Consider the following 55,386-nt stretch of genomic DNA (forward strand, 5'->3'; position numbering starts at 1 on the left):
CCGAGCGGGCAGTCCACCTCGAACATCGCCCTGGTGCCGTTGGGCACGCCGCTGCTGGCCGGCCCGGGCGCGATCGTGGCCACCATGCTCTTCGTCCAGCAGGCGGAGGGCGTCGTCGACTTCGTGGCGATCGGCACCGCGATCATCGCGGTGATGGCCGCGGTCTGGATCGTGCTCCGCTTCTCCGGCGGGATCGTGAAGATCCTGCGGCCGGGCGGGATCGAGGTGCTCACCCGCATCGCCGGCCTGCTGCTGGCCGCGATCGCGGTGCAGCTCATCGCGGACGCGGTGGCCGCGTTCGTCACGCAGTACGTGAACATGGTCTGAGCGCGTCCGCGCGGCTGTCGTAGGTGGATGGCAGGATCGCAGGCGTGCGACGACCCACCCCAGCCGGCCGACCCTCCTCCGGGCGCGCCCCACGCCCCCGCGAGGGGCAGGCCGAGCAGCTCGGCTTCGAGGGCATGCCGGAGCGGCTCTTCGTCTGCACCCCGAGCAAGCTCGGCGCCTACGCCGACTGCCCCCGCCGCTACCGCTACTCCTACGTCGACCGCCCGGCGCCGCCCAAGGGCCCGCCGTGGGCGCACAACTCGCTCGGTGCCAGCGTGCACACCGCCCTGAAGAACTGGTACGCGCTGCCCCTCGATCGACGCCGGCCGGAGGCGCTGGCCGGGCTGCTGCGGGGCACGTGGGTCCGCGAGGGCTACCGCGACGACGAGCAGGAGCGGGCGGCCTACCGGCGAGCGCTCGGCTGGCTCGAGGCCTACGTCGAGACGCTCGAACCAGAGGTCGACCCGCTCGGGGTGGAGCGGGTGGTCGCGGTCAAGACCGCAGTGCTGGCCTTCAACGGCCGGGCCGACCGGATCGACTCCCGCCCCGGTCCCGAGGGCCCTGAGCTGGTCATCGTCGACTACAAGACCGGCCGCACCGGGCTGGACGCCGACGACGCCCGAGGCTCCCAGGCGCTGGCGCTCTACGCGTACGCGGCCGAGCGGGTCTTCCGCCGCCCGTGCCGCCGGGTCGAGCTGCACCACCTGCCGACCGGCACGGTGGCGGGGCACGACCACACCGCGGAGTCGCTGGCCCGGCAGCTGAGCCGCGCCGAGGAGACCGCCCGCGACATCATGGCCGCCGAGCGGGCGGTCGCCGACGGCTCGGATCCCGACGAGGCCTTCCCGACCTCGCCGAGCCCCCGGTGCGGCTGGTGCGACTACCGGCGGGTCTGCCCGGCCGGGGCGCAGACGCCGGGCAAGGAACCGTGGGCGGCGGTCGACCGCCCGCCCGAGGGGGAGCCGGCTCAGCAGTGACCGGCGGCCGGATCACCCGGCCGGCATGGTCAACGACTCGCGGCAGCGCCACCGGCTCAGCGGGCGGCCAGGTCAGCCGGGTGTCGGCGAGGCAGACGGCCAGGTCGGCCTGGCTGCCGGCGGGGCCGGCGGCCGGAGTGCCGGTGAGACGGGCGGTGGCAAGGGTCAGCCGGCGGCCTGGGCGCCGGTGAGGCGGGCGGCGCGTTCCTTGGCGGCCTGCTGCAACGGCCCCTCCCGATAGCGGCGGGGCAGCGCGGCGAGCGCGAGCCGGAGCGCCCGGACGGTCAGGTCCGCCGACAGCGCGGTGGTCGGCAGGCCGAGACCGCCGTACATCCGACGGGCCCATGCCGGCAGCAGCGCCAGCGCGGTGCCGGCGACGCCGAAGTAGGCCCACCGGGGCGGGCCGAGGGTCAGGCCGAGCCGCGCCGGCAGGCTCAGCTTCCAGGGCAGCGGTGGCGCGGTGAGGAAGAGCGCGGTCTCGGCGGCCTCCCGGGTCATCCGCAGCTCCGGGCGGACGGCCCCGTAGTAGTCAGCCACCTCGGCGGCGGTGCCGGGGACGGTCGCCGGGTCGAGGCCGACCAGGGCGGCCGCGCGGCGCTGCTCCGTGTAGTAGCCGTCCACCTCGGCGGGCGACAGCGGCAACCCGGCCCGCCGGGCGGTGTCCAGGAACGACTCCACCTCGGTGACGTGCACCCAGCGCAGCAGGTCAGGGTCGTCGATGCGGAACTGCTCGCCGGTGGCCGGGTCGGTGGCCCGGAGCCGGGCGTGCAGGCGGCGCAGCCGTCGACCGGCCGACTCCGCCTCGGCGGTGGTCCCGTAGACGGTGACGCCGACGTAGTTGGCGGTGCGGACCAGGCGCCCCCAGGCGTCGGTGCGGTAGTTGCTGTTCTGTGCCACCCCGGCCATCGCGCGCGGATGCAGCGCCTGGAGGTAGAGCGAGCGGAGGCCGGCGACGATCAGGATCGGCTCCTCGTGCACCTTCCACGTGACCGAACCCGGACCGAAGAGGCCGAGGTCATCGGAGTCCACGGACCAAGAGTGCCACGATCCGGGCGGCGCGGGTCACTCGTCGGCGGTGCGGCGGGCCTGGCAGCCCGGGCAGAGCCCCCAGAAGGTCACCTCAGCCTCGTCGACCTCGTAGCCGTGCGTGGTGTGCGGGTCGAGGCAGGGAGCGCTGCCGACCGTGCAGTCGACATCGGCGATCTCGCCGCAGCCCCGGCAGACCACGTGGTGGTGGTTGTCGCCCGTGCGGGACTCGTAGCGGGCGGGGCTGCCGGCCGGCTCGATCCGGCGGGAGAGACCGGCCCGGGACAGCGCGCCCAGGACGTCGTAGACCGCCTGGGTGGAGACCGAGTCGAGCCGCTCGCGGACCCGGCGGGTGATCTCGTCGACCTCCAGGTGACCGCCCGCGGCCAGCACGTCCAGCACGGCGAGGCGCGGCCGGGTGACCCGCAGGCCCCTGGACCGGAGCAGCTCCTCGGGACTCGACATGCGCCAATGACAGCACGCGTCACCTCCATCGACAACCGAGCTGCGGCGTCGGGTGGTCGCGGACACAGCCCGAGCGGGTCGGGTCTGGCGGCGGTGAACCGGTCCGGGACGGCCTGCGTGTAGCCGAACGAGGAGAGCGCCGGCCGCTGGACCGTAGGCTGGCAGGCCGCAACCGTGATCAACCTGGAGGGGTCGATGTTCGAGGAGGTCCTGGGCCTACCGCTGCACGTCCTGGTGGTGCACGCGGTCGTGGTGTTCGTGCCACTGCTGGCGGTGCTCGCCGTGGCGTACGCCGCGCTGCCGCGCTGGCGCCCCCGGCTGGACTGGGCGACCGGCATCCTGGCGGTGGTCGCGCCGGTGGCCACGTTCGTGGCCGTGCAGTCCGGCGAGGCGTTCACCGACGCGCTGGTCGCGCGGGGCTTCCAGGGCCCGATCCTCGATCAGATCTTCGAGCACTCCCGGTACGGCGACATCCTGTTCCGGATCGTCGTCCCGCTCGGCATCCTGGTCCTCCTGCTGCTGGTGGTGACCAGCGGCCATCCGCGGGTGCCAAGGCTGCCGGCGCTGGTCACCCCGGTGCTCGCCGTCGCGGTGGTCGCGCTGGCCGGCGCCTCGCTGGTCTACGTCTACCTGACCGGGCACTCCGGCGCCGAGACGGTCTGGGGCACCACGCTCTGACCGCCCGCCGGGCGACCGGTCAGAGGATGACCCGGGAGCAGAGCAGGCAGACCAGGACCAGCAGCACCACCCCGGCCACCGCGCCGAAGCCGTAGGTCACCCGCTGCGCCCGCTGCTCCGCCACGTCCAGCGCGGCCATGTCCTGCGGCGGCAGGCGGCGCGGCGGGGCCGGTTCCAGGTGCACGGGTGGACGCCAGCCGGCCGGGGGCGGGGTGCTCGGCGGCGGGCCGGTGTATCCGCCGGGCGGTCCGCCTCCGCCGGCCGGGGACGCGGTGGGCTGGTCCGCGGGCCCTTCACCGCCGGCCGGGGGTCGCCGCCAGTAGTCGTCCGGGGAGCTGCCACCGGTGGGGGTCGTCACGCCGTCCGACGCTACCAACGGCGCGACCCGAGAACCCGGACGACGCGGCAGAGCGGCCGGGTCCGGGTGGCCGGGGGCTGCGTTAGTCTTGCCCGTCGTGAACACCGAGGACCCGGGTACCCGTGGCGACGACGACCGCCCGGTCGACCTGAGCGACGACGACTTCGTGGTGCTGCCCGAGCAGACGGCCGACGACACCGACCGTGGCTGGGGCGAGCGAGCCGGCGGCACCGACGACTGGCTGCTCGCCGAGCGCCCACCGCACTGGGACTGAGTGACCGTCGAGTCGGCTGCGGCTCAGCCGCGCACCACGACGGCGAACCGACTGCCCTCCGGCTGGCCGACCGCGCGCTGCGCCTGATCGGGCCGGAGTGCGAGGTAGAGGGCGGCTGAGCCGTCGGTCGCCCCGACGCCCACCACGTCGAGCACCAGCGCCCCGGCCGCCAACAGGCTCGCCTCGCCGGGGCGACCACCGGCCGGCACGGCGAGCAGGTCGACCCGCGCGCCCGGCCGGACCACCGCGAGCGCGGCCGGCTCGGCCAGCCGGACCGGCACCCCCACCAGGCCGGTGGGCAGCGGAAACGGCACACCCGTCGGGTGTGGGTCTTCGGGTGCCGTGGCCGGCTGCGGGTCGGCCGTCGACTGCGGGGTGTCACCCCCGGCCGGCGCGGTCGGTGCGGCACCGGACGGGCCCGACGCGACCCGGGGCGCCGGGGGACAGTCGGACGGGGTGTGCAGCACGGCCGCCGCCAGGCCGAGCAGTGCGGCGACCAGCCCGGCCCGGAGCAGTGTGCCACCGCGCGGGAGGCGGGGTCGGCGTACCGGGCGCAGTGATTCAGCCGTGCCCGCGCCGCCGTTCGCCATCGCCATCGCTCCCGCCCTCAGCAGGGCGCCGACGAGGCGCCCCTGGGCAGCAGGTTAGGGGCGGGCGGGCCGCCGGTCCGGCCACCGACCGGCGGCCTGTGGACAACCGGCCGGCCTGTGGACAACCCCCGTGGGGCGGGCCGGGCTGCTATGCGCCGGCCCCGCGGCTCAGGACGCCGAGCTGCTGGTGCTGCTGGCGGCCGAGGCCTTGGAAGCTCCGCCGTTGGACGAGCCGCTCGACGAACCGTTCGACGACGAAGAGGAAGAGGTCGACGACGAGGTCGAGCTGGACGAGTCGGTGGACGACTCCGACTTCGCCGGCTTGCTGCCGCCGTTCGGCACCGTGTCGGAGCCGGACGAGCGGGAGTCGGTGCGGTAGAACCCGGAGCCCTTGAACACGATGCCGACCGAGTTGAAGACCTTGCGCAGCCGCCCCGCACACGCCGGGCACTCGGTCAGCGGAGCGTCGGAGAACGACTGGACCGCCTCGAGCTGCTGGCCGCACGCGGTGCAGGCGTACTGGTACGTGGGCACGTTTCCTCCGGATCAGACTCGGCCGGTTGGCACTCGGCATCTTCGAGTGCCAATGGTGCGTCATTCGCCCCGGGTTCGTCCAGCGGAAGTGTGGGGCGCGACACCCGGCGGCGCACCCGGTGCGGGTGGCGCGACGTCAAGCGTACGCAGGCCGCCGGCGGGGGTGACCACCGCGCGTACCGGGCGGTCGTGCGGCTCGGCGGAAACGGCCGGAACCAGCTCGCCGTCGTGCAGCGGGACCACGGTCAGCGTCGCGGCCGGCACCCGGGCCAGCGCCCGGTCGTACGAGCCGCCGCCCCGGCCCAGCCGCAGCCCGCGCAGGTCGACGGCCAGCGCGGGCACCACCACCAGTTCGGCGCCGGTGATCGCGGCCACCCCGAGCCGTGGCCCGGTCGGCTCGCGCATCCCCCGGCCCGCCGCGGCGAGCGAGCCCGGCCCGGCGTACCCGGCCCAGTCCAGGTCGAGATCCGGGCGGAGCACCGGGAGCAGCAGCTCGCCGCCGGGCGGCAGCGCCGCGCGCAGCGCCTCCGGCAGCTCGGACCCACCAGGCTCCGAGCCGACCGGCACGTACGCCGTCATCCGGGCCGGGCGCAGCCGGCGTACCAGCGCCACCAGCTCGGCCTGGACGCGGCCCGCGGCGGCGGCCCGGTCCGCAACCGTGAGTTCTCGGCGGCGAGCGAGCAACTCGACTCGCATGTCGCGTTTTGCCACATGGGTCACTTCCGCTCCATCAGAAAATTCCGGCACGCAACACTCCTGACGCAACGCCTCTCCCATGGTGGCTCTGTGTCAGCATCGCAGCATCGGAGGCGGAACTTCCGGGGGGAACCGAGTGACGCTACGCGGGCGGTTGACGGCGGCCTTCCTCGTGGTGGTCCTCGGCCCGGTCGTGCTCGGCGCGCTCTTCGTCGCCTCGACGGTCAACGCCGTCGATCGCGGTCGCTCCACCGAGCGGCTGGCGGTGGCCGCCGCGACCGTGCGTACCTCGGTCGACGCCCTCTGCCAGCAGTTGCGCGCCGCGGCCGACGCGGTAGCGCTGGCCGGCGAGCCGACGGGCGCCGCCGGTCAGGTGGTCAGCCGAGGCCTGGCCGCCGCGGTGATGGTCAGCGACATGGCCGGCCGGGTCACGTACACCACGCCTGGCGCGCCGCCGACCCCCTGGTCGGAGTGCGCCGGCGCCGCGCCGACGAGCGGCCCGGTCCGGGCGCTGACCGCCCGGGTCGACCTGCGCGACCGCGCCGGCGCGACGCTCGGCACGGTCACCGCGGCGCAGCCGGTCGACCCGGCCTTCGTCGCCCGCCTGGCCGCGGTGACCGGCGTGGCGGTCACCCTGCTCGACGACGACGCCGGGCCCGCGCAGGTCACCCACACCACCGAATCCCGGGAGGTACGCGACGCGGTGCTGGCCGCGGCCGGCACGCTGGACGGCGAGGGGGTCAGCGAGACCGCCGACGGCCGGTACGTACGCCGGATCGGTCCCTCGTCCGGGCAGCCGCTGCCGCTGGTGCTCTCGATCCCGAGCGACCGGCCACCGGGGCTGCCGACCGCGCTCCTCGCGGCGGTGGTGCTGGCGGCGGTGCTCGCCGTGCTGGCCGCCTGGCGGCTGGCGCGGGTCACCACCCGGCCACTGGTCGAGCTGGCCGCCGCGGTCGACCGGGTGGCGCAGGGCGACCTGACCGCTCGGGTTCCGGTACGCACCCGCGACGAGCTGGGCCGGCTGGCCGGCGCCTTCAACCGGATGACCCGGGAGACCGGCTCGTACGTGGCCGCGCTGACCAGCAGCCGGGACCAGCTGCGGGGCCACCTGGCGGTGCTCGGGGACACCCTGGCCAGCACCCACGACCTGCAACGCATCCTGCGGGTGATCCTGCACAGCGCGATCGCGGCCACCGGCGCCCGGGCCGGGGCGGTGCTGCTGGTCGACTCCAACGGGATGCTCGTCGCGCAGTGCACCGCGGGCCTCGACGGGCGCTGCCCCGAGCCGGACGGCGCCGCGCTGCTGCGGGTGCCGGTCGGCAGCGGCGTCGTCGGCGCGGTCGCGGCCACCGGCGAGCCGCAGCGTGGGCGGATGGAGCCGGCCGACGTACCGCCGGGCGAGCCGCGCTGCCGGACGTACATCGCGGTCCCGTTCGCCACCCCCGGCGGGCCGGGCGCGACGGGCGGTGCTGCCGGCGGCCCGGTGGACCCGGCGGCGACCGGCGGGACCGGCGCGGGCGCGGCGCAGCCCGGCTCGGGGCCGGACGAGACGCCGACGGCCGAGCTGCCCGGCGTCGGCGGTGGGACCGACCCCGTCGCCCCGGCCGCGGCGCTCGGCGTGCTGGCCCTCTACGACCGGCTCGGCGCGGACGAGTTCGACGACGACGACCTGGACACCCTGCGCACCTTCGCGGGCCACGCGGCGGTGGCCGTGGACAACGTCCGGGTGCACGAGGAGGCGCAGCGGCTCTCGCTCACCGACCCGCTTACCGGGCTGTGGAACTACCGCTACCTGCGCGAATCGATCCGCCGGGAGGTCGAGCGGGCCAGCCGGTTCGGCCGGATGCTGAGCGTGCTCGCCCTCGACCTCGACCGGTTCAAGGACGTCAACGACACCTGGGGGCACGCGGCCGGGGACACCGTGCTGGCCGAGTTCGCCCGGCGGCTACGCGACGAGATCCGCGAGGTCGACCTGGCCTTCCGGCAGGGCGGCGAGGAGTTCGTGCTGATGCTGCCGGAGACCGACGCCCGGGGCGCGGCGATCGTGGCGGAGCGCCTCGGCGCGGCCATCCGGGACACTGCGATCCCGGTCGAGGCGCACGCCGGCGCTCCGGTGCCGATCCGGGTGACCGTCTCCATCGGCATCGCGGTCTACCCCGACCACGCCAGCACCGGCCAGCAGGTGTTGGACGCGGCCGACGACGCGCTCTACGCCGCCAAGGGCGCCGGCCGCGACACCTACCGGGTGAGCAGCCGGCGGGCGCTCACCGCGCGGGAACTCCCGGTGCCGGCCGGCGCGGTCAGCCCGGCCGACGGGCTGCCCCGCGCCGGGCGGGCCACCGCGCCCAGCCGGCCCGAGCCGGCCGCCGCCCCCGGATCGGTCCAGGTCGCCGCGCCGAGCTGTCCGGAATCCGCCACTGCGGGCCGCGCCGAGGTGGCCGCGTCCGCCTGCGCCGAACCGGCACACGCCGAGGTCGACTCCGCCGACGCGCCGCTCGGCCCGGCATTCGGCGGCCCGGACGCCGCGCGCGCCGGGCCTGGTTCGCCTCGGTCGGCCCCCGCGGGCGGCGCGTCTTCCGGGCCACACCCGCCGCGACAGAGCCGTGGCCGATAGTCTCGCGGCATGTCGGAGCACTCAGCGAACCCCTCAACCACGGCTGCCGCAACCGGCCGGGCCCGTGCGGTCAAGGCCGTCATCCCGGCCGCCGGTCTGGCCACCCGGTTCCTGCCCGCGACAAAGGCGGTGCCCAAGGAGCTGCTGCCGGTGGTCGACCGGCCGGTGCTGCAGTACATCGTCGAGGAGGCCACCCAGGCCGGCATCAACGATGTTCTGCTGATCACCGGGCGGGGTAAGACCTCGATGGTGGATCACTTCGACCGCCGCCCCGACTTGGAGGCCCGGTTGGAGGAGAAGGGCGACGAGAAGACTCTCGCCGCGGTGCGCCGGCCCAGCGAGCTGGCCGAGATCTACACCTGCCGGCAGCCGGAGCAGCTCGGCCTCGGCCACGCCGTCGGGTACGCGGAGTCGCACGTCAGCGACCAGCCCTTCGCGGTGCTGCTCGGCGACGAGTTCGTCAAGCTCGACCAGCCGCTGCTGCCGGCGATGCTGGAGCTTCAGGCCCGCACCGGCGGCGTGGTGCTGGCCTTCTTCGAGGTCGACCCGGCCGAGACCAAGCGGTACGGGATCGCCTCCGTCGAGCCGGCCGAGGGGGAGCTCACCGACATCGGCGAGGTCGTCAAGGTCACCGGCATGGTGGAGAAGCCCAAGCCGGAGGACGCGCCGAGCAACCTGGCCGTGCTCGGCCGCTACGTGCTGCCCGCGACGATCTTCGACGCGATCCGGCGTACCGAGCCGGGCAGCGGCGGCGAGATCCAGCTGACCGACGCGATGGAGCTGCTGCGCGCCGAGGGCACCCCGGTGCACGCGATCGTCTACCGGGGCACCCGCTACGACACCGGCATGCCGCTGGGTTACCTGCAGACGGTGGTGCAGATCGCCGCCGAGCGGGAGGACCTCGGCACCGAGTTCCGCAAGTGGCTGGCCGACTTCGTCAACTCCGACGCGTCGGGTGGATCTGGTACATGACAGCGACGGCCGACGCCGAGGCGGCCGCGAACGAGTTGACGCCGCTCGCCGACTACCTGGGCAGCGTGCTGCGCAGGTTACGCGCGCTGCCTCCGCTCGACCTCGACCTCACCCAGGCGCACGGCAACGTCCTCGCCGAGGACGTCGTCGCGCCGCACGCCTTCCCCGCCTTCGACCAGGCCGCCGTCGACGGGTACGCGGCCCGCTGGGAGGACCTCGCGGGTGCCGGGCGGGCCGCCGGCGGGCGGGCCGTCCGGCTCAACGTGGTCGGTGACCTGGGCGCGGCGAGCTGGCGACCGGTCCGGCTGACCCCCGGCTCGTGCTTCTCGGTGGCCGCCGGGGCGCCGCTGCCGGTCGCCGCCGACGTGGTGGTCCCGGTGGAGTGGACCGACCAGGGCATGGCCGCGGTGGAGATCTACCGGACCCCCAAGCGGGGGTACGGTCTGCGCCGCGCCGGCGAGGAGCTGCCCGCGGGCACGCTGCTCGCCCGCGCCGGCACGTACGTCTCCCCGGCGCTGGTCGCGGTCTTCGCCGCCACCGGCATCGGTCACGTGGTGGTGCGGCCCAGCCCGCGGGTGGTCATCGTGGCCACCGGCGACGAACTGGTGGACGTGGGCCGGGGCAGTCAGCCCGGCCAGGTGGTGGACGCGAACTCGCACGCGCTGACCGCGGCGGCGGCCGAGGCCGGCGCGCTGGCCTACCGGGTCGGGATCTGCGACGACGACCCGGAGGGGCTGCGCGGGCTGCTGGAGGACCAGACCCTGAGCGCCGATCTGATCATCACCACCGGTGGCACCGGCACCGGCCCGGGCGACATGGTCCGCCGGATCCTCTCCCGCCGGGAGGGCGGCCGGGCCGGTCCGGTCACCTTCACCGACGTGGCGCTCTACCCGGGCACCGCGCTCGGCTTCGGCACGGTCGGGGCCGAGGAGGTGCCGGTGGTCTGCCTGCCCGGTGAACCCGGTGCGGCGCTGATCGGCTTCGAGGTGCTGGCCCGGCCGGCGATCCAGCTGCTGGCCGGGGCCGAGCCGGTGTTCCGGCCCAGCGTCCGCGCGCACCTGCTGGAGACCGTGTCGTCCCCGGTCGGGCTGCGCGAGTTCCGTCCGGCGCACGTCGCCGAGCGGCGCGGCGGCGGCTACACCGTCCAGCCGTTGAGCGGTGGGCCGTTCACCCTCTCCGGGCTGGCCGAGGCGAACGGCCTGCTGGTCCTCGGTGAGCGGGTCACCACCGCCGCGGCCGGCTCCACCGTGGACGTCCTGCTGCTCGACCGTCGCCGGTGAGCGCGAGCGGTGAGCTGGCGAGCGAAGCACCGCTCCGGTGATCGGGTCGACGGTCCGGCCGGGTGGCGGGAGCGTGCGCGCTCGGCCGTCGCGGGCGTAGGGTCCGGCCCGTGAGCCTCTTCGGAACCGGACGGGTCCCCGGCTGGCCGGCGGTCCTGGTCGACGGTCCGGTGGTGCTGCGGCCGTACCGGCGCTCCGACGCGGCCGCCTGGTCGGAGGTGCGGCGGGCCAACGAGAGCTGGCTGGCGCCGTGGGAGTCGTCGATGCCCGGCGAGTGGGACGAGTTGAACTCGCCGGCCGCGTTCCGCTGGGTCCAGCGGGACCAGCGCCGCTCGGCGCGTACCGGTGAGGGGATGCCGTTCGTGGTCTGCCTGCACGAGGAGGGGCGCGAGCGCCTGGTCGGCCACCTCAACGTGGGCAGCATCGTGCGGCGGGCGTTCTGCTCCGGGTACGTGGGCTACTGGGTGGATCACCGGGTGGCCGGACGTGGGGTGATCCCGACCGCGCTGGCGCTCGCCGTCGACCACGCCTTCGGGCCTGGCGGGCTGCACCGGGTGGAGGTGAACATCCGGCCGGAGAACCGGCCGTCCCGCCGGGTGGTGGAGAAGCTCGGGTTCCGCGAGGAGGCGTACCACGTGCGCTACATGCACATTGACGGTGCGTGGCGGGACCACATCGGATACGCGATGACCAGCGAGGAGGTCGCCGCGGAGGGCGGGCTGCTGGCCCGCTGGCACCGGGTGCGCGCCGGGGCGAGGTGAACCGTCCCACGCACGGGATCGGCGCGGCGTGCCGGCATCCCGGACGCTCGCCCGTAACCTCAAGTAACTGCAAGCTGTGGCAAGCGCTGCAAGCCCGCATGATCCACGCGGTCGACGTCGATCGGTGGAAGATCCTGCGGTCGGGCGACGGTTGCTCCGAATTTGGTGACGGGAGGGGTGAGGGTGCCGACCTCGGTGCTCCTCGCCGTCCTCGCCGCCGCCGGCCTGCTCGCCCTCGCTCCGGCGCTCGTCCGCCGGTACGACGCCACCGAGCGGCTGGTGGCGGAGCGGGCGCAGTCGACGGCGCGGGTGCTGCAGCGCCACCGTCGGCGTCGTACCGTGCCGGGACGCCGGCCGGTCCACCCACCTCGCTCCCTCGTCGTCACGCTCAGTGAAAATCCGGCTACCGGGAGTCTCAGTACGCCGGTCTCCGGCCCGCCCGGCACCGGCCGCCGATCGGGCCGCCTGCGCGCGGTGCCGCCCACCCAGCGCCGGACCCGCCGCCGCCCGCCGCCGCGCCGGCCGCACACCCCGGCCATCTACCGCCGCCGCCGGGTACTCGCCGCGCTGCTGCTGCTCAACATCGTCGAGCTGGTCGGCGTGATCGTGGTCGGCCCCGGATTCTGGATCAGCGTCTCGGTCACCGGCACGCTGCTCGTCGCGTACGTCGTACACCTGCGGCAGCGCGCGGTGGCGGATCGCCGGCGCCGGCGGGCGCGGGCCCGGGAGGCGGCCTGGCTGGCCGACCGCCAGGCCGAGGTGCGTCGGGAGCAGGCCCGTCGGGCGGCGGCGCGCCGGGAGGCGCAGCGTCGGCTGGCTGCCCAGCGCGAGGTGGTACGCCGGGCGGCGATGGGCCTGGACCGCCCGGCCGACCTGCCCGCCGTGGCGAACGGCGGTTCGGTCTCCTACCGGCGGTCCGGTGGCCTCCGCGGCCGCCCCTACCAGACCGGCCCCGGCTCCCACACCGCCTGACGCCCGGCTTTGTCCGTTTCCCGGTCCGGCTCGCCCCGGTTCCGGGCGGCGAGTCCGGCCGGCCCGGGTTCCTGGAAGGCGGGCCTGTCCCGTCTGCGTGGATACGCCGCCTTCACGGAACCCGAGTCGATCATCGGCGCGCCTCGCCGGGGCTGATTCGCGGTGGAGGGAGCCGACCTGTTAGCCTTGTCGCCGGCCCGCCCGGTGAAAGCCGGGTGGGACCGAAGCCGGTTCGCCGGTGGAGGGGCTGTGGCGCAGACTGGTAGCGCACCTCGTTCGCATCGAGGGGGTCAGGGGTTCAAATCCCCTCAGCTCCACCCAGTTCAAAGGCCGTTTCCGATCGTCGGAGACGGCCTTTTTCGATTTTGTGCAGCAGGCGTCAGCAGCGTCGACCCTGTGAACGACGGCTGTGGATGCGCCTGGTCCGCGACGTGCCGCGAACCGGCAACGTCTACGCTGTGATCAGCGGCCACCGCAACAGGCGACTGTTGTCCAAACACAGAGCCCACGCGGTGGCTGCACTGCGCTCGTCGGCCCCAACCAAGCTCCCTGGACGGCTGCCGTAACAGGCGCGGACGGACGCGAAGCTGCGTCGGGGTGAGGAAGGCGGAACATGATCGCTAAAGGTTGCCGGGCGCTGACTCCTTCCCCGCCCTGGATCGGCCGATGAGCGCGTTCGCCTTCCTCAACATCGGCATGCACGGCCACATCAACCCGACGCTCCCGGTCGTGGCCGAGCTGGTTCGTCGTGGTCACGCCGTGACCTACCACGCGACGCCCGCGTACGCCGACGAGGTCGCGGCCACCGGCGCGCGCGTGCTCCGCTACTCCGGCGACGACCTGCCGCTCGCCGGCCCGCCGACACCGGTCACGCTGCTGACTCAGCTGGTGCGCACCGCCGTACGCGTGCTGCCCGGCGTCCTCGACGATCTGCGCGGCACCCGGCCCGATCTGATCGTGCACGACTCCCTCTGCCCGTGGGGGCCGGTGGCTGCCCGGGAGCTCCGCGTGCCGGCTGCCTCGTCGTTCACCACGTTCGCGTTCAACCGGCAGGTGCCAAGCCCCACCCACGGATCCTGGGAACTGCTCGCCGCGGCGGCGGCCCTGCCCCGCCACACCGGGGCGTACCTGAGGTCGCGCTGGGAGCTGCGCCGCCGGTACGACACGGGCGCGCTGCCCCTGGTCGACCTGGCGAACATCCGTCAGCCGCTCAACCTGGTCTACACCTCGCGGGCGTTCCACCCGGCGGCCGACAGCTTCGACCAGTCCTACCGGTTCGTCGGAGCGAGCCTCGGCGCCCGCCCGGTCGACTCGTCCTTCCCGGTCGACCAACTGCGGGACCCGGTGCTGTACGCCTCGCTGGGCACGGTTTTCGAAGCCGGCCCGCGGCTGCTGCGCAGCTTCGCCGAGGCGCTCGCCCCGCTGGGTGGCACCGTGATCGTCTCGACCGGACACACCGATCCCGCCGCGCTCGGTCCGCTGCCGGCCAACGTGATCGCCCAACGCTCCGTACCCCAGCCGGAGGTGCTGGCCCGCGCGGCGCTGTTCATCACGCACGGCGGGGTGAACAGCGTCAACGAGGCCCTGTACGCCGGCGTCCCGATGCTGGTGATCCCGCAGGGCGCCGACCAGTCGTTGGTCGCGTCCCGGGTCGTCGAACTTGATGCCGGCCTCTCGATCCGCACCGAGGACGTCAACGTGGAGGTCGTACGCGGCCTCGCCCAGCGCCTGCTCGACGAGCCCCGATTCCGGGCCGGTGCGGACGCCCTGCAGGCCGCCCAGCGTGAGGCGGGCGGCTATTCGCGCGCCGCCGACGAGCTCGAGCGCCATGTGCGGCAGGCCGGGTCCGTCGCCCAGTCGGTCTCTGTCGACCAGCCACCGCAGGACTGACCGATGTCCCCCTTCGTCACCGCCCTGCTGCTGCTCGCCGGGCTGTCCGAGGCCGCCGGCCGTCTCCTGCCCGTGGTGGCACGGCTCTCCGGCGCGTCGCGCGCCAGAGTGGTCGGGCTGATGCTGGCCGGCGCCATCGTCGACGGCGCGGTATTCGCGCTCTGGCCGCTGTCCGCGTGGACGCTTGCCGAGCTGGTGCTGCCCACGGCACGGCCCGACGGCGCCGCGCTGGCCTGGACGCCCGGCCTGGCCGCCCCGCTGCTGCTCGCCGCCATCCTCGCGTTTCCGCTGCTCGGGCCGCTGCTGCACCTGTTGCTCATGGTGGGAGTGGGGGCTGGCCTCAGCGCTGAACTCGCCACGGTGGCCGGGATCGGTTGGTGGCAGGCCGCCGGCTGCGTAGCCGTCGCGGGAGTCGGGCTCGGCGTCGCGGTCGAGGGCGTCCGCCGCCTGGTCGTGCGGCTCAACACGAGGAGAGCACCGGGGCGACGCGCATGATCGAGTTTGCGCTCCTGCTGCTGCTCGGCGGGCTCGGACCGGTCCTGCTCGCCGAAGCTCTGCTCGCCCGCTACGAGGTGCTGGCCTATGCCGCCGGCTGGCGGACGCCCACCACCGAACTCCCCACGGGCATGCCGTACGCCCGGGGCGCGGACCCGGACCGCCCTCCGGACGCCTACCTGGTCTATCTGGACGGCATCGGGAAACGCCGCTTCCACGACACCCGCGACGGTGGGCGACTGGTCAAGTCCCTGATCGCCAAGGCGCCGGAGCTCAGGGTGCTGGGTCAGGTACAGCCCTACTCCCCGCTGGCCGACCCGCTCGCCAACCGGCCAGTGTGGATCTGGCTGCGCCGACGGATCGGGCTGGTGCTGTTCCTGCACAACGTGGTGCAGATCTTCGTCGCCGCCGACCGCCGGTACCGTCCCCTCTACAACCGCGCCGTCGGCTCGCAGATCGCCGCTCAGCTCCGGCTCGCCGGCTACCAGCCGGACAGCGGTATCCCCGTGGTACTGCTCTCCTACAGCGGCGGCGCCCAGGTCGCCACCGGTGCCGTGAACGAACTGTGGGCCCAGCTGCGCTCGCCGCTCTGGCTGATCACTCTCGGCGGGTTCCACAACGGCGCCAACGACGTCACCCACGCCCAGCTCCTCTGCCAGCTCACCAGTTCCGGCGACTGGATCGAGCGGGTCGGCACCGTGATGTTCCCGCAGCGGTGGCGGCTGTTCCGCCGCAGCGGATGGAACCGGGCGGATCGTGAAGGGAAGATCACGGTGCACCGGCTCGACCCGGCCACGCACGTCGGTCCGCTCAGCTACGTCAGCCCGGGGGCGCGGCTACCCGACGGCCGCAGTCACCTCGACCGGACCGCTGACACCATCATCGCGTTGATCCGGGATCGCCTCGGCGCGACCGCGGAGACCGACGGCCCGCAGCCCTGACCGGCCGGCGGCCGTGACTGGCCCGCGGCCGTGACTGGCCCGCGGCCGTGACTGCCAGGAACAGCATGGTCAGCCAAGCGAGGCCACCTCTCCCGACACCTCGCCGTACTGGAGGAGGCGGGTCTGATCCAGATCGAGCGGGGCTACCACGGCCGCCGGCCGAAGACCTGGATCAGGATCACCCGGCAGGGGCAGGAGGCGCTGGCCGCCGAGATAGCCGCGCTTCAGCAGCTGCTCCGCGGTCACCAGCACTCCCGCGCCGGAGGCTAGGGGCGGTCTTCCGGCCGTGTCGGGGCGCCCCTGCCCCGGAGCAGGCCGAGTCGGAGCGCCCGCAGCAGGGTGCCGGGCCGGCTGAGCGTCGCCGGGTGGTCGACCATGGTGGTCACCCGGCTGAGTCGGTCGCTGAGCACCTGATCGGTCAGCGACGCCCGGAAGACCAGGTCGCCGAACCACTTGGTGACCCGGTACCCGCGCGGATACGGCCCGTCGACGTGCGGCAGCTCGATGTCGGCGGACGTGGAGATCTGCCAGGCGGCATCGACGATCACCCGGACCTGGTCGAAGTACGCCCACGCCGGCTCGTCGTGCAGCTTCGGGCCCGACCGCAGGTACGCGGAGAGGCAGGACGCGTGCAGGGTCGCGGAGGTCATGCCCTGGCCGTACACCGGATTGAACGAGGCGATCGCGTCGCCGGCGGCGACCAGCCCGGCGGGCAGCCGGTCGAGCCGGTGGAAGTCGCGTCGTCGGCTGTCGGCCTGGTGGTACGTGACCACCCCGCCGAGCATCTCCCCGCGTTCGGCGATGTCGCCGAACATCTGCGGATAGTGCTCCCGGCAGCGGGCGGTGAAGTCGGCGACGTCGCGGCTGGGCCGGTCGTCGTCGTAGCCGGCGACCAGCATGATCCAGCGGTCGCCCTCGACCGAGTTGATCCCGCCGATCCGCGCGGTACGGCCCTTGCCGGCCATGGTGTGGTAGACCACCACCCACGTGTCGCTGACCTTCTCGTCCCGCTTGAAGAGCGCGGTCGCGTAGTTCAGTTTGATCGGCATCCGCTGCATGGGTGGGCGGGGCCACCCGTTGTCGGCGAGCCAGTCGCTCAACCGGCTGGACCGCCCCATCGCGTCGACCACCAGGTCCGCCGCTTCCACGACCGGCTCGGTGCCGCCCTCGGGCACGTACCGCGCGCCGGTGACGCGCTGGTCGGCGAAGACCAGACCGTCCGCCCGGCCGTACGCGATCCGGATGTTGTCGACGGCGAGGGTCCGCCGCCGCACCAGCGCCTCCAGGAACGGTCGCGTGGTGATCAGCATCGGGCCGGTGGCGGCCGGTGCCGGCGGCAGCCCGAGTACGCCGTTCACGAAGATCTTCGCCGGCACCTCCTCGCTCGGCGGCGGGGCGCCGAGCGCCATGGCCTCGTCGACGATGCCGGGAAACCACCGCTCCAGCTGGATCTGACCGGCCGGCAGAAGGGCGTGCACCTGGCTGCCCTGCGGCACTCCCGGCCGAGGCCCGTCATCCACGTCGGACGGGTCCCGCTCGATGATCAGCACCTCTTCGGCGTGGTCGCTGAGCACCCGCGCCGCCATCAGGCCGGCGACGCTGCCGCCGAGCACCACCGCACGACGCATGACCACGCTGGCCTCGGTCGGCCGTTGCGCGGTTGCTATCTCCGAGAAGAGCCGGGAGGGGGAGGGGGGCATGCGATCACTCCTCGAGCGGTCGGGAAACTCAGCATCCACGACCGTAGCCATCGATGGCCGGCCCTGCCGAGGATGTGTAAGGCTTCCGCCGCTACGCCGGGTTCAGCACCTCGTAGTCGACGAGCAGGCCACCCGATGAGGTCTTGGCGGCGCGCAGCAGGCGCAGCTTGCGCAGGCTGGTGTCGTCGCTGAAGAGCTTCCGGCCGGCCCCGGCGACCGCCGGGGCGATCAGGAGCCGCAGCTCGTCCACGAGATCCGCGTCGAACAGGGAACGGGCGAGCTGGATGCTGCCGTGGACGCCGATGTCGCGGCCGGGCCGCGCCTTGAGATCTTGGACGAATGGCGTGAGCGGGCCGCTGACGACGGTGGTGTTGGCCCACGGCTGCGTCGGCTCGGTCGACGTGATGACGTACTTCCGGACGCCGTTGATGAAGCTGGCGAACGGTTCGTCGGTCGAGGTCGTCCAGTAGGGCGCCCACTCGTCGTACATGCGGCGGCCGAGCAGCACGGTGTCCTGGGCGTCGATGACCCGGCCGAGGTTGGCGTACATCTCCTCGTCGAAGTTGAAGAGGTAGCGATCGGGGGACTCCGCCACGCCGTCGAGGGACAGCAGCGTGTAGACCACCAGCTTTCGCATACCGCTCCCCACTTCGTGTTCCGAGAGGGACCTGCCCGATTCGGGCAACAATATCGGAATCGGCCACGCATCCGGCCTGGCGCGCCGAGGGTGGCCGTGCCCGAGGACGAGTGGAACGACGCGGCCTACCTGGAAGATCCGTCCGGGCGGGGACCGCGGATCTCCTTCCTCCGGGTGCCCGAGGCGAAGGTGGCGAAGAACCGGCTCCACCTGGACATCCAGGCCGGCGGCGGGCGTGGCGTGCCGTGGGAGCTGCGGGCGCCGCGGGTACGGGCCGCGGTCGAGCGGCTGGTGGCGATCGGTGCGACGGTGTTGCACGAGGACGTGGTCGACGGCCGACTCGACCATGTCGTGCTCGCCGATCCGGAGGGCAACGAGTTCTGCGTGGTCTGACCGGCGCCAAGCTCGCCGAAGGTGGTCAGCGCGGCGATCCCGCCGCGGCAGCGGCGCACGGTTGGTGGGGCCGGCCCGCCGCGCCGACCGCCCACCGGTCGGTGTTACGGCCGCCAGGAGCCCGCCGGTTCGAAGCGGTGCAGGTACTCCAACGCGCCGTCCTTGTCGGGCACGTCGAAGACCACCGTGCCGCTCCGTTCGCTCCCGGCCGAGAGGTTGCCCGCGGGGAGCGCCTTGCCGCAGCCGGAGAAGGCCCCGGCGATCGCGTTCGTCTCGGTGCCGTCCGCGGCCACCCACTGGAAGAAGAGCGGGTTGACCGAACCCGTTCCCTTGGTGACCACGGCGGTCACCTCCGCGATCAGGTACATGCCCTCCTCCGGGTCCAGCGCGAACGACTCGCACGCCTTGGTCGAGGTCCGGAACGTCGTCACGGTGATCTCGATGGTGCCGTCGTCGTCCGCGATCACCAGGGTCTCCCCGGCGGCCATGTTCCGGGTCTCGCCGGTGGACGGGGCGCCGGAGGACGGCCGGCCGCTCGGGCGATCGCCCACACCGCTGGTCACCCCCGGGGTGGGCAGCGCGTCGGTCACGTCGTCGGCCGCCCGGTTCGCGCCGATGACCACCGCGACGATGCCGCCGACGCAGCAGAGCAGGGCCAGCACGGCTACGGCCACGACGACGATCAGCAGGGTCTTCCGGGACTTCGCGGGCGCGGTGGCCGGCAGCGCGCCGGGCGGATAGCCGGCGCCGGGCGGCGGTAGCGGCGCGCCGGGCGGGTAGCCGCCGCCGGGGTACGGCTGCTGCGGCGCGCCGGGCACCGGCGGGTAGGGCGTGCCCGGGTAGGGCTGCTGCGGTACTCCGGAAACCGGCGGGTACGGCTGCTGCGGAGCACCCGCCGTCGGGAACGGTGCGCTCGGCTGCGGGACGCCGGACACCGGGGGATAGGGCGCGGTCGGGTACGGCTGCTGGGGCGCACCGGACATCGGCGGCAGCGGCGCGGTCGGTGGGGTCCACGACTCGGCCGGGGCGGCCGGCATCGGCGGCTGCGGCGCCCACGGTTGGGTCGGCGGCATCGGGGACACGGTCGGTGCGGACCACGGTTCCCCGGCCGGCTGGGGCGCGGCGGGGACCGGCTGCTGGGGCAGCGTCGGCGCCGACCTGGGCTCGCCCGGCGCCGGTGGTTGCGGGCCACCGGAAACCGGCGGGTGCGGCACGGTCGCCGGCTCGTTCGCTACCGGCGACATCGGGGCCGTCGGGAACGCCTCGGTGGGTGGCTCCGGCTGCGGCTGGTCGGGGTCGTGCGGCCCGGCGGGCGGCTCGGGGTGGCTCACCGTACTCCTCGATGACGTGGGCGGGTCGGCAATTCGCCGACGCTACCGTGAGCCGGCGGCCCGGTCTGTCCCCCGCGTGGCCGGCCTCGCACCCCCGGACGGTGACGGGTCAGGGCTGCGGCAGCACGGCGGCGGTACGGACCAGACCGTCCGCCACCACGAACCGGCCGCTCACCGTCCTCGGTGGAGCCGCGACCGGCGCGGCGTCGATCCGGGCCGGTGCGATCCGGGCGGTGAACGTGCCGGCGTCCGGGTCGAGCGCAACCAGGGCGTCGGCGAAGTCCAGCCAGGTGCCGACCACCGGGTGCCAGAGCTTGTAGACCGTCTCCTTCGCGCTGAACAGCACCGCGGCCCAGGAGACGCCGGCCGGCAGCGCGGCCAGCCGCTCGTCCTCCTCGGGCAGGCAGATCATCCGGCGTACCCCCGGGTTGAGCGGCCGGTGCTGCTCGGCGTCCATTCCGACGGAGCGCACGGCGGTGCTGCGGGCCGCGGCGGCCGCACAGTATCCGCGGGTGTGGGTGATGGTGCCGACCACGCCGGCCGGCCAGACGGGCGCCCGGTCGGCGGCCGAGGGCACGGGTGCCGGCGGGAGCCCGAGCGTAACCATCGCCCGCCGCGCGCAGACGCGCCCGGCGGTGAAGTCCCGCCGCCGGCTCTCCACCGCCCGCTCGCTGAGACAGGCCAACTCGGCCGCGAGTAGTTGCCCGGTCCAGTCGTGGGGGCCGGCAACGGCGACCGCGACCTCGGGCGGCAGCAGGTCACGCATCGCCGACCCCGCGGTCCAGCAGGCGCCGCCGAGCCCGCCAGGCCGGCGCCGTATCAATCGTCAGGTTTCTGACTGCCACGAATGCCGAAAGTACCGCAACGATGTAACAGCGGATGGTTCCGTAGCGCTGTGGCGGCGGTGGTCGGCCGCGATGGCGATCGATCCGGGCGCGGGCAGTCGCCCGACCTCGTGAGGAACCGGAGAGGGAGTGCGATGACCGGTGGTGCGGATCCGTCCAGCCCGCGCAGCGACGAACATGCCCCGGTGCCGCCGGGCTGGAGCTGCGGCTCCTGCGGCGACGAGTGGCCGTGCGCGACGCGGCGCAGCCGGCTCCTGCAGGAGTACGGGGACCGCGCGATGCTCAGCGTCTACCTGGGCTCCTGCCTCGCCGCCGCCACCGAGGACCTGCGCGCCGCACCGGTGACGTCCCTTCAGGACCGGTTCATCGGTTGGCTGCCCCGAGGTCCGCGCAACGCCTGATCGCCGCGGTGGTCCACGGCTCCGGCCGGGTGGTCGGCGCCCGGTCGACGCCGACCACCCCTGTGCTCAGCCGCGCCGGGGCCGGCGGGTCAGCGCGAAGCCGACCACCCCGGCCACGGCCGCCAGGATGCCGCCGGCGGTGGTCCAGATCCACCGCGAACCGAGGGCCGGCAGCAGGTCGCCCAGCCCGCCGCTCTCCTCGGCCGTGTCGTCGGCCGTGGCGGCGAGGGCGTCGTCGGTCAGCACCGCCCCGGCCTGGGTGTTCGGCACCAGCGGCGCCGCCAGTTCGCCGTCGTCGGCCGGGGCGCCACCGTCGCCGTCGGCGCTGACCAGCAGCTCCACCTCGATCGGCGCGCCGAGATCCGGTTCCGGCACCTCGACGACCGAGAGCCGGACGAAGTAGGTGCCGGGCAGCGGGTCGGCCGACCAGGGCTCGGCCCACGGCCGTACCTCGCGCAGCGTGCAGCCGAGCGCCACTCGGGCGGCCGCGGCGTCGACGGTCGGCGTCTGCGCCCCGGCCGTGCACGCCTGCCGGCGACGTAGCCCGTCGAAGACGTCGAGGGTCCAGGTGGCGGCGCCGCTGCGGTTCCTGGGGAAGGCCACGGCGGCGGTGATGTCGTGCACCTGCCCGGCGGTGGCCGGGAAGGACCAGTAGAGGTGGTCGCCGGTGGAGGCGGCGACCCGTACCGGCTGGCCGGCGGTGATGGCGGTGGCGGTGAGGAACGAGGTGCCCGCCCGGGTCACCGTCGTGGCCCCGGGTGACGGGGTGGGCGCGGTGCTCGGGTCGGCGAGCGCCGCGGTGGGCAGCAGCGCGGGGCCGGCGGCGGCCACCAGGGCCGCCAGCGACCGGATCAATGCGGCACGCACGCTCACTTCTCCCTCCACGTGGCCACCCACCAGCGGGTGAGCAGCCCGGTCACCAGGCCGGTGAGCAGACCGGCCACGGTCAGCAGCGCCAGCAGCACTCAGCCCCGGCCGAGGTCCGGCCCCCGTGGGTCCGGCGCGGCGGCCACCACGTCGACGGTCAGCTCGACCGGCATGCCCGGGTTCACCCCGGTGCCCGGCCGGGGTGCGAACGAATTGCTGACCACCAGGCAGACCGTGGTCGCTGGCGGCGACTGGTCGGCGTCGACGTCGTCGCGCCCGTCGGGGTCGCGCTCGTCGGGGTCGTCACCGGACCAGCGCAGCCCGGCGGAGATGACGTCGGCCCGGCCGCTGCCGGCGTCCGCGCCCCGGACCAGTTCCCGGCCGTCCTCGGCGACCGCCCGCAGCAGGACGCCGTAATCCCGGTTGATCGGCCGGTCCAGCGCCACGCTGACCGAGGCGCGCAGCTCCTGACCGGGCCGCACCGGCACCCGGTACCAGCGGTGCTCGGAGAACATCTCCCGGTCGGTGTAGACGCCGGGGCCGAGCAGCGGCGCGCCCGGGCAACCGGTGCCGCCGCCGACGGCCGTCGGCGTCCGGGTGTACGTCTCACCGGCCCGCTCGACCAACTGCTTGATCCGGTCGGTCAGCTCCTCGGTGCTCTGGGCCGCCGTGTAGGTGCCGCCGGTCGCGCCGGCGATGCAGAGCAGCTGTCGCCGTACCTTCTCGTCGGGGGCCAGACCCAGCGTGTCGACCACCAGCCGGGTGCCCTGGGCGGCCAGCTCGCGGGCCACGTCGCACGGGTCCGGCGGGGCGCAGGTGTCCTCGCCGTCGGTGATCAGCACGATCCGCCGGGCGGTGGCGCCGGTGCCGAGGTCCTGGGCGGCGGCGCGCAGGGCGAGCCCGACCGGGGTGAACCCGGTCGGCCGCAGGGTGGCCACCGCCGCCTTCGCCTCCGTCCGGTCGACCGGGCCCACCGGCACGATCTGCTGGGTGTCCTGGCAGCCGACCTTCTTGTCCTTGCCCCGGTAGGTGGCGCCGAGCACCCGGATCCCGAGCTGGGTCTCCGCCGGCAGTGCGTCGACGACCTCGTTGAAGGCCTGCTGGGCGACGGAGATCCGGCTGCGGCCGTCGATGTCCCGGGCTCGCATCGAGCCACTGACGTCGAGCACCAGCTCGACCCGGGGTGGTTCGGTGGGTGTCGGCTCGTCGGCCGCGGCGGGCGCCGGCCCGAGCAGCGCGGAGACCAGCACCAGTCCGGCGAGGACGGTGCCGGATCGTCTTGAGTTGATCACCGGCGAAGTGTAGGAGCGATCCACTTAGGATGATCATCGGGGTCGGCGGCCGATCACCCGCGGCCGGTGGCCCGCACTGAGATCGGCGAGCCGGCGGCGCGTACCACTCAGTCGGCGGGTCGGTGCGGCTCGGCGTCGAGCAGGGCCGCCAGCCGCTTCGGGGCCACTTCGCGGTACGCGTCCCGGCACAGCTCGTCGATCTCGGCCCAGTCCACCTCGCCGTCGAGCCGTACGCCGAGCCAGCCGCGAGAGCCCACGTAGGGCGGCCGGAAGAAGCGGGCGGGGTCGGCGGCGGTCAGCTCCTCCTGCGCGCCCGGCGGCGCTGCGCACCAGAGGTGCGCGAAACCGTTCTGGTGGTGGCCGTCGGCGTGCAGCGTGACGAAGACGCTCTTTGTCCGGACGAACCACGTCGGCGAGCCGTGGCTGGGCCGTTCGGTGACCTCCGGCAGGGCCAGGCAACTCGCGCGGACCCGGTCGAGCAGCTGCATTCGCGCACCTCCCATGCTCGGGCGTCAGTTGATCCTAGGGCGGGCCAGCCGGCGGACCGGTGTCCCACGGCGTCCAGTCGGGACGGTGGGCGGCCGGTAACCGGTAACCGTCGGTCAACTGCCGGATCTGCCGGGTTATCGGGCGGGCATCGGTCAGAAATCTGACCCAAGTCGACCCGTTGTGCCGGTGGTGCGCGGTGGTTAAGCTTCTCTTGCGCGCCCCAATCGCCCGCTTCCCCCGTGGCAGGCGATCGGGGCGCGCACCTATGTCGACCGGGCCCGCACGCGCAAACGTGCGGGCCCGCTGTCGTTTTCCCGCCGCTCCTCGACGGCCGCCGTCCGGCGCCGTCGCGCGGATCAGATCCAGCGGCCGTCCAGCCACATCCGCGCCGACCAGTCCGCGTACGGCAGCAGCTGTCCGACGAAGATCGGATAGAAGTACGCGAAGCAGAGCGCGACCAGCAGCACGTACGCGCCCGCCACCACACCGCCGATCAGGCGGCGGTCGTGGCCGGTGTCACCGGTGGCGGGCGCCCGGGCCTCGCCGGTGCCGGCGACCGGCGCGGGGGAGACGATCGCGCCGAGCACGTAGACCACCGCCAGCACCAGGAAGGGCAGCGCCGGCGCGGCGTAGAAGGAGAACATCGTCCGCCCGTCCAGGGCGAACCAGAACCAGGGCAGCAGACCGGCCGCCACGCTGAGCAGGATCGCCCCGGCCCGCCAGTCGCGCCGGGCCGTGCCGAGCCAGGCCAGCCCCACCAGGGCCGGCAGGAACGACCACCAGAGCAGCGGCGTGCCCAGCAGGAGGATCTCCGAGGCGCAGCTCGGGGCCCCGCAGGCGCCCTCGCCGGTCCAGTAGAACGCCACCGGGCGGCCGAGCAGCAGCCACTGCCACGGCCAGGACTGGTACTTGTGCGGGGTTTCCAGCCCGGTGTGGAAGCCGTAGGCCGCCTTGTGGTACTCGAACAGGTTGATCAGCGGCCCGATGACCGGGGCGTCGCTGAGCGGGGCGCCGGGGTAGTTCGTGGCGAGCCGGTAGTAGCCCTCGTCGCCCAGCAGCCAGCCGGACCAGGTGGCGACGTAGGTGACCAGCAGCAACCCACCGGCCGCCACCAGCCACGGCGTCTCGTCGAGCAGGGTGTCCCGCCACGGCCGGCGTACCCCGGCCGACCGGCGCACCCCGACCTCCCAGAGGAGCACCAGCAGCGCGAACGCCGGCACGAAGTAGAGCGCGCTCCACTTCACCGCGCAGGCACAACCGAGCAGCACCCCGGCGGCCAGCCGCCACCACGGCCAGCTCCGCCAGCCGCCCGCCGGCCGCCCGGCCCGACCCGGCTGGGCCGGATCCAGCCCGGCGTCCAGTGCCCGCGCCCAGCGCCGGCGTCGCGCGTCCCGGTCGAGCACCAGCGCGCCGAACGCGGCCAGCACGAAGAAGAGCAGGAAGATGTCGAGCAGGGCCGTGCGGGAGAGCACCAGGTGGAACCCGTCCAGCGCGAGCAGCAGGCCGGCGGCGCAGCCGAGCGCGGTGGAGCGGAACAGCCGTCGGCCGATGCGTACCAACAGGAGCACCGAGAGGGTGCCCACGACGGCCGCCGAGAACCGCCAGCCGAACTCCGGCGCGGTGGTGACCAGGTGCCCCGGCACCGAGATGCGGCCCTCGGCGTCCTGGTAGCCGAAGGCCCACTCGCCGAGCCCGATGAGCCACTTGCCCAGCGGCGGGTGCACCACGTACGACGCGTTGCCGTCCTTGTAGTTCCACTCGACGCCGCGGTCGATCAGGCCGTACGCGTCGCGGGCGTAGTAGACCTCGTCGAAGATCTTGCCGCCGGGGCCGGAGAGGCCGACGAAGCGCAGGATGCCGGCGATGAGCACCACCGCGCCGGTGGCCAGCCACGACCACCCGTCGAGGCGGGCCTCGACGGTGGCCAGCCGCCGACGGATGACGCCGGGCACCCCGCTGACGCCGCCAGGGGGCACGGCGGCGCTCGCCTCGGCCGACCCGTCGTCGGCCGGCCCGTCCGGCCCCGCCTGGCCCGCGCTCGCGCTCTGCGCTGTCGACGCACTCGTCACCCGGCGATCGTAGGCTGCGAAGGTGGCCGGTGGCGCCCGTCGTCTCCGATACCGGAACCGCTGAAGATTCAGGAGCACAACCTGTGGGTGATATGTCGGATGTCGGGCGACTGGTCCTGCTCGGCGCGCCGCTCGGCAACCCGGCCGACGCCTCCGCCCGATTCCGCGAGATGTTGGCCACCGCCGACGTGGTCGCCGCCGAGGACACCCGCCGGCTGACCCGGCTGGCCCGGGACCTCGACGTCACCATCCCCGGCCGGATCGTCTCGTACTTCGAGGGCAACGAGGAGCGGCGCACCCCGGAGCTGGTCGAGGTGATCCAGGCCGGCTACCTCGTCGCGCTGGTGACCGACGGCGGCATGCCGAGCGTCTCCGATCCGGGCTATCGGCTGGTCCGGGCCGCGCTCGACGTCGGGGCGCCGGTCACGGCGGCACCCGGCCCGAGCGCCGTCACCACCGCCCTCGCCCTCTCCGGGCTGCCCTGCGACCGGTTCTGCTTCGAGGGGTTCCTGCCCCGCTCACCCGGCGCCCGGCGGTCCCGGCTGCGGGCTCTCGCCGCCGAGGAGCGCACCCTGGTCCTCTTCGAGGCGCCGCACCGGGTCACCGCAGCGCTGGCCGACCTGGCCGACGCGTTCGGCGCCGACCGGCCGGCCGCGCTCTGCCGTGAGCTCACCAAGACGTACGAGGAGGTGCTCCGCCGTCCCCTCGGCGAGCTGGCCCGGTGGGCTGCTGAGGGCGAGCCCCGAGGTGAGATCACGCTGGTGGTGGCGGGCGCCCCGGCGACTCCACCGGAGCGCCCCGACGACGACACGCTGCGCGCCGCGGTGGCCGACCGGGAGGCCGCCGGCCTCTCCCGCCGCGATGCGATCAGTGACGTCGCCACCAGCTACGGCCTGCGCCGGCGGGACGTCTACGCCGTCGTGCACAGCTGAGCGGGCTCCCGAGGTCACCAGGCGCGACTGCGGGTCACCAGGCGGCGACTCCGGGGTCACCAGGCGGCGATGAGGAAGCCCAGCGTGATCAGTCCCGGCCCGGCGAAGGAGATGCCGATCGCCCAGCGCCGGGCCCGTCGCCCGGTCAGCATGGTGGAGCCGGTCCACCGGGCGATCCCGGCGCCGCAGCCGGCCACCGCCAGCAGACCGAGCACCCAGCGCAGGTGCCGGGCGATCCCGGTGTCGACGTAGGCGGTCCCACCGTGCGGCCCGGTCATCCTGGCCGGCAGCGTCGTGCCGGTCTCGGTCCGCTCGGCCGGCACCCCGCTGACCCGTACCCCGTGCGCGACGAAGCGCCCGGCCTCGGCGGCGAAGATTCCACGGCAGCGCTGGGTGAGCCCGCCGCCGGTGCAGTCGCCGATCACCACCGTGCCGCTCGTGGTGTGGCCCACCGCGACCCAGAGCGGGCCGGCGCTGACCCAGGCGAAGAAGGCGGCGAGCAGGCTCAGCGCCAGCAGCACGGCGAGGCCGCGCAGCGGGTCGGGCGGATGGGTCGCGGCTCTGGTCCGCCGCCGCCGGACCCGGCCGTCTCGGGTCTCCCGGTCCGGCTGGCGCGCCTCCTCCCGGATCGGGGTGCCGTCCCAGTGCACCTCCTCGATCGGTGCCCAGACCGCTGGGTCGGCGTCGTCCGGCGCGCCGTTCGCCGCCGCTCGGGCGACCCGCCGCCAGCGCTTCGGCTGCCGTACCGGCACCCGGCGCGGCACCGCGTCCACCGGCGCCCCGGTGGTCGGTTCCAGCTCGACCGTTGCCTCGGGCTGGTCTGTCGTGGTCTGCGGTGCCCGGGCCCGCAGCGATGCCCCCCGTTGGTGCGGGCGCGCCGGGTCCGACCGGTCCGGCCCGCCCGCCGGGGTGGCCTCAGTCGGGGCCGGGTCGCTCTCGGCAGGCGCCGGAGCCGGTCCAACCTCGGCAGGCGCCGGGGCCGGTCCAACGTCGGTGGGCGCCGGGCCGACGTCGGTGGGCGTCGGGCCGACGTCGGTGGGCGTCGGGCCGGCGCGTGGAGGGCCGGGCCGGATCGGGGTGGGCGTCGGGCGGGGGCGGGTGGGGCTCGGCGGCGGTGGCGCGGGGGTCGGCACCGACGGGCCCGGCCCGGGCGCGCCGGCCTGCGCCGGTGTGGTGGTGGCCTGGGCCGGGGCGGTGGTGGCCTGCGCCGCCCGCGTGGCCCGCTTCGAGGTCTTCGGCTGCGCCGGTGCGGCTGGCCGGTCCGACGGTGCGCCCGCCTGGGCCGGCGGGGCCGGTGGCCGGCCCGGCGGGGCGGCTGGCCGGCCCGGCGGCGCGGCGTTGGCGCTGGGCACCGGGCGGGGCTGTGGGGCGACCGTCGCCGCCCGGCCCGCCCGGCCACGGGGCGGATCACCCGGGCGGGCGTCGGCGGGCTCCGCGCCGCCGGTGCCCGAGCCGCCGTCCGCTGACGTCCCCGCGCCGGCCGTCGAGCCGTCCGGGGTCGCCCCGCCGCCCGCCGTGTCGGGCGGGTCGGAACTCTCGGCGACCGTCGCCCCCGAGGGGCGGTCGTCCTGCTTCCGGGCCGCTCGTCTGCCAGTCACGACGTTCATTGCACACCGGAGCCGGGGGAGGATCGGGCAGCTCAGCCGCGTGTCGGCGACAAATCGGACCAAAAGCCGAGGGGGTTCCACCGGTCCGCCGACCCGGCGACGCCCTCGGCACCCCTATTGGTTCGCAGCTTGCCATGGCGGGTCACTAGGCTTGCTGCTCATGAGTCACGTTCTCGCGGCGGTTGCCTGGCCGTACGCCAACGGCCCGCGCCACATCGGCCACGTCTCCGGTTTCGGCGTTCCCTCCGACGTCTTCAGCCGGTACATGCGGATGGCCGGCCACGACGTGCTCATGGTCTCCGGCACCGACGAGCACGGCACCCCGATCCAGGTGCAGGCCGACGCCGAGGGGGTCACCCCCCGCGAGCTGGCCGACCGGTACAACCGGGTGATCGTCGAGGACCTGCACGGGCTCGGCCTCTCCTACGACCTGTTCACCCGCACCACCACCCGCAACCACTACGCGGTGGTGCAGGAGTTGTTCGAGGGGATGTACCGCAACGGCTACATCGTGCCCAAGACCACCATGGGCGCGATCTCCCCGTCCACCGGCCGCACCCTGCCCGACCGTTACATCGAGGGCACCTGCCCGATCTGCGGCTACGGCAGCGCGCGCGGCGACCAGTGCGACAACTGCGGCAACCAGCTCGACCCGATCGACCTGATCAACCCCAAGTCCAAGATCAACGGCGAGACGCCGGAGTTCGTGGAGACCGAGCACTTCTTCCTGGACCTGCCCGCCCTCGCCGACGTGCTGCGGCAGTGGCTCGACGGCCGGGAGGGCTGGCGGCCCAACGTGCTCCGCTTCTCCCGGAACCTCCTCGACGACTTGCAGCCTCGGGCGATCACCCGGGACCTCGAGTGGGGCGTGCCGATCCCGCTGGACGGCTGGCGCGACCGGTCCGACAAGCGGATCTACGTCTGGTTCGACGCGGTGATCGGCTACCTCTCCGCCTCGATCGAGTGGGCCCGCCGCTCCGGCGACCCGGAGGCGTGGCGCAGGTGGTGGTCCACCGACGGCGACGGCAAGGATGCCCGGACCTACTACTTCATGGGCAAGGACAACATCGTCTTCCACTCGGTGATCTGGCCGGCGCTGCTGGCCGGCTACTCCGGCGAGGGGTCGCGCGACGGCGAGCCGGGCGAGCTGGGCCGGCTGAACCTGCCCACCGAGGTGGTCTCCAGCGAATACCTCACCATGGAGGGGCGCAAGTTCTCCTCGTCCCGCCGGGTGGTCATCTACGTCCGCGACTTCCTGGAGCGCTACGACGCCGACGCGTTGCGCTACTTCATCGCCGCGGCCGGTCCGGAGAGCAACGACACCGACTTCACCTGGGCCGAGTTCCTCCGCCGCAACAACGACGAGCTGGTCGCCGGCTGGGGCAACCTGGTCAACCGGTCCATCTCGATGGCGGCGAAGAACTTCGGGGCGATCCCGCAGGTCGACCCGGCCGGACTCACCGAGGCCGACGAGGCGCTGCTCGCCACCGCCCGGGCCGGCTTCGCGACGGTGGGCGACCTGATCGGCCGGCACCGGCAGAAGCAGGCGATCGGTGAGGCGATGAAGGTGGTCGCCGAGGCCAACAAGTACCTCTCCGAGCAGGCCCCGTGGAAGCTCAAGGACGAGGCCGACAAGCCCCGGATGGGCACCATCCTGCACGTCGCCCTCCAGGTGGTCAGCGACGCCAACACGCTGCTCACCCCGTTCCTGCCGCACTCCGCGCAGCGGGTCCACGAGCTGCTCGGCGGCACCGGCGTACACGCGCCGATGCCGTCGATCATGGAGGTCGAGGACCTCGACGGCGGTCCCGGCTACCCGGTGCTGACCGGCGACTACACGCAGGGCGCGCGCTGGGAGTCCGTACCCCTGGTGGTGGGCCGGGCGCTCGCCGCGCCCAAGCCGGTGTTCCGCAAGCTCGACCCGTCCATCGTGGACGAGGAGCTGGCCCGGCTGGCGGGCTGAACCGGTACGACGAAGCGGCCCCGGGGCATCCCCGGGGCCGCAACCTTTCTCGGCCGGCCGCGTGGCCGACGGACCACCCGTACGGCGCCCGCACCGGGCGCCGTACGGGAGTCGGCGTCAGGCGCGAGCCATCGAAGGCGCGCCGATGAAGTCCATGATCGCCTTGTTGACCTCGGTGGGGTGCGTCCACGGAATGCCGTGCGGCGCGCCCTTCAGGGTGATCAACTGGCTGCCGGCGAGCATCGGCTGCAGCCGCTGCCCGGTCTTCGCAAACGGCAGCACGTTGTCCTTGTCGCCCTGCACGATCAGCACCGGCACGTCGATCTGCGGCAGGTCACCCCGGAAGTCGGTAAGCCAGGCGTCCACGGAGTCGTGGGTGCCCTTCGCCGAGGCGCGTGCGCCGATCTCCCAGTGCGCCCGGTACGCCTCCTCGCTGACCCACTTGCCCTTGTTCTCGCTGTAGTTGAAGAAGGCGTCGCAGAACTGGGTGAGGTAGGCGAACCGGTCCTGGATGATCGCCTGCTGGAAGCCGTCGAAGAGGCTCTTCGGAACGCCCTCCGGGTTGTCCGCGGTCTGCATCAGGAACGGTGCCAGCGGGGACAGCAGCACCGCCTGGCTCACCCGCTCCGAGCCGTACGCGCCGAGGTAGCGGGTCACCTCGCCGGTGCCCATGGAGTGGCCGACCAGGACCGCGTTGCGCAGATCCAGCTCGGTCATCAGCACGTCGAGGTCGGCGGCGAGGGTGTCGTAGTCGTACCCCATCGTCGGCTGCGCCGAGTTGCCGTAACCGCGGCGGTCGTACGTGATCACCCGATATCCTGCGTTGAGCAGCGGAATGGCTTCCTTCTCCCAGGTCGCCCCGTTGAACGGGAAGCCGTGGATAAGGACGATCGGCTGGCCGGAGCCGTGATCCTCGTAGTACAGGTCGATGGGCGCGGAGTTTTCCGTACCCACGGTGATGAACGGCATGCTCTTCTCCTGATGTCGGGCTCGGTTGTCTCCTCGCCCGGCGCATTCCCGCCCCACCCGTTGATATGCGGCAACCGCCGGTCGCCGCCGTGCCGCCTACCGCCGCCTACAGCGCGTACGGAATGTCCGTGACCTGGTCGTCCGTCACCTCTGCCCCCGGTGCCCATGTCTCGTAGACGCCCCGGTCGTGGCACTGCGCGGCGGTGGTCGCGACCGTCTCGGGATCGGGCCGGCACAGCCGCAGCCGCAGCCAGCCCGCCTCCTCGCGCAGCACCAGACAGGGCACCCCGCGCCAGCGCGCGTAGCGCAGCCGTCGGGCCACCCTCTCGACCGGGTAGCGGGCCGCCCGGGTCATCGCCAGCACCCGGAACCCGCCGGGCAGGTCGGCGACCGCCTCGTACTCGCTGCCGGCGTACGCCCCCACCAGCTGGCTGGAGCGCGGCGCGTCACCGGTCGGCACGTACTCCTGGTCGGGGGAGAGGCCGGGCACCGCGGCGAGCAGATGCCGCCACTGCGGCCCGACCATCCGTAGCCAGCCCCGCTGCTCCGCCTGGTAGCTGTAGAGCACCACCTCCACCCCCTCCGCCGGATAGGCGAGCAGGGTGGCGTTCGCCGGCATCGGCAGGTCGGCGAAGTCCCGGGTGACGAACTCCGGGATCAGCTGATTGTTGCTGGGCACGAAGCCGGTGCCCAGCACCGGCGCGCCCAGCCGGTCCCGGGGCGGCAACGTGCTCAGCCCCCGGTGCGCCTCGCCCACCGGCACGTCGTAGTCGCCCGGGTCGGCGGCCCGCCAGCGCAGCGCGTACGCCACGTCCAGGCCGTCCCGGCTCACCTCGCCGTCGGTCCGCAGCAGCGTCGTGGCCGCCGGCGTACGCAGGTGTGCGACGTCGTGCTCCCGGTAGCAGAAGCCGTGCGGCAGCCAACCCCGCACGTACCCGGCGAGCTGGCGCGGAGAGAGCACCTTCACCATCCGGGTGCCCCGCCGGATCACCGCCGAGCTGCGCGCCGCGATGAGCATCGGGTCGCCGGCCGCGTCCGGCCGCTGGCTGAGCTGGTGCAGCTGCGCCCAGCCCCGCTCCCGGTGCGCCGGCATCATCAGCGGGGTGTCCGGATCCTCGGCCGGTTCCGGTGCGCCGTGCACCGCGGTCACCTCGGTGACGTGCACGAAGCGGCGCCAGGGCAGGGCCGAGCCGGTTCGCGGCGCCCACTCGAAACCGGCCACCTCGTCAGCGCTGAACAGCTCGTACGCGGCACCCCGGGCGATCTCCTCCGCCGGATAGACGCCGCCGCCGTACGCCACGCGCAGCCCGGTCCGCTCGTCGGCGTCGCCGCTGGCCTGAGGAGTGACGCTCATGCCGGTCTGCCGGCTCGCTCGCTCACCTGGCGACCGTAGAGTCGCCCTGAGTAGTCAAGGTGAACTGCGGGTGACGGACAGGTGGACCGGCCAGTGTGTGATCCTTTGGTGGATGACCGAGCCAACCGAACAGATGACCGGGCCCGCTGAATCGCGCCGCGCCCGGGCGGCCCGACGGGCCGGCGAGTTCCCGCCCGCGCCCGAGCCGCTGCCCCGCCCGGTGCTCGACAGCCACACCCACCTGGACATCACGGTCAGCGAGGCCGGCGTCCCCGGCGGCGGTGCCGCCGACGACCCGGTCGCGGCCGCCGTCGCGGTCGCCGCGCAGGTCGGGGTCGACCGGCTGGTGCAGGTCGGGGTGGACGTCGCCTCGTCGCGCTGGGGTGCCGAGACCGCCGAGAAGTACCCTGCGGTCCTCGCCACCGTGGCGCTGCACCCGAACGAGGCCCCCCGCCTGCCCGACCTCGACGAGGCGCTGCGCGAGATCGAGGCGCTCGCCGCCCGGGACCGGGTCCGCGGCATCGGCGAGACCGGCATGGACTTCTTCCGCACCGGTGACGAGGGGCGCGCCGCCCAGGAGGCGAGCTTCCGGGCCCACATCGCCATCGCCAAGCGGTACCGCAAGGCGTTGGTCATCCACGACCGGGACGCGCACGCCGACGTGCTGCGCATCCTCGACGACGAGGGCGCGCCGGAGACCGTGGTGCTGCACTGCTTCTCCGGCGACGCCGACTTCGCCGCCGAGTGCGTACGCCGGGGCTACCTGCTCAGCTTCGCCGGCACGGTCACCTTCGGCAGCGCCGCCGCGCTACGCGAGGCCGCCGCGCTGACCCCGCTCGACCAGATCCTGGTGGAGACCGACGCGCCCTATCTCACCCCGATGCCGCACCGGGGTCGGCCCAACGCGTCGTACCTCATCCCGTTGACCGTCCGGTCGCTCGCCGCCACCACCGGCGCGGACCTCGACGAACTCTGCGCCGCCATCTCCGCCACCGGCGAGCGGGTCTTCGGTCCGTGGTGACCGGCCCGACCCGGCGTGAACCGGGCCCGGGGTGCACGCGAGGTCTGCCGGTCGGTCGGCCTACGCTGCTGCCATGACCGGTCTCCTCGGCCCGGCGGAGATCCGGGAGCTGGCCGCCCGGCTGGGCGTCGCGCCCACCAAGAAGCTCGGCCAGAACTTCGTGCACGACCCGAACACGGTGCGGCGGATCGTGACCACGGCCGGGCTCACCCCGGACGACGTGGCGGTGGAGGTCGGCCCCGGGCTCGGCTCGCTCACCCTGGCCCTGCTGCCGGTCGCCGCGCACGTGCATGCCGTGGAGATCGACCCGGTGCTCGCCGGGGCGCTGCCGGAGACCGCGGCCCAGCACGCCGCCCCGGACGCCGACCGGCTCACCGTGCACCGCGCCGACGCACTGCGGATCACCGCCGCCCAGCTCGGCGACCCCGCCCCGACCGCGCTGGTCGCCAACCTGCCGTACAACGTCGCCGTGCCGGTGGTGCTGCACCTGCTCGCCGAGCTGCCCAGCCTGCGGCACGGCCTGGTGATGGTGCAGAAGGAGGTCGCCGACCGGCTGGTCGCCGGCCCCGGCTCGAAGGTGTACGGCATTCCGTCGGTCAAGCTCGCCTGGTACGCCCGGTCCCGGGCCGCCGGCAAGGTACCGCCGAACGTCTTCTGGCCAGTGCCGAACGTCGACTCCGGCCTGGTCGCCTTCACCCGGCGGGAACCGCCCCGCCCCGAGGTTCCCCGGGAGCGGGTCTTCTCGGTGGTGGACGCGGCATTCGCCCAGCGCCGCAAGACCCTCCGGGCGGCCCTCGCCGGCTGGGCGGGCGGCGCGGACCGGGCCGCCGCCGCGCTCGTCGCGGCCGGTGTGGACCCGGGTGCCCGCGGCGAGTCGTTGACCGTCGAGCAGTTCGCGGCGATCGCCGCGTCGGCTCCGGCTGCGACGCCCAGCGGGCAGTAGGCTGGCGCGGTGCCCGCCGAGGACGCGCAGCAGCCGCTGCCTGTGTACGCGTACGACCTGGTCGGAGGTCGGCAGGGGCCGGCCGCCGACGCCGCCGAGGAGCTGATCGTGGAGAAGCCGTTCGACATCCGCCCGCGGCTACGGGACGTCACCCCGTGACCGAGGCCTGGCGACCGGACGACGACGAGCGGCGCGGGGCCAGCGGCCCGGTGAAGGTCCGGGTGCCCGCCAAGGTCAACCTGCACCTCGGGGTGGGGCCGCTGCGCCGCGACGGCTACCACGAGCTGAACACCGTCTACCACGCCATCTCCATCCACGACGAGCTCACGGCCCGCCGGGGCGACACCCTCACGCTGACCATGGAGGGCGAGGGCGCCGGGGAACTGGCCCTGGACGACTCCAACCTGGTGATCCGGGCCGCGCACGCGCTCGCCGGATACGCCGGCGTGCTCCCGCACGCCCGGCTGCACCTGCGCAAGCAGATCCCGCTCGCCGGCGGGCTGGCCGGTGGCAGCGCCGACGCGGCCGCCGCACTGGTCGCCTGCGACGCGCTGTGGGGCACCGGGCTCTCCCGCGACGAGCTGGCCGGCATCGCCGCCGACCTCGGCTCGGACGTGCCGTTCCTCATCCACGGCGGCACCGCGCTGGGCACCGGGCGGGGCGAGGCGGTCAGCCCGGTTCTGGCCCGCCCCACCTCCTGGCACTGGGTGGTCGGCATCGCCGACGGCGGTCTCTCCACCCCGGCCGCCTACGCCGAACTCGACCGGCTCCGCGAGGCGGGCACCGCCGGACCGCCGCTGGGCAGCACCGACCGGTTGCTCGCCGCACTGCGGCAGCGGGATCCGCGGGTGCTCGCCGCCGCCCTCGGCAACGACCTGCAGGACGCGGCGCTCGCCATGCGTCCCGCGCTCGCCGACACCCTCAAGGCCGGCGAGGCGGCCGGCGCGCTGGCCGGCCTCGTCTCCGGCTCCGGGCCGACCTGCGTCTTCCTCGCCGCCGACGAGGCGCACGCCGGGCGGATCGCCGCCGAACTCACCGCGGCCGAGGTGTGCCGCGAGGTCCGCGTCGCCCACGGGCCGATGCCGGGCGCCCGGGTCGTCTGAGGCTCCGCCGGGGCCGATCGGCGGTGTGTCGAGGCGGGCGGGATCCTCACCGGGCTCCGCGACGCGGTCGACCCTCGCCCGCGGCGGCGTGATCGGCCGGGGCACGGCCGGGCCGGGCTTCCGCCGGCTCGGGGCGTCGCCACGACGCCGACCCGGACAGCGGACATCCGGGCGGCGGCCGTGCCGGCGCGCGGGGCGTCCGCGTACGCTGGGAGGCCAGGCGTCCCGTGCCAGCCGGCACCGGGACGCTTTGATCATGGAAGGTAGGTCGTGGCCAACATCGTCAACCTGGACCGCGTGTCCAAGGGCTACGGGGCCGCCGGGCCGCTGCTCACCGACGTCTCGCTCGGCCTCGACGACGCCGACCGGATCGGTGTGGTGGGCCTCAACGGCGCCGGTAAGTCGACCCTGCTCCGGCTGCTCACCCGCACCGAGGAGCCGGACGACGGCCGCGTCACCCACCGCCGGGACCTGCGGGTTGCCTGGCTGCCGCAGAACCTCACCCTCGCCCCGGACGCCACCGTGCGCGACGTGGTGCTCGGCACCGAGTGGCTCGACGAGAGCATGGGCGCGGAGCACGAGTGGGCCGGCGACGCCGGGGTACGTGCCATCCTCGACGGCCTCGGCATGCCCCACCTCGGCCTCGATCAGCCGGTCGGCCCGATGTCCGGTGGCGAGCGCCGTCGGGTGGCTCTCGCCGCGCTGCTGGTCCGCGACTCCGACCTGCTCATCCTCGACGAGCCCACCAACCACCTCGACGTGGGCGGCGTGGACTGGCTGGCCCGGCACCTGCTCGGTCGCAAGGGCGCGCTCGTCGTGGTCACCCACGACCGCTGGTTCCTCGACGCCGTCTGCACCACCACCTGGGAGGTCGCCGACCAGACCGTCCGGGCGTACGAGGGCGGCTTCGCCGCCTGGACGCTCGCCCGGGTCGAGCGCGAGCGGGTCGCCGCGGCCACCGAGGCCCGCCGGCAGAACCTGCTCCGCAAGGAGATCGCGTGGCTGCGGCGGGGCCCGCCGGCCCGGACCTCCAAGCCGCGGTTCCGGATCGACGCGGCCAACGCGCTGATCGCCGACGTGCCGCCGGCGCGGGACACCATGTCGCTGCAACGGCTCGCCACCGCCCGGCTCGGCAAGCAGGTGTACGACCTGGAGCAGGTCACCCTGCACGCCGGCCCGAAGGAGATCCTGCACGACGTCACCTGGCAGGTCGGCCCCGGCGACCGGATCGCCATCCTGGGCGCCAACGGCGCCGGCAAGACCACCCTGCTGCGGATGCTCGCCGGCGTCACCCATTCGCACGGCGGCCGGTTCGTCACCGGTTCCACCGTGCGGCCCGCGTTCCTCTCCCAGGAACTGGCCGAGCTGCCCGGCCAGCTGCGCGTGCTGGAGGCGGTCGAGGAGGTGGCCCGGCGCGTGCAGCTCGGCGACCGGGAGATCTCCGCCGCCCAGCTCGCCGAGGTCTTCGGCTTCGACGACCGGCGGCTCTGGACCCCGGTCAGTGACCTCTCCGGTGGCGAGCGCCGCCGGCTGCAAATGCTCCGGCTGCTCGCCGCCGAGCCGAACGTGCTCCTCTTCGACGAGCCCACCAACGACCTGGACACCGACACCCTCGCCGCGCTTGAGGACCTGCTCGACTCGTGGCCCGGCACGGTGATCGTGGCCAGCCACGACCGCTACCTGATCGAGCGGGTCACCGATTCCGTGTACGGCATGTTCGGGGACGGCCGGCTGGTGCATCTGCCCGGCGGGGTGGACGAGTACCTGAAGCGGGCCGCGTCCCGACCCGGGTCCGCCGGCGCCGAAGCGGTCCCGGCCGCCTCGCCGGAGGCGCCGGCCCGTACCGGCATGTCCGCCGCCGAGGTGCGGCAGGCCCGCAAGGAGCTGACCCGGCTGGAGCGGCAGATCAGCAAGTTGGACCAGCGTGAGGCCGCGTTGCTCGACCAGCTCGCCGCGAATGCCACCGACTACGCGCGGGTCGCCGAGTTGGACGGTCAGCTCAAGGACGTACGCGCCGAGCGGGAGCGCACCGAGGAGACCTGGCTGACCCTGGCCGAGGAGCTGCCGGCGGACTGACGGTTGCCCGGGCTGGTCAGGGCAGGGGGGCCGTGTGCGGCGTCACACCCCGACATGCGGGAGAATCGTCGGCGACCCTCACCCGAACGGCGTTGGAGACTCTGACATGGCCCACACCCCCGTCAACCACCCCGCGCGGCCGATCTACCGGGCGATCGGCGGGCTGACCGGTCTGTACCTGGTGGTCTTCGGTGTGCTCGGCAGCATCACGAGCGCTGGCGGCGAGTTCTTCGCCCAGGACGACACCCAGATCCTCGGTCAGGGGACGAATCTCGGCTTCTCGCTGCTCAGCGCCCTGCTCGGCCTGATCGTGCTGGCCGGCACCGCGCTCGGCCGCAACGTCGACGTGGTGATCAACCAGTGGCTGGCGTACGTCCTCATGGTGGTCAGCCTCGGCGGGCTCGCCTTCATCCGGACCGACGCGAACATCTTCAACTTCAGCATCGCCACGGTCATCGTGGTCATGACGGTCGGTCTGGTCCTGCTGATGGTCGGCATGTACGGCAAGGTCGGCACCGACGACGAGAAGGAGGCCTGGCAGAAGGCTCGCCTGGTGCTCTGAGCTCGCCGATCGCGCTCCGGTGTTTCGCCGGGGCCCGAGCTGTGCTCTGGTGGTCGCCCCCGACCGCTGGCCACTCGGGCTCCGGCGAAACCCGTTTGCCGCACATCCTCCGCGGATTTGGGTGACAATCCTCCGGAAAAGGCCATCTCGGGCGGAGGAGGGCACCATGCCGCACTTTCCGGTGAACCATCCGGCGCGGCCGATCTACCGGGTCCTCTCCGGGCTCATCGGGCTCTACATCCTGGTCTTCGGCGTCTGGGGGGTCGCGGAGACCGCCGGCAGCCCGCTCTTCGGTCGCGACAGCCACTGGGTGCTCGGTCTGCGCACCAACCTGGCGTTCTCGCTGGCCTCGGTGGTGTTCGGCGTCGTCCTGTTGGTCGGCGCCTCCCGACGCAGCAACCTCGGCCACTACATGAACCTGACCGCCGGGACGATTTTCCTGGTCACCAGCATCCTGATGATGTCCGTGCTGCAGACCGAGGCGAACTTCCTGAACTTCTCGATGTCGACGGTCATCGTCTCGATGCTCTTCGGCCTGGTGCTGCTCGGCACCGGCCTCTACGACAAGGTCGGCCCACCGGAGCATGCCGAGGCGGAGCGGAACAAGCGCAAGCACCCGGTCTCCGAGGCGCACACCCGCTGACTGCTGGGCTCAGCGCGGCCGGGAGGTGATCAGCGTCGGCTTCGACTCCAGGTGGGACAGTCCGTTCCAGGCCAGGTTCACCAGGTGCGCCGCCACGGTTTCCTTGCGCGGCTTGCGGACCTCCAGCCACCAGCGGCCGGTCAACGCCACCATCCCGACCAGGGCCTGGGAGTAGAGCTCGGCGAGCTTCGGGTCGTAGCCGCGGCTCTTGTACTCCGCGCCCAGGATGTGCTCCACCTGGTGGGCGATGTCGTTGAGCACGCTGCTGAAGTTGCCCGTCGCCGACATCAGTGGCGACTCGCGGACCAGCACCCGGAACCCGCTGGTCTCCTCCTCGATGTAGCCCAGCAGGGCCATCGCGGCCTGCTCCAGCAACTCCCGCGGGTGGCCGGCGGTCAGCGCCGTGGTGATCCGGTCCAGCAGCGCGCGGACCTCCCGGTCGACCACCACCGCGTAGAGCCCCTCCTTGCCGCCGAAGTGCTCGTAGACCACCGGCTTGGAGACCTTCGCCCGGGCCGCCACCTCCTCGATGGAGGTGGCGTCGAACCCGCGCTCGGCGAAGAGCTGCCGACCGATCAAGATCAGTTGCTCGCGGCGCTGGGCCGCCGGCATGCGTACCCGCGAGGCGCGCTTGCCGCCCGCCGCGGGTACCGCCCGTCGTTGGCCCGTGCCGCTGTCATTGCCTGGGACATCCGACATCTCGTCACCTCGCTGGCGCTCGGCGACGCCCTGCCGTGGGATGGTGTCTCCGCTGTGCCCGCTCACGTCGCCGCCTCACTGGCGTGCGGTCGGAAGGCGCTTCCGCGCCCACCGACCGTGTCCGCCGCGGGCCCGGCCCCTGTACCGCCGGACCCTCCGGCGCGCCCCCCGCCTGGTTCGGTCACCCGGCCATACTGCCAGGTAACCTCCAGCCCCATCGCCCGGATTACCTGGCCGCCGGCTCGACCAGCTTCGCCGCGAGCCGCTCCGGCTTCGGCCAGCGGACGTCGTACGCCGAGCCGATCTTTTCGAAAAACCAGATCACCCGGGCCGAGATGTCCACCTGGCCGCGCATGACGCCGTGCCGGGCCGAGGTCGGGTCGGCGTGGTGCAGGTTGTGCCAGCTCTCGCCGAAGGACAGGATCGCCAGCGGCCAGAAGTTGGCCGCCCGGTCGCCCTGGCGCATGACGAACGGACGCTCGCCGTAGACGTGGCAGACCGAGTTGATCGACCAGGTCACGTGGTGCAGCAGCGCGATGCGGACCAGACCGCCCCAGAAGAGCGCGGTCAGCGCACCCTGCCAGGACCAGGTCAGCAGGCCGCCCATCAGCGCCGGGCCGAGCACCGAGGCGGCCACCAGCGCCGGGAAGAGCTTGGCGACGCGGCTGATGTCCTTGTCGGCCATCAGGTCCGGGGCGAAGCGCTCCCGGTTGGAGAGTTCCCGGCCGAAGAGCCAGCCCACGTGCGCGTGGAACAGGCCACGGGTCAGGCCCCAGACGCTCTCGCCGAACCGCCAGGGCGAGTGCGGGTCACCCTCCAGATCGGAGAAGGCGTGGTGGCGGCGGTGGTCGGCGACCCACTGGATGATGTCGCCCTGTGCCGCGAACGAGCCGGAGACCGCGAGCGCGACCCGCAGCCAGCGCTTGGCCTTGAACGAGCCGTGGGTGAAGTAGCGGTGGTAGCCGACCGTGATGCCGAGCCCCGAGATCACGTACCAGAAACCGGCGATGCCGACGTCGGTCCAGCTCAGCCAGCCGCCCCAGGCCATCGGGATGGCGGCGATCAGCGCCACGAAGGGGATCACCACGAACGCCCAGAGGGCGACCAGGATGCCGGGTGACTGAGAGCCTTCGGTGAGCGGCTTCGGTCCGGGGGTCTTGGGTTCGAGCAGAGCGGTCGTCATGGCACCTCGCAGGAAAAGGGGAAGGGGAAGATCAACGAAGCTACGCCTACGTCACCGTAACTTACGGGACCGTAGATCGCACGGGGAAGTTCGCGAATCGGCTTCGTCGTACCCACCCCGCTCGCGGCTGAGCTGCGTAAACCCGATCTGCGCGGATGGGATCGGATGCGCCGTCGGCCCGCCGTCCGCCCGGGGTGCGGGACGCGGAGGGATCATGGTGGGAATGAGCGATGGCGCCGCCGGGCCGGGGCGCTAAGGTGTAGCGGCGGGGCGACCCAGACCCGCGGGCGGCAGACTTCTCGCGTCGCTGATCGGCCGTGGTGTAATTGGCAACACCCAAGATTTTGGCTCTTGAGTTTCAGGTTCGAATCCTGGCGGCCGAGCTTTCTCAGGACTTCCCGCGCACGGGGTATCGGACAATCCCCCCACACCCTCTGGTTAGCATGGCCGCGAGAGTGTCCGCCTGCCGACGGGAGCCCACGTCGTGTCCCAGCCTCACCCCCGCACCGTTGTCGTGCTCGCCGCCGGTGAGGGCAAGCGGATGAAGTCGGCGCTGCCCAAGGTGCTGCACCCGCTGCTCGGTCGTACGCTGCTCGGCCACGTGCTGAGCGCGGCGGGGCCGCTGGCCGCGGATCGCACCGTGGTGGTGGTCGGCCACGGCGCGGACCAGGTCCGCGCGCACCTCGCCGAGATCGCCCCGGACGCCACCGGAGTGCTCCAGGCCGAGCAGCTCGGCACCGGTCACGCGGTACGCATCGCGCTGGACGCCGTGCCGGACGCCACCGGCACCGTGATCGTGATCAACGGAGATGTGCCGCTGCTCCGCCCGGAGACGGTGAGCGCTCTCGTGCAGGCCCACGAGCAGGCCGGCGCGGCGGCCACGGTGCTCGCCGCGGAGGTGCCCGACCCGACCGGCCTCGGTCGGATCGTCCGGGCCGCCGACGGCCAGTTGGAGCAGATCGTCGAGGAGCGGGACGCCACCGCGACGCAGCGCGCCATCCGGGAGATCAACGCCGGCATCTACGCGTTCGACGTGGCGCGGCTGCGCAACGCGCTCAGCAAGCTCTCCACCGACAACGACCAGGGCGAGGAGTACCTGACCGACGTCTTCGGCCTGCTCGGTTCGGCGGGCGAGCCGGTGACCGTGCACGTCGCGGCGGACCACGTGGAGACGCTGGGCTGCAACGACCGGGTCGAGCTGGCGGCGCTGCGCCGGCTGCTGCGCGACCGGATCAACGAGGGCTGGATGCGCACCGGGGTGAGCCTGCTCGACCCGGAGACCACCTGGATCGACGTGACCGTGGCACTGGACCGGGACGCCGTGATCGACCAGAACACCCAGCTGCGCGGCGGCACGGTGGTCGGCACCGGCGCGGTCGTCGGCCCGGACGTGACGTTGATCGACACGGTGGTCGGCGCCGGCGCGACCGTGCTGCGCAGCCACGCGGTGGGCGCCGAGGTCGGCCCGGGCGCCAGCGTCGGCCCGTACGCCTACCTGCGGCCGGACGCGCGGCTCGCCGAGAAGTCGAAGGTCGGCACGTTCGTCGAGGTGAAGAACTCCGAGGTCGGCCCGGGTGCGAAGGTGCCACACCTGTCGTACGTCGGTGACGCGACGATCGGGGCGAAGGCGAACATCGGCGCGGCGACGATCGTGGTGAACTACGACGGCGTGAACAAGAACCGCACCATCGTCGGCGAGGCGGCGTTCATCGGCTGCGACACCAGCCTGATCGCCCCGGTCGAGGTGGGTGCGGGGGCCTACGTGGCGGCCGGGAGCGCGATCACCCAGGACGTGCCGCCGGGAGCGCTGGGCGTGACCCGGGCGCCGCAGCGCAACGTCGAGGGCTGGGTGGCCCGCAAGCGGCCGGGAACGGTCTCGGCGGCGGCGGCCGAGCGGGCCCTGCGGGCCGCCGAGGGTGCGCCGGAGGGGGCACGGCTGGCAAGTGACAGTGAGGCAATCCACGGGGATGCCGAGACGGTGGGCGGTGCGTCCGCCACGGGAGATACTGCAACCGAATAGTCCCGGCCCACCACCACCGTGCAGTGCCGGGTCACACCGACCAACGGGAGCAGACGGGCCCATGGGCAGCATCGTCGCCGAAAACCGCAAGAGTCTGATGCTCTTTACCGGGCGTGGCTTTCCGGAGTTGGCCAAGGAGATCGGTGAGGTGCTCGGCGTCGCGCCGACGCCGGCCGACGCGTACGAGTTCGCCAACGGCGAGATCTTCGTACGGTTCAGGGACTCGGTGCGTGGTTCGGACGCCTTCGTGGTGCAGTCCGTCACGCACGGCGTGAACACCTGGGTCATGGAGACCCTGATCATGATCGACGCGCTGAAGCGCGGGTCGGCGAAGCGGATCACCGTGGTACTGCCGTTCTACCCGTACGCGCGGCAGGACAAGAAGCACCGCGGCCGGGAGCCGATCTCAGCCCGGCTGATCGCCGACCTGCTGAAGACGGCCGGGGCCAACCGCATCCTCACCGTCGACCTGCACACCGCGCAGATCCAGGGCTTCTTCGACGGCCCGGTCGACCACCTCTTCGCGATGGACATCCTCGCCGAGTACGTGGAGCACAAGTACGCCGGCCGGCCGATGACCGTGGTGGCGCCCGATTCGGGTCGGGTGCGGGTGGCCGAGCGGTGGACCGACCGGCTCGGCGGCTGCCCGCTGGCGTTCATCCACAAGACCCGGGACCCGATGAAGCCGAACCAGGTGGTGGCGAACCGGGTCGTCGGCGACGTGGAGGGTCGGGTCTGCCTGATCGTCGACGACATGATCGACACCGGTGGCACGATCTGCCGGGCGGCGGACATCCTCAAGGAGTCCGGCGCCGCCGACGTGATCGTCGCGTCCACCCACGCGCTGCTCTCTGACCCGGCGACCGAGCGGCTGAAGAACAGCCCGATCAGCGAGGTCGTGGTCACCAACACGCTGCCGCTGCCGCCCGAGAAGCAGCTCGACAAGATCACCGTGCTGTCGATCGCGCCGCTGCTGGCCCGGGCGATCCGGGAGGTCTTCGACGACGGTTCGGTGACCACCCTCTTCGGTGGCCTGAGCTGACCTTTTCCGCCGTTCCCGCCGGTGCTCGGCACCGGCGGGAACGGCGATGTGGGGACTGGCGGAGAGTCGGGAATTCCCTCGGGTAGACTGGTGCGGTTGCCACGGCGAGGGTGCCCTGCGGGCCGCTGACGAAGCGCCGCACGGAGGCACCGTCATCGACGCGGTGCTCCGGGCAGTCGTTCATGACGCATGAGCCCCAGCGAGCCCCTCGCCCCAGCACCGCAAGTCGACAAGCCGCCGCGCAAAAAGCATCAGGAGTTTCGCCGTGTCCGAGGTAAAGATCAGCGCCGAGCCCCGTACCGAGTTCGGCAAGGGTGGTGCCCGTCGTACCCGCCGGGCCGGCAAGGTGCCCGCCGTGCTGTACGGCCACGGCGAGAAGCCCAAGCACATCGCGCTGCCGTCCCGTGAGTTCGCGGCCGCGATCCGCAAGGGTGGCGCCAACCAGCTGTTCGCGATCGACATCACCGACGGCACCCAGGTGCTGGCGCTGCCGAAGGCGATCCAGCGTGACCCGATCAAGGACACCTTCGAGCACGTGGACCTGCTGCTGGTCCGCCGGGGCGAGAAGGTCACCGTCGAGGTCCCGGTCCAGCTGACCGGCGAGGCCGCGAAGGACACCCTGATCGTGCACGACCACGACACCCTCTCGGTGACCGCCGACGCCACCAAGGTTCCCGACCACCTGGAGGCCTCGATCGAGGGCCTGGAGGCGGGCTCGCAGGTGACCGCCGGCGACGTGACGCTGCCGTCCGGCGTGGAGCTGGCCGTCGACCAGGAGCTGCCGGTCGCCGCGGTGACCGCCGCGCCGACCGCCGAGCAGCTCGAGGCGACGCTGCCCGAGGTCGAGGAGGCCACCGAGGAGGCCGAGGCCGAGGTTGGCGAGGTCACCGAGGGCTCCGAGGGCGCGGACGCCGCCCCGGCCGCCGAGGGCGCCGAGAGCACCGAGGCCCGTACCGAGGCCTGATCGGTTCGTACCGTGCGGCAGGCGTCCCCGAGCGTTCGGGGGCGCCTGTCGGCGTATCTGGTGGGTTCGACGGCGGGAAGGGCGGGTCGTGACGGACGAGGCAGGGCCGTGGCTGGTGGTCGGCCTGGGCAACCCGGGTCGGGAGTACGCCGCTAACCGGCACAACGTCGGCTTCCTGGTGGCCGATCTGTTGGCGGGGCGGGTCGGCGCGAAGTTCGGCCGGCACCGGCGCGCCGTGGCGGAGGTCGCCGAGGGGCGGCTGGGCTTCGGCGGGCCCCGGCTGGTGCTGGTGAAGCCGCTGACCTACATGAACCTCTCCGGCGGGCCGGTGGCCGCGTTGGCCCAGTTCTACAAGGTGGCCCCGGGTCAGGTGATCGCGGTGCACGACGAGCTGGACATCGGCTACGGGCAGGTGCGGGTGAAGTGCGGCGGCGGCGAGGGCGGGCACAACGGGCTGCGCTCGATGTCGAAGTCGCTCGGCACCAAGGAGTACGTGCGGGTCCGGTTCGGCATCGGCCGGCCGCCGGGCCGGCAGGATCCGGCGGACTACGTACTGTCGGATTTCGGCGCGGTCGAGCGCAAGGAGTTGGAGTTCCTGGTGGACCGGGCGGCCGATGTGGTGGAGTCGGTCATCGCCCGGGGCGTGGAGCCGACGCAGAACCTGTACCACGGCGGCTGACACCGGGCGGGGCACACCGGATCGAGCGTACCGGGCCGGTAGTCTGCGCCTTTCGGCGTGGCGCGACCGGCGACGCGGGTCGCGGCGGGGCGGCCCGGCGGACGACCCGGGCCGTGGCGAGGCGACGGGAGCGGTAGTCATGGGCAGTCCTCCGATGATCGACGGCGCGTTCGCCCGCTGGCTGGCGGGCCGGGCCGGGCAGGCGTTGCTCGGGCTGCGCGCGGAGATGGGCTTCGCCGACCCGGGGGCGTTGAAGTCGGCCGGGGACAAGGTCTCGCACGACCTGATCCGCACCGAGCTGGCCAAGTGGCGCCCGGGCGACGCGGTGCTCTCCGAGGAGGACGAGGGGTCGCGGCTGGCCTGGGCGGCGGAGGTGAACGCCGGGGCGGTGTCCCGGTTGACCGCGGACCGGGTGTGGATCGTCGACCCGCTCGACGGCACCCGGGAGTTCGCCGAGGACGGGCGGACGGACTGGGCGGTGCACGTGGCGCTCTGGGCGCGTACCGCGCCGAGCCCGCACGGGCTGATCGCCGGCGCGGTGGGCTTGCCCGCGCAGCACCGGGTGCTCGGCACCGACTATCCGCCGGCGTACCCGCCGATGACGTTGGAGGCGGCGACCGCCGGCGGGCGGATCATCCGGCTCGCGGCGAGCCGGAGCCGTCCCCCGGTGTTCCTCACCGACCTGGCCGAGGACGTGGGGGCGCACCTGGTGCCGATGGGTTCGGCCGGCGCGAAGATCGCCGCGGTGGTGACCGGCGAGGTGGACGCGTACATCCACGCCGGCGGGCAGTACGAGTGGGACTCGGCGGCGCCGGTGGCTGTGGCGACGGCCACCGGACTGCACGCTTCCCGGATCGATGGTTCTGCGCTGAAATACAACGAAGCGGATCCGCGCCTGCCCGACCTGTTGGTCTGCCGCAAGGATCTCGCCCCCCGGCTGCTTGCAGCGTTGCAGCGCCATTCCGGGTAGCCTGAGGCACTTCTTGACTTCCCCGACCTGAAAGGTCTGGAAACCGGATGAGCGAGCGATTCGAGGCCCGGTCGTGACCGCCCCCGCCGCCTACCAGGTCTCGCACCTGGCTGCCCTGGAGGCAGAGAGCATCTTCGTGATGCGCGAGGTGGTGGCCGAGATGGAGCGGCCGGTGCTGCTCTTCTCCGGCGGCAAGGACTCGATCGTGATGCTCCGGCTGGCGCAGAAGGCGTTCGCCCCGGCGAACATCCCCTTCCCGGTGATGCACGTCGACACTGGGCACAACTTCCCCGAGGTCATGGAGTACCGCGACCGGCGCGTCGCCGAGCTGGGATTGCAGCTGGTGGTGGCGAGCGTGCCCGAGGCCCTGACGAGTGGCCTGGTGCGCGAGCCGGCCGACGGGACGCGCAACCGCATCCAGACCCCGGTGCTGCTCGACGCGGTCGAGAAGCACCGCTTCGACGCGCTCTTCGGCGGCGCCCGCCGGGACGAGGAGAAGGCCCGGGCCAAGGAACGGGTGTTCAGCTTCCGCGACGAGTTCGGCCAGTGGGACCCGAAGAACCAGCGCCCGGAGCTCTGGTCGCTCTACAACGGCCGGCACCACCCGGGCGAGTCGATCCGGGTCTTCCCGCTCTCCAACTGGACCGAGCTGGACGTCTGGCACTACATCGCCCGGGAGCGGATCGCGCTGCCGTCGATCTACTACGCGCACGAGCGTGAGGTGATCGACCGCGACGGGATGCTCTACGCGGTCAACGAGTACTTCCGCCCGCGGGCCGGCGAGGAGCGGTTCAAGGCGCGGGTGCGCTACCGCACGGTGGGCGACGCGTCCCTCACCGCGGCCGTGCGCTCCGACGCCGACACGGTGGAGAAGGTCATCGAGGAGGTGGCGGCGACCCGGCTCACGGAGCGCGGCGCGACCCGCGGTGACGACCGGGTCAGTGAGGCCGCCATGGAGGACCGCAAGCGGGAGGGCTACTTCTGATGACCGCCGAGACCGTCGCGCCGGCCGGCGCGGACGCAACGGAAGCCCCGGCTGCCACCGGCACCACACCGGAGGCCCGGCCGATGGACCTGCTCCGGTTCGCCACCGCGGGCAGCGTGGACGACGGCAAGTCCACGCTGATCGGGCGGCTGCTCTACGACACCAAGTCGCTCTTCACCGACCAGTTGGCCGCGGTCGAGGCGGTCAGCGCGGCGCGCGGCGACGAGTACACCAACCTGGCGCTGCTCACCGACGGCCTGCGGGCGGAGCGGGAGCAGGGCATCACCATCGACGTGGCGTACCGCTACTTCGCCACCCCACGGCGGAAGTTCATCATCGCCGACACCCCCGGGCACATCCAGTACACCCGGAACATGGTCACCGGCGCCTCGACAGCCGACCTGGCGCTGATCCTGGTGGACGCCCGCAAGGGGTTGGTGGAGCAGTCCCGCCGGCACGCGTTCCTCTGCTCGCTGCTTCGGGTGCCGCACCTGGTGCTCTGCGTCAACAAGATGGACCTGGTCGACTACTCGCAGGAGGTCTTCGAGCGGATCGCCGACGAGTTCACCGCCTTCGCCGCGAAGCTCGAGGTGCCCGACCTGACCGTGGTGCCGGTCTCCGCGCTGAAGGGCGACAACATCGTCGGCCGCTCGCCGAACATGCCCTGGTACGAGGGGCCGTCGCTGCTGCACCACCTGGAGCGGGTGCACATCGCCTCGGATCGCAACCTGGTCGACGTCCGCTTTCCGGTGCAGTACGTGATCCGTCCGCAGTCGACCACGGTCACCGACTACCGCGGATACGCCGGCCAGGTCGCCTCGGGCGTGCTGAAGCCGGGTGACGAGGTGATGGTGCTGCCGTCCGGGTTCACCAGCCGGATCGCCGCGGTGGAGACCGCCGACGGGCCGGTCGCCGAGGCGTTCCCGCCGATGTCGGTGACGGTACGGCTGACCGACGAGATCGACATCTCCCGGGGCGACCTGATCTGCCGGCCGAACAACGCCCCGGCGGTGGCCCAGGACATCGAGGCGATGATCTGCTGGATGGACGAGACCCGCCCGTTGCAGGTCGGCGGCAAGTACGCGATCAAGCACACCACCCGCTCGGCCCGGGCGATCGTGCGCGGCCTGCACTACCGGTTGGACATCAACTCGCTGCACCGCGACGAGTCGGCGGGCGAGCTGCGGCTCAACGAGATCGGCCGGGTGCGGCTGCGGACCACCGTCCCGCTGCTGGCCGACGAATATCGCCGCAACCGCACCACCGGCGGTTTCGTCGTCATCGACGAGACCACCAACCGCACCGTCGGCGCCGGCATGATCGTCGAAGCCTCCTAACCCCCTCCCACCGGCCCCGCGCACCGCTCCCGCACCCGCCCCGTTCGCGTTGATCAAGAGCTTTGCGTCAGATCCCGGCCGGATCCTGACGCGAACCTCTTGATCAACTCGGTGAGGGCGGGGGTGGGGGCGGGGCGGGGCTCAGTTCAGGCGGGTGGCGCCGGGGGCCGGGAGCACGGTGACGTGGGCGGGGGTCTGGAAGCCGCGTTCGGCGTAGGCGGCGGTGACGGCCTCGGCGACCGCGTCGGCGGCGTCCGCCTCGACCAGGGCCAGCACGCAGCCGCCGAAGCCGCCGCCGGTCATCCGGGCACCGAGCGCGCCGGCGGCGAGCGCGGCCTCGACCGCGGTGTCGATCTCCGGCACGGTGATCTCGAAGTCGTCGCGCATCGAGGCGTGCGACGCGGTCAGCAGCGGGCCGATCTCGCTGACCCGGCCGGCGCGCAGCAGCACCACGGTGTCGAGCACCCGCTGGTCCTCGGTGACCACGTGTCGGACCCGGCGCCGGGTCTCGTCGTCGTCGAGCCGGGCGAGCGCGGAGTCGAGCTGGTCCACACCGACGTCGCGCAGCGCGGTCACGCCGAGCCGGTCGGCCGCGGCCTCGCAGGACTTCCGGCGGGCCGCGTACTCGCCGTCGGCGTGCCGGTGCGGTGCCCGGCTGTCGACGACCAGCATGGCGAGCCCGGCGGCGTGCAGGTCGAACGGGATGTGCTCGACCTCCTCGGTACGGCAGTCGAGGAAGAGTGCGTGACCGTCCCGGCAGCGGATCGCGGCGGACTGGTCCATGATTCCGGTCGGCGCGCCGACGTAGGCGTTCTCGGCGCGCTGGGCGAGCCGGGGCTGCCGGGCGGCGGGCAGGTCCAGGCCGCCCAGGTCGACCAGGGCGGTCAGCACCGCTGCCTCCAGCGCGGCCGAGGAGGAGAGCCCGGCGCCGAGTGGCACGTCGGAGGCGATCGCCAGCCGGGCCCCGGGTACGGCGTGCCCGGCGTCGCGCAGCGCCCAGACCACCCCGGCCACGTACGCGCCCCAGCCGGTGACCCGGCCGGGCTCGGCGACGTCGTCGGCGTCGAACGTGATCGTCTCGCCGGAGAGCTCGGACCAGACCGTCCAGCGCTGGCCGTCCTGCCGGTCGGCGGCGGCCACCGTCCGCAGCGGCAGCGCGAAGGGCAGCACGAAACCGTCGTTGTAGTCGGTGTGCTCGCCGATCAGGTTGACCCGCCCCGGTGCCGCCCAACGGCCGGCGGGCGCGGTGCCGTACTCCCGCTGGAAACCCGCGGTGGCGCGGTCGGCGACGTCGCTCATGCCTGCTCCAGGATGTGCGTGCGGTAGAAGGCCCAGGCGTCGCCGACCATGTCGTGCAGGGTCGGCTTGCGCGGCACCCAACCCAGCTCCTCGCGGGCCAGCCGGGAGGAGGCGACCAGCTCGGACGGGTCGCCCTCGCGCCGCGCCGCGACCTCGACCGGCAGCGGGTGCCCGGTGACCTCGCGGACCACGTCGACCACCTGCCGGTTGGTGAACCCGCTGCCGTTGCCGAGGTTGTAGATCCGGTGCTGGCCGGCGGTGGCCGCGTCCAGCGCGAGCAGGTGGGCCCGGGCCAGGTCGGCCACGTGGATGTAGTCGCGCACGCAGGTGCCGTCGACGGTGGGGTAGTCGTCGCCGAAGAGCTGGAGCTTTTCCCGCCGGCCGGCGGCGACCTCCAGCGCGATCGGGATCAGGTGGGTCTCCGGGTCGTGCCGCTCACCGAGCGCGACGTCGCCCTCGAGGTGCGCGCCGGCGACGTTGAAGTAGCGCAGCGAGACGGCGGCCAACCCGTGCCCGATCGCCTCGGAGGTCAGGGCCATGTCGACGGCGAGCTTGGTGGCCCCGTACGTGTTGGTGGGGGCCTTGACCGCGGTCTCCGGGATCGGCAGCTCGGTGGGATTGCCGTAGACCGCGGCGGTGGAGGAGAAGACCAGCCGGGGCACCCCGGCGGCCCGGACGGCGTCGAGCAGGGCGAGCGAACCGATCGTGTTGGTGTGCCAGTAGAGCTCCGGCTTGACCATCGACTCGCCGGCTGCGATGAGGGCGGCGAAGTGCAGCACGCCGTCGAAGCCGGCCTGCGGGGTGAGCACCCGGGCGGCGTCGTGGATGGACGCGTCGACGTGGGTGGCGTCGGGGGCGAGCGCCTCGCGGTGCCCGGTGCGCAGGTCGTCGAGGACGACCACCTCGTGGCCGGCGTCGAGCAGCATCCGGGTCACCACGCTGCCGATGAACCCGGCACCGCCGGTGACGAGCAGTTTCACGTCGTTGCCTCCTGCCTGGCCGGCCCGGGACGCGGCCCTTCGGTGATCACCCTACGGTGGTGGCCGGAGCCCGGCCGTGCCTGCGGTCATCCTGATTCCATCATAAACTCTCACGATTCAACAGAGTTGAACATGCCCGGCATGCGGGAGCCGGCGGCCCGAGCCGGCCGGAAAGCCGGTCCCGGGAGGCCGGAGGTGTCTACCATCTCTGGCATGCGGGAAGCGGGCGGTCCCGAGCACCGGCGACGCGTGCGGCGGCCGCCCCGCCCTGACCCGAGCCCGGTCGCCCGAGCTGTCGCCCGCGTGGTCGTCCGGGCCGCCGACGCCGCCACCCGCCTCGTCACCGACCTGCTCGGCGCGAGCCCGGCGGCCGGCCGGGAGCGGATCAGCGAAGCCGAGCTGCGCGACCTGGTCGCCGCGAACACCCTGCTCGACCCGGACGAGCGCCGGATCATCGACGAGGTGCTGGTCGCCGGGGCGAGCCTGGTCCGTGAGGTGATGATGCCCCGCACCGAGGTGGTGTTCCTGCCCGCCGGGCTCTCCATAGACGAGGCGGCCCGCCTGGTCCGGGCCGAGCCGCACACCCGGTACCCGGTCACCGACGGCACTCACGACGACGTGGTCGGCTTCGTCCACCTGCGCGACGTGCTGCTTCGCCCGGAGACCGACCGGTGCGGCACGGTCGGCGAGTTGACCCGGGAGGTGAAGCGGCTGCCCGGCAGCAAGCGGGTGCTCGCCGCGCTGACCGAGATGCGCCGGGAGGGGCACCACCTGGCCGTGGTGGTCGACGAGTACGGCGGCACCGCCGGCATCGTCACCCTCGAAGACCTGATCGAGGAACTGGTCGGCGAGATCCACGACGAGTACGACGACGCGCCCGACCCGATACGCGCCGGGCTGCCCGCGGTGGTCGACGGTCGGCTCAACCTGGCCGACTTTGCCGAACGTACCGGCGTGACGCTGCCGCCCGGGCCGTACGAGACGGTGGGCGGGTTCGTGATGGCGGCACTGGGCCGGCTGCCGGTCGTCGGCGACGAGGTGCCGGTGCCGCCCGGTCCGGCCGACGCCGCCGCCCCGGAGCCCGGCGACCCGGCCGGCGGTTGGCTGCTGCGGGTGCTGGCACTGGACGGGCGGCGGGTGGCGCGGCTCGCCGTCTCCGCCGTACGCCTGCCCGAGCAGCGACGTGAGGTCACGGCGCCCACGGCGGCGAGCGGCGGCCGACCCGCCGGCCCGTCATGACGCCCGCCCCGGCTTGCTGACAGAATTGCCGGCATGTCCGACGTTCCCGCCCGCCCCCGCGTCTTCTCCGGCATCCAGCCGACGGCCGACTCGTTCCACCTCGGCAACTACCTGGGCGCGGTGCGGCACTGGGTGGCGTTGCAGGAGACCCACGACGCGTTCTACTGCGTGGTCGACCTGCACGCGATCACCGCCGGGCACGACCCGAAGGTGCTCAAGCAGCGGTCCCGGGTGGCCGCCGCCCAGCTCTTCGCGGTCGGCCTCGACCCGGAGCGCAGCACCCTCTTCGTCCAGTCGCAGGTGCCCGAGCACCCGCAGCTGGCCTGGGTGCTCGGCTGCATCACCGGCTTCGGTGAGGCCAGCCGGATGACCCAGTTCAAGGACAAGTCGCAGAAGCAGGGCAGCGAGCGCTCCAGCGTCGGCCTCTTCACCTACCCGATCCTGCAGGCCGCCGACATCCTGCTCTACCAGGCGCACGCGGTGCCGGTCGGCGAGGACCAGCGGCAGCACCTGGAGCTCTCCCGCGACCTGGCGCAGCGGTTCAACTCGCTGTTCGGCAAGACCTTCACCGTGCCCGCGCCGCACATCGTGAAGGACACCGCGAAGATCACCGACCTGCAGGAACCGACCGCGAAGATGTCCAAGTCGTCGTCCTCGCCGGCCGGCATCATCGACCTGCTGGACGATCCCGCCCGCTCGGCCAAGAAGATCCGCTCCGCGGTCACCGACACCGGGCGGGAGATCGTCTTCGACGCCGAGGGCAAGCCCGGCATCTCCAACCTGCTGACCATCCACTCCGCCCTGAGCGGCCGCACCATCGACGAGCTGGTCGGCGCGTACGCCGGCAAGGGCTATGGCGATCTGAAGAAGGACCTGGCCGAGGTGGTGTCCGAGTTCGTCCGGCCGATCCAGGAGCGCACCCGGGCCTACCTGGACGACCCGGCCCAGCTGGACAAGCTGCTCGCCGCCGGCGCCGAGAAGGCCCGTGCGGTGGCCGCGCCGACGCTGCGCCAGGTGTACGAGCGGGTGGGCTTCTTTCCGCCGGTGCGCGGCGAGTAGCGCCGCGGCGCGACGCGGGACGGGATGAAGGGGCCGGTGGCCGGAGAGGTGGCGCGCAGCGTGGACCGCAGGGACGGGTCGCCGGAGGCCGGTGACGCCCTCCAGATCGGCATCGCCGTCGACATCCCCGAGCCGTGGGGCAGCGTGCTCACCCGGCGGCGGGTCGAGGCCGGTGACCCGCTGGCGGTCCCCGCGCACGTGACGCTGCTCGGGCCGACCGAGATTCCGGCGACCGCGCTGCCCGCCGTGGAGCGGCACCTGGCCACGGTCGCCGCCGCCCATCTGCCGTTCACCCTGCACCTGCGCGGCACCGGGACGTTCCGGCCGGTGACCCAGGTGGTCTTCGTGGCGGTGGCCGCCGGGATCAGCGAGTGCGAACTGCTCGCCGCCGCGATCAACGCCGCACCGGAACTGCGCCGGGAGGCGCGCTTCCCGTACCACCCACACGTCACCGTGGCGCAGGACGTCGCGCCGGAGGCGCTGGACAAGGCGTACGAGGACCTGGCCGACTTCTCCGCCGTTTTCGAGGTGGCCGGGTTCACCCTCTTCTCCCATGGGCAGACCCGGTGGCAGCCGCGCCGGGACTTCCGGCTCGGCGGCTGACGGTCGGGGTGGGGGCGCGCCCGACGGCGGTTACCCCCACGACCCGCCCACATCGGCGAGGATGACGGCGTGAACGTGATCGGTCGGGTCGAGGCGGCCATCGACCGCCGGGTGAGCGCCGCCCGCCGTCGATCGCCGGTCTTCGACCACGTGTGGCGGGCCGGCGCGCTCTACGCCGAGGTGCTCGGCGGCCGGCTGGCCGCCGCGATCGCCTACTACGGCTTCTTCGCGGTCTTCGCCCTGGCCCTGGTCGCGTACGCCATCTTCGGCGCGATCCTGGACGACAACGACGAGGTCAGCTCCGCCGCTGCCGACTTCCTCCGGGACAATCTGCCGTTCCTCGACCCGGTGCAGATCGCCGACAGCAGCGGCACGGTCGGCGTGGTCGGCCTGATCATCCTGGCCTTCACCGGGATCGGCTGGATCGAGGCGATCCGCTCCTCGCAGCGGCTGATGTACGGGCTGAACCAGCAGCCCGGCAACCTGGTGATCCGCCGGCTGGTCGACATCGGCGTCATGGTCGTCGTCTTCGTGCTGCTCGGCGGGTCGGTGGCCGCGGTCGACGCGCTGGAGTCGGTGCTGCGCTGGTTGCTGCGCAGCACCGGTTCGCTCGGCCTGACCACGCTGAGCGCGCTGCTCAGCATCCTGGTCAACGCGGTGCTCGCGGCGCTGCTGCTGGTCGCGATTCCCCGGCTGCGGATGAGCCGGGCCCGGCTGCGCCCGGTGGTGTGGCTGGTCGCGCTCGGCATCACGCTGCTCAACACGGTCGGGCGCTACTACGTGGTGCGTACCGAGCGGAATCCGGCGTACACGGTGGTGGCCGGCGCGGTGGGACTGCTGCTCTACCTCTACCTGCTCAACCAGTTGGTGCTCTTCGGCGCGGCGCTCGCCGCGACCAGCACCCGGGGCCGGGTGGTCGACCTGGCGGAGGGCCCGGCGCCGGACGACATCGACGACGAAGCCGGGCCGGGCACCCCGGGCGGTGCGGTGTGACCAGTGGGGAGCGGGCGTTGCTGATCTCGGTCGACGCGGGGTCGTCCGTGCCACCGTACGAGCAGCTGCGCGGGCAGCTCGCCGAGATGATCGGGGACGGCCGGCTGCCGGTCGGCACCCGGCTGCCCACCGTCCGGCAGCTCGCCGCCGACCTGAACCTGGCCGCGAACACGGTCGCCCGGGCCTACCGGGAGCTGGAATCGGCCGGCCTGCTTCAGACCCGGGGCCGGCACGGCACTTTCGTCGCACCCGGCCGGGATGATGCGACGGACCGGTTGCAGCGGGTC

The 55,386-nt window shown here is 73.4% G+C and carries 56 protein-coding genes, 2 tRNA genes and 2 pseudogenes (2 of these 60 only partly in view); 39 read left to right on the top strand and 21 right to left on the bottom strand.

The genetic code is table 11. The features are described from left to right. Both ACIP9D_RS08390 and ACIP9D_RS08395 read left to right on the top strand, forming a co-directional pair. On the top strand, positions 1-327 hold the 3' portion of the coding sequence (locus ACIP9D_RS08390; protein WP_350867558.1) for a MarC family protein. It extends 288 nt beyond the left edge of the window; the window shows 327 of its 615 coding nt (coding positions 289-615); its start codon lies beyond the left edge, outside the window; the stop codon is at positions 325-327. Positions 328-461: 134 nt separating this feature from the next. Next, positions 462-1,304, top strand: coding sequence for a RecB family exonuclease (locus tag ACIP9D_RS08395; RefSeq protein WP_396699177.1), 843 nt, complete (start codon positions 462-464; stop codon positions 1,302-1,304). A gap of 165 nt (positions 1,305-1,469) precedes the next feature. Here ACIP9D_RS08395 and ACIP9D_RS08400 read toward each other — a convergent pair whose 3' ends face one another. Together ACIP9D_RS08400 and ACIP9D_RS08405 are read right to left on the bottom strand one after the other, a co-directional pair. Next, a complete protein-coding gene (locus tag ACIP9D_RS08400; RefSeq protein ID WP_350867554.1) occupies positions 1,470-2,333 on the bottom strand; it encodes an oxygenase MpaB family protein in 864 nt (287 codons plus the stop codon). A 33-nt stretch (positions 2,334-2,366) separates the two neighbouring features. Beyond that, positions 2,367-2,795: a Fur family transcriptional regulator gene (locus ACIP9D_RS08405; protein ID WP_350867553.1), complete on the bottom strand. Its 429-nt coding sequence runs from the start codon at positions 2,793-2,795 to the stop codon at positions 2,367-2,369. A gap of 195 nt (positions 2,796-2,990) precedes the next feature. Here ACIP9D_RS08405 and ACIP9D_RS08410 point away from each other — a divergent pair, with 195 nt between their 5' ends. Beyond that, a complete protein-coding gene (locus ACIP9D_RS08410) occupies positions 2,991-3,473 on the top strand; it encodes a DUF2231 domain-containing protein (RefSeq protein WP_350868785.1) in 483 nt (160 codons plus the stop codon). 19 nt (positions 3,474-3,492) lie between these two features. Here ACIP9D_RS08410 and ACIP9D_RS08415 read toward each other — a convergent pair whose 3' ends face one another. Next, complete coding sequence (locus ACIP9D_RS08415) at positions 3,493-3,831, bottom strand: hypothetical protein (protein ID WP_350867551.1); 339 nt, start codon at positions 3,829-3,831, stop codon at positions 3,493-3,495. Positions 3,832-3,928: 97 nt separating this feature from the next. On the opposite strand from ACIP9D_RS08415, the gene ACIP9D_RS08420 reads away from it, so the two are divergent. Next, positions 3,929-4,105, top strand: a complete 177-nt coding sequence (locus ACIP9D_RS08420) for a hypothetical protein (protein ID WP_350867549.1) — start codon at positions 3,929-3,931, stop codon at positions 4,103-4,105. 23 nt (positions 4,106-4,128) lie between these two features. Here ACIP9D_RS08420 and ACIP9D_RS08425 read toward each other — a convergent pair whose 3' ends face one another. Then, on the bottom strand, positions 4,129-4,701 hold the full coding sequence (locus ACIP9D_RS08425; RefSeq protein WP_350867547.1) for a flagellar biosynthesis protein FlgA: 573 nt from the start codon (positions 4,699-4,701) through the stop codon (positions 4,129-4,131). A gap of 124 nt (positions 4,702-4,825) precedes the next feature. Here ACIP9D_RS08425 and ACIP9D_RS08430 point away from each other — a divergent pair, with 124 nt between their 5' ends. Beyond that, positions 4,826-5,074 carry a hypothetical protein gene (locus ACIP9D_RS08430; protein WP_350868835.1) on the top strand — a complete coding sequence of 83 codons (249 nt, stop codon included), beginning with the start codon at positions 4,826-4,828 and terminating at the stop codon, positions 5,072-5,074. A gap of 62 nt (positions 5,075-5,136) precedes the next feature. On the opposite strand, the pseudogene ACIP9D_RS08435 reads toward ACIP9D_RS08430, so the two are convergent. Together ACIP9D_RS08435 and ACIP9D_RS08440 are read right to left on the bottom strand one after the other, a co-directional pair. Further along, positions 5,137-5,229, bottom strand: a pseudogene (locus ACIP9D_RS08435) (FmdB family zinc ribbon protein); the annotation flags it as partial. A 60-nt stretch (positions 5,230-5,289) separates the two neighbouring features. Further along, complete coding sequence (locus tag ACIP9D_RS08440) at positions 5,290-5,976, bottom strand: 5-formyltetrahydrofolate cyclo-ligase (RefSeq protein ID WP_350867545.1); 687 nt, start codon at positions 5,974-5,976, stop codon at positions 5,290-5,292. A gap of 85 nt (positions 5,977-6,061) precedes the next feature. Between ACIP9D_RS08440 and ACIP9D_RS08445 the strand changes: the two genes are divergently transcribed. From ACIP9D_RS08445 to ACIP9D_RS08490, 10 genes are all read left to right on the top strand, one after another. Continuing rightward, positions 6,062-8,539: a diguanylate cyclase gene (locus tag ACIP9D_RS08445; RefSeq protein ID WP_350867543.1), complete on the top strand. Its 2,478-nt coding sequence runs from the start codon at positions 6,062-6,064 to the stop codon at positions 8,537-8,539. 9 nt (positions 8,540-8,548) lie between these two features. Continuing rightward, positions 8,549-9,511 carry a UTP--glucose-1-phosphate uridylyltransferase gene (locus tag ACIP9D_RS08450; RefSeq protein ID WP_350867542.1) on the top strand — a complete coding sequence of 321 codons (963 nt, stop codon included), beginning with the start codon at positions 8,549-8,551 and terminating at the stop codon, positions 9,509-9,511. Beyond that, positions 9,508-10,791: a gephyrin-like molybdotransferase Glp gene (gene glp, locus ACIP9D_RS08455; RefSeq protein WP_350867540.1), complete on the top strand. Its 1,284-nt coding sequence runs from the start codon at positions 9,508-9,510 to the stop codon at positions 10,789-10,791. The genes ACIP9D_RS08450 and glp overlap by 4 nt, the downstream gene beginning before the upstream one ends. 110 nt (positions 10,792-10,901) lie before the next feature. Further along, complete coding sequence (locus ACIP9D_RS08460; RefSeq protein WP_350867539.1) at positions 10,902-11,552, top strand: GNAT family protein; 651 nt, start codon at positions 10,902-10,904, stop codon at positions 11,550-11,552. Positions 11,553-11,729: 177 nt separating this feature from the next. Then, on the top strand, positions 11,730-12,524 hold the full coding sequence (locus ACIP9D_RS08465; RefSeq protein WP_350867537.1) for a hypothetical protein: 795 nt from the start codon (positions 11,730-11,732) through the stop codon (positions 12,522-12,524). Positions 12,525-12,767: 243 nt separating this feature from the next. Beyond that, positions 12,768-12,841, top strand: a tRNA-Ala gene (locus ACIP9D_RS08470). A 349-nt stretch (positions 12,842-13,190) separates the two neighbouring features. Beyond that, a complete protein-coding gene (locus ACIP9D_RS08475) occupies positions 13,191-14,414 on the top strand; it encodes a macrolide family glycosyltransferase (RefSeq protein ID WP_350867536.1) in 1,224 nt (407 codons plus the stop codon). A gap of 3 nt (positions 14,415-14,417) precedes the next feature. Then, positions 14,418-14,909 (top strand): hypothetical protein, encoded by a 492-nt coding sequence (locus tag ACIP9D_RS08480; RefSeq protein WP_350867534.1) that lies wholly within the window; start codon positions 14,418-14,420, stop codon positions 14,907-14,909. Further along, positions 14,906-15,850 carry a hypothetical protein gene (locus ACIP9D_RS08485; protein WP_350867532.1) on the top strand — a complete coding sequence of 315 codons (945 nt, stop codon included), beginning with the start codon at positions 14,906-14,908 and terminating at the stop codon, positions 15,848-15,850. Before ACIP9D_RS08480 ends, ACIP9D_RS08485 begins: the two co-directional genes overlap by 4 nt. A gap of 126 nt (positions 15,851-15,976) precedes the next feature. Then, positions 15,977-16,120 (top strand): transcriptional regulator, encoded by a 144-nt coding sequence (locus tag ACIP9D_RS08490; protein ID WP_400449606.1) that lies wholly within the window; start codon positions 15,977-15,979, stop codon positions 16,118-16,120. On the opposite strand, the gene ACIP9D_RS08495 is transcribed toward ACIP9D_RS08490, so the two are convergent. Further along, positions 16,117-17,550, bottom strand: coding sequence for an FAD-dependent oxidoreductase (locus ACIP9D_RS08495; RefSeq protein WP_350867530.1), 1,434 nt, complete (start codon positions 17,548-17,550; stop codon positions 16,117-16,119). The genes ACIP9D_RS08490 and ACIP9D_RS08495 overlap by 4 nt on opposite strands. A 91-nt stretch (positions 17,551-17,641) precedes the next feature. Next, positions 17,642-18,187 carry a dihydrofolate reductase family protein gene (locus tag ACIP9D_RS08500; RefSeq protein ID WP_350867528.1) on the bottom strand — a complete coding sequence of 182 codons (546 nt, stop codon included), beginning with the start codon at positions 18,185-18,187 and terminating at the stop codon, positions 17,642-17,644. 96 nt (positions 18,188-18,283) lie between these two features. Here ACIP9D_RS08500 and ACIP9D_RS08505 point away from each other — a divergent pair, with 96 nt between their 5' ends. After that, positions 18,284-18,580, top strand: coding sequence for a VOC family protein (locus ACIP9D_RS08505; protein WP_350867527.1), 297 nt, complete (start codon positions 18,284-18,286; stop codon positions 18,578-18,580). 104 nt (positions 18,581-18,684) lie between these two features. On the opposite strand, the gene ACIP9D_RS08510 is transcribed toward ACIP9D_RS08505, so the two are convergent. Together ACIP9D_RS08510 and ACIP9D_RS08515 are read right to left on the bottom strand one after the other, a co-directional pair. Next, positions 18,685-19,911, bottom strand: a complete 1,227-nt coding sequence (locus ACIP9D_RS08510; protein WP_350867525.1) for a DUF4352 domain-containing protein — start codon at positions 19,909-19,911, stop codon at positions 18,685-18,687. Between the two features lie 109 nt (positions 19,912-20,020). After that, positions 20,021-20,677 (bottom strand): 4'-phosphopantetheinyl transferase superfamily protein, encoded by a 657-nt coding sequence (locus ACIP9D_RS08515; RefSeq protein ID WP_350867523.1) that lies wholly within the window; start codon positions 20,675-20,677, stop codon positions 20,021-20,023. A 213-nt stretch (positions 20,678-20,890) separates the two neighbouring features. On the opposite strand from ACIP9D_RS08515, the gene ACIP9D_RS08520 reads away from it, so the two are divergent. Further along, on the top strand, positions 20,891-21,157 hold the full coding sequence (locus tag ACIP9D_RS08520; protein ID WP_350867522.1) for a hypothetical protein: 267 nt from the start codon (positions 20,891-20,893) through the stop codon (positions 21,155-21,157). A 66-nt stretch (positions 21,158-21,223) separates the two neighbouring features. Here the strand turns inward: ACIP9D_RS08520 and ACIP9D_RS08525 are convergent, their stop codons facing one another. The 4 genes and pseudogenes from ACIP9D_RS08525 to ACIP9D_RS08540 all read right to left on the bottom strand — a co-directional run bounded on the left by ACIP9D_RS08525 (position 21,224) and on the right by ACIP9D_RS08540 (position 25,874). Beyond that, entirely contained in the window at positions 21,224-22,024 is an 801-nt protein-coding gene (locus ACIP9D_RS08525) for a peptidase (RefSeq protein WP_350867520.1), read from the bottom strand. Between the two features lie 2 nt (positions 22,025-22,026). Continuing rightward, positions 22,027-23,316 (bottom strand): annotated as a pseudogene (locus ACIP9D_RS08530) (VWA domain-containing protein). Between the two features lie 107 nt (positions 23,317-23,423). Continuing rightward, a complete protein-coding gene (locus ACIP9D_RS08535) occupies positions 23,424-23,804 on the bottom strand; it encodes an MmcQ/YjbR family DNA-binding protein (protein ID WP_350867518.1) in 381 nt (126 codons plus the stop codon). 357 nt (positions 23,805-24,161) lie between these two features. After that, the gene (locus tag ACIP9D_RS08540) at positions 24,162-25,874 is read right to left on the bottom strand and encodes a phospholipid carrier-dependent glycosyltransferase (protein WP_350867516.1); all 1,713 of its coding nucleotides are present in this window, start codon (positions 25,872-25,874) and stop codon (positions 24,162-24,164) included. A 92-nt stretch (positions 25,875-25,966) separates the two neighbouring features. On the opposite strand from ACIP9D_RS08540, the gene rsmI reads away from it, so the two are divergent. Then, complete coding sequence (gene rsmI / locus ACIP9D_RS08545; protein WP_400449607.1) at positions 25,967-26,806, top strand: 16S rRNA (cytidine(1402)-2'-O)-methyltransferase; 840 nt, start codon at positions 25,967-25,969, stop codon at positions 26,804-26,806. Between the two features lie 56 nt (positions 26,807-26,862). Here the strand turns inward: rsmI and ACIP9D_RS08550 are convergent, their stop codons facing one another. After that, positions 26,863-28,404 carry a hypothetical protein gene (locus tag ACIP9D_RS08550; protein ID WP_350867512.1) on the bottom strand — a complete coding sequence of 514 codons (1,542 nt, stop codon included), beginning with the start codon at positions 28,402-28,404 and terminating at the stop codon, positions 26,863-26,865. A gap of 169 nt (positions 28,405-28,573) precedes the next feature. On the opposite strand from ACIP9D_RS08550, the gene metG reads away from it, so the two are divergent. Continuing rightward, a complete protein-coding gene (gene metG / locus ACIP9D_RS08555; RefSeq protein ID WP_350867510.1) occupies positions 28,574-30,376 on the top strand; it encodes a methionine--tRNA ligase in 1,803 nt (600 codons plus the stop codon). A 117-nt stretch (positions 30,377-30,493) separates the two neighbouring features. On the opposite strand, the gene ACIP9D_RS08560 is transcribed toward metG, so the two are convergent. Together ACIP9D_RS08560 and ACIP9D_RS08565 are read right to left on the bottom strand one after the other, a co-directional pair. After that, a complete protein-coding gene (locus ACIP9D_RS08560) occupies positions 30,494-31,345 on the bottom strand; it encodes an alpha/beta hydrolase (RefSeq protein WP_350867509.1) in 852 nt (283 codons plus the stop codon). 106 nt (positions 31,346-31,451) lie between these two features. Further along, positions 31,452-32,699, bottom strand: coding sequence for a hypothetical protein (locus ACIP9D_RS08565; protein ID WP_350867507.1), 1,248 nt, complete (start codon positions 32,697-32,699; stop codon positions 31,452-31,454). A 112-nt stretch (positions 32,700-32,811) separates the two neighbouring features. Here ACIP9D_RS08565 and ACIP9D_RS08570 point away from each other — a divergent pair, with 112 nt between their 5' ends. The 7 genes from ACIP9D_RS08570 (at position 32,812) to ACIP9D_RS08600 (ending at position 39,047) form a co-directional block, all read left to right on the top strand. Then, positions 32,812-33,720 carry a TatD family hydrolase gene (locus ACIP9D_RS08570; protein ID WP_400449563.1) on the top strand — a complete coding sequence of 303 codons (909 nt, stop codon included), beginning with the start codon at positions 32,812-32,814 and terminating at the stop codon, positions 33,718-33,720. 73 nt (positions 33,721-33,793) lie between these two features. Next, entirely contained in the window at positions 33,794-34,663 is an 870-nt protein-coding gene (gene rsmA / locus ACIP9D_RS08575) for a 16S rRNA (adenine(1518)-N(6)/adenine(1519)-N(6))-dimethyltransferase RsmA (RefSeq protein ID WP_350867505.1), read from the top strand. Positions 34,664-34,672: 9 nt separating this feature from the next. Beyond that, the gene (locus tag ACIP9D_RS08580) at positions 34,673-34,822 is read left to right on the top strand and encodes a hypothetical protein (RefSeq protein ID WP_350867503.1); all 150 of its coding nucleotides are present in this window, start codon (positions 34,673-34,675) and stop codon (positions 34,820-34,822) included. After that, positions 34,819-35,766, top strand: coding sequence for a 4-(cytidine 5'-diphospho)-2-C-methyl-D-erythritol kinase (locus tag ACIP9D_RS08585; RefSeq protein ID WP_350867501.1), 948 nt, complete (start codon positions 34,819-34,821; stop codon positions 35,764-35,766). The genes ACIP9D_RS08580 and ACIP9D_RS08585 overlap by 4 nt, the downstream gene beginning before the upstream one ends. A gap of 270 nt (positions 35,767-36,036) precedes the next feature. Next, positions 36,037-37,842 carry an ABC-F family ATP-binding cassette domain-containing protein gene (locus ACIP9D_RS08590; protein ID WP_350867499.1) on the top strand — a complete coding sequence of 602 codons (1,806 nt, stop codon included), beginning with the start codon at positions 36,037-36,039 and terminating at the stop codon, positions 37,840-37,842. Between the two features lie 106 nt (positions 37,843-37,948). Further along, the gene (locus tag ACIP9D_RS08595; protein ID WP_350867497.1) at positions 37,949-38,404 is read left to right on the top strand and encodes a DUF4383 domain-containing protein; all 456 of its coding nucleotides are present in this window, start codon (positions 37,949-37,951) and stop codon (positions 38,402-38,404) included. A 166-nt stretch (positions 38,405-38,570) separates the two neighbouring features. Continuing rightward, a complete protein-coding gene (locus tag ACIP9D_RS08600) occupies positions 38,571-39,047 on the top strand; it encodes a DUF4383 domain-containing protein (RefSeq protein WP_350867496.1) in 477 nt (158 codons plus the stop codon). A 9-nt stretch (positions 39,048-39,056) separates the two neighbouring features. Here the strand turns inward: ACIP9D_RS08600 and ACIP9D_RS08605 are convergent, their stop codons facing one another. Together ACIP9D_RS08605 and ACIP9D_RS08610 are read right to left on the bottom strand one after the other, a co-directional pair. Next, the gene (locus ACIP9D_RS08605; RefSeq protein WP_350867495.1) at positions 39,057-39,746 is read right to left on the bottom strand and encodes a TetR/AcrR family transcriptional regulator; all 690 of its coding nucleotides are present in this window, start codon (positions 39,744-39,746) and stop codon (positions 39,057-39,059) included. Between the two features lie 226 nt (positions 39,747-39,972). Continuing rightward, positions 39,973-40,929 carry an acyl-CoA desaturase gene (locus ACIP9D_RS08610; protein WP_350867494.1) on the bottom strand — a complete coding sequence of 319 codons (957 nt, stop codon included), beginning with the start codon at positions 40,927-40,929 and terminating at the stop codon, positions 39,973-39,975. A gap of 311 nt (positions 40,930-41,240) precedes the next feature. Here ACIP9D_RS08610 and ACIP9D_RS08615 point away from each other — a divergent pair. The 8 genes from ACIP9D_RS08615 (at position 41,241) to ACIP9D_RS08650 (ending at position 48,926) form a co-directional block, all read left to right on the top strand. Then, positions 41,241-41,312 (top strand) — tRNA-Gln (locus ACIP9D_RS08615). Positions 41,313-41,413: 101 nt separating this feature from the next. After that, positions 41,414-42,949 (top strand): bifunctional UDP-N-acetylglucosamine diphosphorylase/glucosamine-1-phosphate N-acetyltransferase GlmU, encoded by a 1,536-nt coding sequence (glmU, locus tag ACIP9D_RS08620; RefSeq protein WP_350867493.1) that lies wholly within the window; start codon positions 41,414-41,416, stop codon positions 42,947-42,949. 61 nt (positions 42,950-43,010) lie between these two features. Beyond that, on the top strand, positions 43,011-43,991 hold the full coding sequence (locus tag ACIP9D_RS08625; protein WP_350867491.1) for a ribose-phosphate diphosphokinase: 981 nt from the start codon (positions 43,011-43,013) through the stop codon (positions 43,989-43,991). A gap of 265 nt (positions 43,992-44,256) precedes the next feature. Continuing rightward, positions 44,257-44,955, top strand: a complete 699-nt coding sequence (locus tag ACIP9D_RS08630) for a 50S ribosomal protein L25/general stress protein Ctc (protein WP_350867489.1) — start codon at positions 44,257-44,259, stop codon at positions 44,953-44,955. Between the two features lie 88 nt (positions 44,956-45,043). Continuing rightward, entirely contained in the window at positions 45,044-45,634 is a 591-nt protein-coding gene (pth, locus tag ACIP9D_RS08635) for an aminoacyl-tRNA hydrolase (protein WP_350867487.1), read from the top strand. 139 nt (positions 45,635-45,773) lie between these two features. After that, the gene (locus tag ACIP9D_RS08640; RefSeq protein ID WP_350867486.1) at positions 45,774-46,604 is read left to right on the top strand and encodes an inositol monophosphatase family protein; all 831 of its coding nucleotides are present in this window, start codon (positions 45,774-45,776) and stop codon (positions 46,602-46,604) included. Between the two features lie 73 nt (positions 46,605-46,677). Continuing rightward, positions 46,678-47,589 (top strand): sulfate adenylyltransferase subunit CysD, encoded by a 912-nt coding sequence (cysD, locus tag ACIP9D_RS08645; RefSeq protein WP_350867484.1) that lies wholly within the window; start codon positions 46,678-46,680, stop codon positions 47,587-47,589. Beyond that, complete coding sequence (locus tag ACIP9D_RS08650; protein WP_350867482.1) at positions 47,589-48,926, top strand: GTP-binding protein; 1,338 nt, start codon at positions 47,589-47,591, stop codon at positions 48,924-48,926. Before cysD ends, ACIP9D_RS08650 begins: the two co-directional genes overlap by 1 nt. A 141-nt stretch (positions 48,927-49,067) precedes the next feature. On the opposite strand, the gene galK is transcribed toward ACIP9D_RS08650, so the two are convergent. Both galK and galE read right to left on the bottom strand, forming a co-directional pair. Continuing rightward, entirely contained in the window at positions 49,068-50,225 is a 1,158-nt protein-coding gene (gene galK / locus ACIP9D_RS08655; RefSeq protein WP_350867480.1) for a galactokinase, read from the bottom strand. Beyond that, the gene (galE, locus tag ACIP9D_RS08660) at positions 50,222-51,205 is read right to left on the bottom strand and encodes a UDP-glucose 4-epimerase GalE (RefSeq protein WP_400449570.1); all 984 of its coding nucleotides are present in this window, start codon (positions 51,203-51,205) and stop codon (positions 50,222-50,224) included. The genes galK and galE overlap by 4 nt, the downstream gene beginning before the upstream one ends. A 213-nt stretch (positions 51,206-51,418) precedes the next feature. Here galE and ACIP9D_RS08665 point away from each other — a divergent pair, with 213 nt between their 5' ends. The 5 genes from ACIP9D_RS08665 to ACIP9D_RS08685 form a co-directional block, all read left to right on the top strand. Continuing rightward, complete coding sequence (locus tag ACIP9D_RS08665; protein WP_350867479.1) at positions 51,419-52,444, top strand: hemolysin family protein; 1,026 nt, start codon at positions 51,419-51,421, stop codon at positions 52,442-52,444. Between the two features lie 33 nt (positions 52,445-52,477). Continuing rightward, the gene (gene trpS / locus ACIP9D_RS08670; protein ID WP_350867478.1) at positions 52,478-53,503 is read left to right on the top strand and encodes a tryptophan--tRNA ligase; all 1,026 of its coding nucleotides are present in this window, start codon (positions 52,478-52,480) and stop codon (positions 53,501-53,503) included. A gap of 24 nt (positions 53,504-53,527) precedes the next feature. Next, on the top strand, positions 53,528-54,106 hold the full coding sequence (locus ACIP9D_RS08675; protein WP_350867476.1) for a 2'-5' RNA ligase family protein: 579 nt from the start codon (positions 53,528-53,530) through the stop codon (positions 54,104-54,106). Between the two features lie 69 nt (positions 54,107-54,175). Next, positions 54,176-55,099 (top strand): YihY/virulence factor BrkB family protein, encoded by a 924-nt coding sequence (locus ACIP9D_RS08680; RefSeq protein WP_350867474.1) that lies wholly within the window; start codon positions 54,176-54,178, stop codon positions 55,097-55,099. After that, positions 55,096-55,386, top strand: the 5' portion of a protein-coding gene (locus ACIP9D_RS08685) for a GntR family transcriptional regulator (RefSeq protein ID WP_350867473.1). Its footprint extends 99 nt past the window's final position; 291 of the gene's 390 nt are visible here — the first part of the coding sequence; the start codon lies at positions 55,096-55,098; the stop codon falls past the right edge of the window. Before ACIP9D_RS08680 ends, ACIP9D_RS08685 begins: the two co-directional genes overlap by 4 nt.

This window comes from Micromonospora sp. NPDC093243 (assembly GCF_044753725.1).
In the GTDB taxonomy this organism is placed as follows: Bacteria; Actinomycetota; Actinomycetes; order Mycobacteriales; family Micromonosporaceae; genus Micromonospora.

Excerpts from the sequence above, each read along its gene's own strand:
- ACIP9D_RS08485 (WP_350867532.1), top strand. The coding sequence starts at position 14,906 with ATGATCGAGTTTGCGCTCCTGCTGCTGCTCGGCGGGCTCGGACCGGTC.
- ACIP9D_RS08600 (WP_350867496.1), top strand. The coding sequence starts at position 38,571 with ATGCCGCACTTTCCGGTGAACCATCCGGCGCGGCCGATCTACCGGGTC.
- ACIP9D_RS08640 (WP_350867486.1), top strand. The coding sequence starts at position 45,774 with ATGGGCAGTCCTCCGATGATCGACGGCGCGTTCGCCCGCTGGCTGGCG.
- ACIP9D_RS08515 (WP_350867523.1), bottom strand. The coding sequence starts at position 20,677 with ATGCGTGACCTGCTGCCGCCCGAGGTCGCGGTCGCCGTTGCCGGCCCC.
- ACIP9D_RS08675 (WP_350867476.1), top strand. The coding sequence starts at position 53,528 with ATGAAGGGGCCGGTGGCCGGAGAGGTGGCGCGCAGCGTGGACCGCAGG.
- rsmA (WP_350867505.1), top strand. The coding sequence starts at position 33,794 with ATGACCGGTCTCCTCGGCCCGGCGGAGATCCGGGAGCTGGCCGCCCGG.
- ACIP9D_RS08475 (WP_350867536.1), top strand. The coding sequence starts at position 13,191 with ATGAGCGCGTTCGCCTTCCTCAACATCGGCATGCACGGCCACATCAAC.
- ACIP9D_RS08665 (WP_350867479.1), top strand. The coding sequence starts at position 51,419 with ATGCGGGAAGCGGGCGGTCCCGAGCACCGGCGACGCGTGCGGCGGCCG.
- ACIP9D_RS08480 (WP_350867534.1), top strand. The coding sequence starts at position 14,418 with ATGTCCCCCTTCGTCACCGCCCTGCTGCTGCTCGCCGGGCTGTCCGAG.
- ACIP9D_RS08535 (WP_350867518.1), bottom strand. The coding sequence starts at position 23,804 with ATGCAGCTGCTCGACCGGGTCCGCGCGAGTTGCCTGGCCCTGCCGGAG.
- ACIP9D_RS08520 (WP_350867522.1), top strand. The coding sequence starts at position 20,891 with ATGACCGGTGGTGCGGATCCGTCCAGCCCGCGCAGCGACGAACATGCC.
- ACIP9D_RS08425 (WP_350867547.1), bottom strand. The coding sequence starts at position 4,701 with ATGGCGATGGCGAACGGCGGCGCGGGCACGGCTGAATCACTGCGCCCG.
- glp (WP_350867540.1), top strand. The coding sequence starts at position 9,508 with ATGACAGCGACGGCCGACGCCGAGGCGGCCGCGAACGAGTTGACGCCG.
- metG (WP_350867510.1), top strand. The coding sequence starts at position 28,574 with ATGAGTCACGTTCTCGCGGCGGTTGCCTGGCCGTACGCCAACGGCCCG.
- ACIP9D_RS08570 (WP_400449563.1), top strand. The coding sequence starts at position 32,812 with ATGACCGAGCCAACCGAACAGATGACCGGGCCCGCTGAATCGCGCCGC.
- ACIP9D_RS08560 (WP_350867509.1), bottom strand. The coding sequence starts at position 31,345 with ATGCCGTTCATCACCGTGGGTACGGAAAACTCCGCGCCCATCGACCTG.
- ACIP9D_RS08410 (WP_350868785.1), top strand. The coding sequence starts at position 2,991 with ATGTTCGAGGAGGTCCTGGGCCTACCGCTGCACGTCCTGGTGGTGCAC.
- ACIP9D_RS08395 (WP_396699177.1), top strand. The coding sequence starts at position 462 with ATGCCGGAGCGGCTCTTCGTCTGCACCCCGAGCAAGCTCGGCGCCTAC.
- rsmI (WP_400449607.1), top strand. The coding sequence starts at position 25,967 with ATGTCGGATGTCGGGCGACTGGTCCTGCTCGGCGCGCCGCTCGGCAAC.
- ACIP9D_RS08565 (WP_350867507.1), bottom strand. The coding sequence starts at position 32,699 with ATGAGCGTCACTCCTCAGGCCAGCGGCGACGCCGACGAGCGGACCGGG.
- ACIP9D_RS08650 (WP_350867482.1), top strand. The coding sequence starts at position 47,589 with ATGACCGCCGAGACCGTCGCGCCGGCCGGCGCGGACGCAACGGAAGCC.
- galK (WP_350867480.1), bottom strand. The coding sequence starts at position 50,225 with ATGAGCGACGTCGCCGACCGCGCCACCGCGGGTTTCCAGCGGGAGTAC.
- ACIP9D_RS08405 (WP_350867553.1), bottom strand. The coding sequence starts at position 2,795 with ATGTCGAGTCCCGAGGAGCTGCTCCGGTCCAGGGGCCTGCGGGTCACC.
- ACIP9D_RS08610 (WP_350867494.1), bottom strand. The coding sequence starts at position 40,929 with ATGACGACCGCTCTGCTCGAACCCAAGACCCCCGGACCGAAGCCGCTC.
- ACIP9D_RS08495 (WP_350867530.1), bottom strand. The coding sequence starts at position 17,550 with ATGCCCCCCTCCCCCTCCCGGCTCTTCTCGGAGATAGCAACCGCGCAA.
- ACIP9D_RS08605 (WP_350867495.1), bottom strand. The coding sequence starts at position 39,746 with ATGTCGGATGTCCCAGGCAATGACAGCGGCACGGGCCAACGACGGGCG.
- ACIP9D_RS08595 (WP_350867497.1), top strand. The coding sequence starts at position 37,949 with ATGGCCCACACCCCCGTCAACCACCCCGCGCGGCCGATCTACCGGGCG.
- ACIP9D_RS08625 (WP_350867491.1), top strand. The coding sequence starts at position 43,011 with ATGGGCAGCATCGTCGCCGAAAACCGCAAGAGTCTGATGCTCTTTACC.
- trpS (WP_350867478.1), top strand. The coding sequence starts at position 52,478 with ATGTCCGACGTTCCCGCCCGCCCCCGCGTCTTCTCCGGCATCCAGCCG.
- ACIP9D_RS08500 (WP_350867528.1), bottom strand. The coding sequence starts at position 18,187 with ATGCGAAAGCTGGTGGTCTACACGCTGCTGTCCCTCGACGGCGTGGCG.
- ACIP9D_RS08450 (WP_350867542.1), top strand. The coding sequence starts at position 8,549 with ATGTCGGAGCACTCAGCGAACCCCTCAACCACGGCTGCCGCAACCGGC.